The following is a 57,671-nucleotide window of genomic DNA, read 5'->3' on the forward strand; positions in this document are numbered from 1 at the left end:
CGGCAACGAGAACTGGGAGTTCGACGCCAACGGCCTGATGCACCACCGCTACGCCGCCATCAACGAACTCCCCATCAAGGAGTCGAAGCGCAAGTTCCACTGGCCCCTCGGACGCCGCCCCGACGACCACCCCGGCCCACACAGTCCCGCCAACCCAGAGCAGGGGAACACCGTGAACTCCAACCGACCGCAGCCCGAGCCCGACGACGACCCGGCGCCGGCCGTCGCCGACCCCGCCACCGGGGAGGTCCGGGTCCTTGCCCGCCTGTGCGACACCTGCATCTACCACCCAGGCAACCTGATGCACCTTGCCCCCGGCCGCCTGAGGCAGCTCGCCACCGAGGCCCTCGCCGCCGACGGGCACATCGTCTGCCACTCGACCCTGCCCGCCCTCGCCCCGCCCAGCACGAAGGGCGCCATCTGCCGCGGCTTCGCCAACGTCCACGGCAACGCGATCTTCGCGCTGCGCATGGGCGCCGCCTTCGGCCGTATCGTCGAGGTGCCGCCGCCGGTCAAGGCGAAGGTCTGATCTCCGGGTGCTACGCCGAGGCCTTGACGCTGGCGGAGATCCGCTTGAACTCGCTGCGGGCCACCACCCGTTCCTTGCCGGACAACGGCGCCCAGAACTCGTAGGCCGTCACCGTCAGAGCGGCCTGCCGCTCACTCTCCGCCGGGCGCCTCGACTCCGCCAGCTGCCCATCATCCAGCCCACGACCGGGCGGCCTTCAGATCGCCACCCCAGACGGAGACGCATGGATGCCGATCGAGCAGGCCAGCGAGCTGATGCCCTGCTACTCGGACGGGGTGGAGGCACTTCTTGCCGCGGGTGGTGTCGCGCACAGCGCCACCCGTAATCAGCACCCCGGTGACTCCGGGGTGAGCGGCGCGGCCGGATGAGCGGGCGATAGCGCCGCCGCTTGCAGGATCAGCTGCGCAGAGCTGTCCAAGCTGCTGTCCGGACCGATTAGTACCTCTCCGACTCCGGGGAGGACGTCCGTGGGCGATGAACCACCTTCGCATCTCGGCCGGCCCGAACTCCTGCGACTTCCGGCGGGTGACGTGCCGAACAAGAAGTTCAGGCCACGGAAGGTCGAAGTAGAAGAAGCAGCTCCGGCCACCATGGTCCCGATGCAGCCCGCGAAGCATCTCGCCGTACCGCTCGGACGCGAGGATGCCTTCGAGGGCGACGTGGAAGCCCCGGCGGAGGGCGACGCGGGCCATGCCGCTGATCATCTCGATGTTGGCCCCGCCTTGGACGTCGGGCTCCCCGAGAACGTTGATGCGCACGGTGTCCTGCGAGATGATCGCCAGGCCCTCACCGACGAGGGACCGCAGACGCCAGGCTGTACTCGTCTTCCCCGACGCCGAGTTGCCCCGCAGGACGATCAGGGTTGGGCCGCTCACGCCTGAACCGGCGACCGGTTGTTCCACCGCTCCTCCTCCGTCCTGTCGCGCAGCTGGGCAACAAGCCAGGGCACCAGCCGAGGGGCCGGCACGACCACCACCTGTTCGGTGGGGTGGAGGAGACCGCGGGAGCACTGCTCGGCCGTCCAGACGGTCACCCGGGCCAGCGGGGCGGCGGGGTTCACGCCGACCTCGCCCTTCGGACCGCAGGAGCTGTTGAAGGGCGCGCTGATGCTCCGGCGATTCCAGTACGTCCACGCCTCCGCCGCCTTCTCCTGCTCGAACAGGTGATACAGCTGCGGGTACCGGTCCAGGAGGCGGACCTCGCGGAACAGGAGCTGGCCGAGCAGCGGCGTGGCCGACGTCCGCAGTTCGTCGGTGGTCGCCGCGGTGAAGGAGAACGTGGAGGCGTCGGCGGTCGGTGCGAGGGCGGTGGCCGTGAAGCGGTGGGAGAGGCGGTCACGGACGAAGCCGGCGGCGGCCTCGGACAGCCCCGGCTCGATGGCGTCGACGAGCTGGAGCAGCCGACGGTGGCCAGGGTGGAACCGGCCGAGGTCGAACAGGGTGCCCATGCCGGCGACGGCGGTGAGGGCGAGCTGCTTGTAGAGGTGGTTGTTCATCTCGCCCAGCCCCGCGTAGGTCTTCGTCGCGGTGCTGGTGGAGTGGAGCATCAGGTACTCGGCGACGGTCTCGAAGTAGAGGTAGCCGAGGTAGGGCATCACCGGCACGGCGGCGGCCAGCCGGTCGAGGAAGAGACCGGTTTCCGGGCGGCTGCGGCCGGAGGCGAGGTCGAGCATCAGGTTGAGCAGCGGGGCGGCGGCGCGCACCCGGTCGGCCACCGACCGAGCCACCTTCTCGTCCTCGGCGGGTGTCAAGGCGTGGCGGTGGCGGTCGAAGGCCCGCAGGTGCACTGCGCCCAGGCGCAGGTAGTCCAGGCCCGCGGCCTCGACCGGGCGGTCGGGGGTGATCTCGATGACCAGGGGGATGCTGTCGCGCCTGCTGTCGAGGTCGGGGCGGGTGTCGAGGAGGTGGGTACCGAGGTTGTGCGGCCGCAGCGCGCCGCCGGGCAGCGGGGTGAGCGGGGATCCGTAGATCGCGCCGACGAGGCAGCCGGTGGAGGCGAGCAGGTGGCCGCTGGTGCGGACGACGTCCAGCGAGCGGGTCAGGTGCAGCAGGCTCAGGGGGCGACCGGAAGCGAGGGCGGTGAGCATGGCGTTGCCGTCGGGCCGTAGGAGGTGCCCGTTGGGGGCGTGCTGGAGGCGCTGGCGCCAGTGGTCCGGGGCGGTGGTGAGGCCGGCGGGCAGGTGAGCGCCGGTGGGGGAGTCGAGGTTGGTGTGGGCGAGGTCCCAGTCAGCGTGCACGGGCGTCACCTATTCGGCGGACAGGGCGCGGAGCGCCAGGCGGACGGCATGAGCGTCGGAGGCACCGTCGAGGCGAGCCTGCTCGGTGAGTACCACCAGGTCGTGGGCGAGGACGGGCGCCCAGGCGGGGACCTGGAGGCGCAGCAGGTGCAGGGCGGGCCACCAGCGGGTGGCGGGGAGGCGGTAGCGGTCGAGGGCGTCGGCGGCCTTGAGCAGGTCGACGGCGGTCCGGTGCCGCCGGTAGGCGGCCTGCAGCTCGGGCGTGAAGGCGTGCGGGGGAACGTCGTGGAGGGCGACGGCGGTGATCGCCTCGGCGTTGGGCATGTGGCCGAACGCGACCTGGAGGTCAGCCAGGTGCTCGGTGAGCCAGTCGGCGGCGCGCTGGCCGTGGCCGGGGTCAGTGCGGTCGTTGAAGCGGCGGCAGTCGTGGCAGGCCGCCGCCGCAGCGAGCGCGAGCACCCGGCCGGGCTTGAGGTGGTGGCCGACGGCAAGCAACTGGACGAGGACGGCGACCCGGGCACCGTGCAGGACGCCGTGGATGGAGGTGGCGGTCTCCGTGCGGGCGAACCAGGCCCGATCGGGTACCAGGGCCTTCGCGGGGTGTGGCAGTCTGGGCCGCACACCCGGACCGCCCGGCCGCTGGCCGGCGATCCACTCCAGCGTCGGCTGGTCCATCACCTGGTGGTCGGGCAAGCGGCCCGCGGCCGCCAGCTCGTGCAGCGACCGGTGGTCGTCGGCCGTGGGTGTCGGAGAGTTCATCGAGTCCTCGAAGGGTCAGGTCGGTTCGCATGGGCGTCACGCTGGGCGTGGTGGTGCTGACGATGGGCAACCGGCCCGCCGAGCTGGCGGCGTTGCTGGAGTCGGTGCAGGCCCAGGACGGCGCCGACACCGGGGTGCGTACGGTGGTTCTCGGGCAGGGCATCAAGCTGCCCGAGCTGCCGCAGTGGGTGGACGCGGTCGAGCTGCCGGAGAACCTGGGAATCCCGGGCGGGCGCAACGCCGGGGTGGAGCGGCTGCGCGAGCTCGGCGGCACGGACGTGCTGGTCGTGCTGGATGACGATGGCCTGCTGCCGCGCACCGACACCTTCCGCCTGATCCGGGAGGCTTTCGAGCAGGACCGGCGGCTGGGCATCGTCTCGTTCCGGATCGCGGACGAGACCGGGTTCACCCAGCGCAGGCACGTCCCCCGCCTCGGCGCGTCCGACCCGATGCAGTCCGGGCCCGTCACGACGTTCCTCGGCGGCGGTCACGCCATCCGCATGTCCGTGATCGACCAGGTCGGCCTGTTCCCTGCCCCGTTCTTCTACGCCCACGAGGAAACCGACTTCGCGTGGCGGGCCCTGGACGCCGGCTGGGGCATCGACTACCGCGCCGACATGGTGCTGCAGCACCCCCGCACCGACCCGGCCCGCCACGCCGCCTACTACCGCATGACCGCCCGCAACCGCGTCTGGCTCGCCAAGCGCCACCTGCCAGCGCTCCTCGTGCCCGTCTACCTGGCCTCCTGGATCGGCTACACCCTGCTGCGCCGCCCGCCGATGGAGGGCCTGAAGGCGTGGTGGGGCGGCTTCTTCGAGGGCATCCGGGTTTCGTGCCCGCCGCGTCGGCCGATGCGGTGGAGCACGGTGCGAAGGATGGCCCAGCTGGGGCGGCCGCCGATCTTCTGACGGCCGCCCCGCCCAGGGGTTGGTCAGACCCATATGGCGTGCATCGCGTCGATGACCCGTTGCACGTCGGTGGCGGTCATCGCCGGGTAGCACGGCAGGGACAGCTGCTGGGCGGCCACCTGTTCGGTGACGGGTAGGTGGGCCTCCAGCTGCCGGTACGCCGCGAGCCGGTGCACGGGCGCGAAGTGCACGCTGGTACCGATCCCGTGCACCTCGCGTAGTGCCTCGGCCACGGTGTCCCGGGAGCGGCCGAAGGCCGGGCCGATCAGCACCGGGTACAGGAACCAACCATGCCGGACCCCATCGAGGACGGTCGGCAGGCGCAGCCCCGGAAGGCCGGTCAGGGACCGGTCGTAGGCGGCGGCGATCTGGGCCCGGGCGGCGGTGAAGTCCTCCAGCTTCTCCCACTGCCGCACGCCGACCGCCGCCGTGATGTCCGGCATCGTGTACTTCAGGCCCGGGACGGTGACCTCGTAGTCGGCGGTGCGCCGCTCGCCGTGCCGCCGCCACGCGGAGGAGTCGATGCCGTGCCGTCCCAGCAGCCGCGCCTTCTCGACGAGGTCACCGCGCCCGGCGAGCATGCCGCCTTCACCCGTGGTGATGACCTTGTTGGCGTAGAAGGAGAAGACGGCCAGGTCGCCGACGGAGCCGGCCCGCGCGCCGTCGCGCCAGGCGTGCAGCGCGTGGGCGGCGTCCTCGATCAGCAGAAGCCTGTGGTCGTCGGCCAGTCTGCGGAACGCGGCGAGGTCGCAGGGCTGGCCACCGTAGTGCATGACGACGATCGCCTTCGTCCTGGAGGTGATCGCCGCCTCGGCTGCCGCGGGGTCGAGGTTGAAGGTCACCGCGTCGACGTCTGCGAAGACCGGGGCGGCGCCGCACTGGACGACGGCGTTCGGCACCGCGCAGAACGTCAGGCTCGGCGTGATCACCTCGTCCCCGGGCCCGATCCCGGCGGCGAGCAGCGCCAAGTGCACGGCCGCGGTACAGGAGGAGACCGCGAACGCGTCCTCCGTGCCGAGCGCCTCCCGCACGGCCTCCTCGAAGCGAGCCGCCTTCGGCCCGTGGGTCAGCCAGCCCGAGCGAAGCGTGTGCAGGACCTCCGCTTCCTCCTGCGGGCCGATCGAGGGCCGGTTCCACGGCAGGAACCGTGCGGTGGTGGCCGACTTGGCCGATGCGGCGGAGACGGTCATGACGCCTTCCATGCGCTGGTGTACTCGGTGCCGTAGCGCCGGCACTCGGCGGTGGCCAGGCGGCCGACCCTTCCGGAGGTGACGGCGGCGATCAGCCCGCGGTGGTTGTCGTACTGGGCCTGCCCGGGGTTGGTGATGGCACCGGTCAGCACCAGGTCGGCGACTTCCCGCGCACCGTCCTTGAGGGGCGTGGAGCACGTGCCGGGCAGTGCGCGCTGGAGGCTGGCGAAGGAGACCCGGTAGTCGCGGGCGTCGGCCTCGTCCCGCTCCGGGCCCCGGTCGATCACCGCGCCGGGCACCACGTCGGCCACCGTGGCGGCGATGTCGCCGATGGTGTGGTTCTCTTCGTCGCTGCCCACGTTCCAGGCGCCGGTCAGCCGCTGCTCCAGCACCCCGGCCAGGACCCGGGCGACGTCCCCGACGTGCACGAGCGGTCGGCGCTGGGCGCCGCCGTTGAGGGGGATGCGGCCGGTGGAGGCCGCGTGGGACGCCATCTTGTTGACCACCGAGTCGAGCCGCTGGCGGGGCGAGGCGCCGTGCACAGTGGCCAGGCGGAGGCTCGTCAGCGCTGTACCGCCCAGCACCTCGGGGAGCCGCCGTTCGGCCAGCACCTTCGTGCGGGCGTAGATGCCCAGCGGGTTCGGTGCGGTGTCCTCGTTCACGGTGCCCTCGTGCAGCCCGTAGACGCTGCACGAGGAGAAGAAGACGTAGTGCCCCACGCCTGCCCCGGCCGCGGCTTCGGCGGCGATCATCGGGGAGGCGTAATTGAGTTCGACCGCGAGCTGCTCGTCCAGTTGGCTGGCTGGCTCGCCGACGATCCCGCCCAGGTGCACGATCGCCTCCGCGTCCGTGCTCACCCGGGCCAGCAGGTCGGCGTCTCGCAGGTCCCCGTGCACGAAGCGGGCGGTGCGGGGCAGCAGAGCGGCGGGGTCGTCCCCGCGATGGTAGATCAGCCCGTCTACCACGGTGACGTCGTGGCCGAGGGCGGTCAGGTGGTGGGAGGCGGCGGTGCCCAGGTAGCCGGCTCCGCCGAGCAGTACGACGCGCATCAGGATGATCCCTTCGTTCAGGCGGCCAGTGCGGCCGAGGTCGGGGTGGTGAACCAGTCCGGGACGGCCTCGGGGGTGGCTTTCAGCCAGGCCACGTAGCGGTCGATGCCGTCGTCCAGAGGGATGCCGGGCTGCCAGCCGAGCAGGTCGGCGGCGCGGCGGGTGTCGGCGTAGCCGCCGCGCGGGTCGCCTGCGGGCATCGGCGTCGTGATGAACTCCGCGCCGGGGTAGTGGTCGGCGATCAGCTCGGCGATCTCCCGGACCGAGGTGGGCACGCCGGTGCCCACGTTGACCGTCCGGCCGGCCATCTGGTCGCTGACGAGCGCGAGGATGGTGGCGCGGGCGATGTCCTCGACGTGCACCATGTCGCGCACCTGCCGACCGCCGCCGTTGAGCCGGATGGGCTGCCCGGTATGGGCGGACATGGCCATCCACGGCACCATCCACGAGTGCGAGTGCGGCTTGGGCACCTGCGGGTTGCCGTAGACGGAGAAGTACCGGACGATCGCGTGCTCCGTGCCGGTACCAGCGAGCAGCAGCCGCACCTGGTGCTCCGCCCAGACCTTGGTGTTGGCGTAGACGGAGATCGGGTCGAGCGGCTGGTCCTCGGTGAACCGGGACGGGCCGTCCGCCGCCGGGATGCCGTCGCCGTACACGGACGCGGAGGACACGAAGACCATCCGCTTCACGGCGGAGTCCAGCACCGCGTCCAGCAGGACCTGCGTGCCGTGCACGTTGGAGGCGAACGCGATGTCGGGGCGCCGTGTGCACGCCGCGACGTCCGCGTACGCCGCAGCGTGGACCACGAAGTCCGCCCGCCGGGCCAACCAGTTCACGGTGGCCCGCTCCCGGACGTCACCGAGGACGACCTCGGCCGCATACCGGTCCACCTCGAACCGGTCCCGCACCGGGTGAGGGTAGGCGTCGAAGCGGTCGAGAACGAGCGGGCTGGCCCCGGCGGCGGCGAGCTGCGCGACGATGCGGCTGCCGACCAGGCCACCGCCGCCGGTGACCAGCACCGTGGCGCCGGCCAGCTGTCGCAGTTGCGGATCGGAGGACACGTCAGCCATGAGGAATGAACCTCCTGAGGGAGTGTGGTTGGGTGCCGCCAGTGAACCGCCCGAACAGCCCGCAGCGGTACGGTGGCGGCTCACCCATCCCGTTCAATCTGTTCAAGATCGTTTCAGGGAGGCCGAGTTGACTGACAAACGGCAACGCAACCAGCAGCTCGCCGCAGCCATCGAAGAATCCGGGTACACGTACGAAGCCCTCGCCAAGGCGACCCGCGCAGTCGCGGCCGAATCGGGAGAGCTGCTGCGCACCTCCCGCTCAGCGGTCCACTACTGGGTAGCCGGCGGCACTCCGACCGGGCGGGCGCCGGGCTATCTCGCCGAAGCCCTGGGAAGGAAGCTCCAACGCAAGGTGACCGTGGCGGAACTCGCCCTAGGCTGCGACCCGGTCGAGGAAACCATGCACCCCGACCCGCTGGCCGCCGCCGCCGACCTCAGGAGGCTCATCGTGCACCGCCGCCGTGACTTCCTCGCGCTCGCGTTCTCCACCGCCGCCGTCGCGCTCCCGCTCACCTACGACCACCAGGCCGCCGCCGCCGTCTTGCGTGCGGTGGCCAACGGACGCCGGATCGGCGCCGGCGAACTCGAAACCGTCCGACAGTTCACCGAGATGTTCCGCACCGCCGACGAGCGGCACGGCGGCGGCCACGGCCTAGCCGCCATCACCACCTACCTCGACGACGTCGTCACCCCCATGCTCCACGCGGGCGCCTTCCCGAACGAAGAGATCCGCGCCAGCGCCTTCGGCGCGGCTGCCGAACTGACCACCCTGATCGGCTGGAAGTGCCATGACGCAGGCAGGGAAGGCGCCGCGCAGAAGTTCTACCTGCTCGCCTACCAATTCGCCTGCGAGGGCGACCCCACCGGACACACGGCATGGACGATGCGTGCCCTCGTCCACCAGGCGCTCGACCTGAAACACCCCGCCGGCTGCGTCGGCCTAGCCCAGGCGGCGGTCGAGCGGGCACGCGGCAAGGTCGACCGGCAGACCGAAGCGCTGCTGCTCATCACGGCGGCCCGCGCTCACGGGGCAGACGGTGACAGAGTGACCGCCGCCAAGCTCATCCTCGCCGCCGAGGACGCCATGCTCGCGGGTGGCGCCGACACCATCCCCGCCTACGCCGCAGCCGCCGGCCCTGCCGCGGCCACCGTGGCCTCCCACACCGGACGCACCCTGACCGAGATGGGGGACAACAAGGCCGCCGAACGCCACTACCGCACAGCCCTGGACAACCGCCGCCCGGGCACCTACCACCGCCTCCGCGGCACAACCCTCGCCAACATCGCCAAGGCCGTCGCAGCCCAAGGACGCTACGAAGAAGCCGTGGGCCTGTGGAGCCAGAGCCTGGACCTGATGGAAGGCGTCGCCTCTCGCCGCAACCGGGCAGAGCTGGACACCATGCACTCCGCCCTCGGTCTTTACGCCAGGCGAGGAGTCCGTGGCGCTGCCGAACTCGCCAGCCGGGCCGTACTGCTGCGGGCGGAGTGACCTGCGGATTCGCGCAACACGTCGACCTATCTCACCCGCCCCGTCACCCTCGAGCAAGCCGACCGCTGGTCCGCCGCCGGATGCCCCGTCCGCACCGACGGCGACGGCCACTGACGGGCCAGCGTTGGCTGGCTGCTCGAACTCATCGGTTGCCACCCCGGCCACAAGGTCGCCGACGGTATCCACTGCTCCGACCGGCGCGCGCTGACCGTCACGGCCCGCGGTGAGACCACGGCAGCTGCCTTCGCCCATGCCCTCGCCGACCTGGCCGCACGGGTCAACGCCGCCACCGGGATCAACCTGAGCCCCGAGCCCGTCCCGTCGGCCAATGGCCCGCGTAGGTCCCGCGCCCGTCGGCGAAGGCGCGGCGCGAGTCCAACGGCCCACCCCAGTAGGAAACTTGGTGTGCCCAGCCGGTGGGCGGTTGGAGAGGTTGGGGGTGGTGGGGCTGCCAATGAGCCCCACCACCCCCAACCCGTCGCAGGGACCGACCCCTGCTTGACCGAAGGCCGCCATGCCGACACTGCCGCCGAAACCTGCCACCGCCGAGATTGTTACGGCCGCCCGCGACCGGCACCGCCGAGCCGCCGCCGACACCAACCTCGGCCCCACCGCACGCCGCTACCACCAGCACGCCGCCTGCGGCTACGACTGGGCACTCCAAGCCCACGGCACCCCGACGGCCGCCCGCCACCTCGGCTACGCCCACGCCTACGCCGAGCAGGCCGCCAACCACGCGCCCGCCACCAGCAGGTGGACGCTCATCCTGCCCGGCCCGTTCTGCGACTGGCTGACCGAAAACGGGCATCTGCCCGACGACTTCACCGGCGACGAGCCCACCGACCGGGTGCTGCTCGCCTACCGCGCCGGCGTCCCGCACCGCATCGACGCCTCCAGCTGGAGCCTGACGATCCCAGCCCACGACCCCGTGGCGATGCACGAGCTCACCCAGATCGCGCTGCGCTTCGCTCAGCACTGCTCGCACGACAACCCCCACACGCCCGCCCAGGCCCGCGCCGCAGTCGCGCTCACCGACCGGATCGCAGACCTCTCCAAGCGCATGCTGCACGCCACCAACTGACGCCCGCCGGGCCGCGAACCGGCCCGGACACGACCCGCCCAGGACCGCCATGCCGAACTCCCGACCGATCCTCGCGCCGACCGGGCCCGCCCCCTACCGGCGCACCGACCCGAGCAGAAGCTTCCAAGACGCGCTGCTCCGCGAGGCCGAAGCCCAGCAAGGCGTCGCCGTCACCGCCTACGAACTCGTCGCCGCCCACGCCCGGACCCACGCCCCCGAGGCCGCCGCCATCGAGTTCGAGGAAACCCCCGCCTCCGACCGCATCCAGGCCCTGTGAGTCAACCCCCGTGATCACCGGTACCCGACCCCACCGCTGCTGTGGCGTCGCGCCACCACGCTGACTGCCATACCACCCTGGCTGACGAAAGCGGACCGCCTGCTGCCCGCCGTCCTGCTCGGGGCACACCTGCCGGTCATCGAGCTGGCCGGCCCCCGCCCGGGCCGCCGCCTCCTCAACCTTCCGGCCCCAGACGTAGCCGCCGCCTTCGCCTCCCGCATCCGCCGAGCCTTCCCGCAGGCGACCGCGCTCCTGCTCAGCCGAGTCTTTGCAATCCGAGGTCCTTCGAAAACGGCAGTAATCCCTCTGACGTGAGGAAGCGCTTGACATCCGTCGGGTTCCCAATGGCCGCAAGTCCATCGCCGTCGCTGATCAGCCGAATTTTGTTATCCATCGCCCGCTCCTGTAGTAAATAATCGAAGTTGAGGGGAGCTGGGGTGGGCGGCGCAAGAGCTTCCATCGCCGGAAAGCGCCGACCCCTACCTGGCCACCGACGCGCACCGCACACCTTCATGCGGCGGATTTGGCCGCGTCGAACGTCCGGCGGCCGGATGTTACTGGGCCGCCCAGCCCTGCTTCCACTTCTCCAGAACCAGCCAGAACTCGCGAGGCCATGACATCGTCAACGGATCGAAGGCGTAGCTCTCGGCTGAAGCCGTCTTCCAGAGATTGAGCGCGTTCTCCGCCTCATCTGCAAGGAGTCCTGCGGCGACCAAGAGGTCTCGTGCGGTGCCGTAGTCCCTGCGCTCTGCAGCGCTTGCGAGACTAGGCCAGAGTTCCCACACCAGGTGTTGTTGGAGTTCTCGAAGGTGATCGCCGGTTCTGCGCTCCACACCGTCGCGCACGTTCTGGTCAACCTCCTCCTCCTGGCGGTCGAGTTCACCAAGCTGGTCGTTATCCCAGCCGTGCTTCTCGACGAGCTCCCTCCAAAACATCCAGGCGCGCTCAGCCTCGGTGCGTGCGTACTCGTTGAGTCCTTCCTGAGTCAGTCGAGGGAATTGCCGGGCATCCAGCTCCTCGGAGCCGGGAGTCTCCATAGGTGAACTGGGCCCATTGCCGTACCGGATCTGCGTGAGGACCTCCAGCAGGCGGAGCGAGGATGCGACCTCCTCATCACGGATCACATGGCAGATGTCGGCAACATCCTGGACGACCTCTTCCCAGCTTTCCTCCGCGATGTGGTTATCGAGCTGATCGGCCAGCGAGTCCGCCGAGCCTCGCTCGCGCAAGTCGCCCAGAAGCTCTTCGATCTTGGCGTCAAGTCGCTCTACGGCTGCCTCAGCGGCCTCCTGGTCGCGCCTCGCCGCGGCTTCCTTCTCGGCACGCTCGACAGCCTCCCGACGCTGCTTGCGGGCTGCCTCGGAAGAAGGGAGACGGGTCTGCAAGGCCCGCATCTCCTCCGCTTTCGTCAGGTCGATCTCGTTGAGCAGCCCGATAGCGTGCATGCGGTGTCCGGCCTGGACGATCGGATCCGATGCGAGGCAGCAGAGCAGGCCCACAGCATCCTTCGGAGCACGTTGTGCCACGGCCACGGCAAGCGCTAGTCGGGTCGCGCTCGATGCACCCTGGTGCGCAACAAGCTGCTCCACGGCCTCAGGCACGTATCCGGCAGGGTGCTTGTGCTCGGCGAGAGCCAGACCTACCCGCATGCGGGTGGTGAGCGGGGCCGTCTCGTCCGCGGCAAAGAGGTTTGCCGTCCACAGCGCCCACCCGTCACGTACGGCATCCGCTAGCCAATCCCAGCTGTTCCTGGGAAGCAGGTAGCGGGCTTCCAAGTAGCCCAGGTCGTCACGGCCGTGCGCCAACGTGTCGGCCGCCCGGTGCCGCAGTCCCGCGGGGAGGCCCTTGGCGCCGGCGACGTAGCAGAGACCGACTGTGTAGTCGGAGGCGGAGTAACTAGGCCGGTCAACCTGCACTCTGGACAGTTGCAGGATCCGCTGCAAGTCCTCGTGCCAGGGACCTGGTGCCCGGACGATGAATGAGGCTGCCGCGAGTGCTGGGCCGCCGCGAATGTTGCATGCTTCCAGACTGGAAGTGCGCCAGTGGTCGGCTAGCGACTCGTTTGCCAACCTGACGAGGCATGTCAAGGTGGCGTCGCTCGGCTTCCTGGAGCGTGCCGGTACCTCGCAGTCGGGCAGGAATTCGGGCCTTCCGGCGCTTCCCATGCATCCCCCTTGATCGACAGCCATGGGCATACTAGCCACGGCCCGTGCGGTGCGGTGGCCCATCTCACTTCTCTCCTGGCAGGCGGCTTGAAACAGCGTTTTCAACGCGGCAGACGCTGTCCTGCCCTGCGGGTGTTCAGACACGAAGGGCTCGCAGCACGAATGCGACTTCGTCCCGCCATCCGAGGAGCTCGCCGACCGTCGGGGGCAACGCGAACTGCTGGTAGTGGCAGGCCCCGCTGAGGTTGCGCCAGACCGCCGCAAGCCGGCCGGCCAACCGGACGTCGAGGTGGTGGGCGAGCCATACAACCTTGGTTTCCGTCCGGCAGCGGCCGAGGGCCGGCCGGTGGGCGGAGATGTAGGCGTCGAGTCCCGCTTCCAGGGCACGGCGGAGCAGGAACACCGCGGCGCGCGGGTGGGCGGTTCCGGAGGATCCGGCATCGAGAAGCGATGCGGCGGCGGTCATGCGGTCCGCTGAGGCCAGCACATCGGCTGTAGCAGTCACAGGGATCGCAGTCCTTCCGTGGCAGTGGCCACCCGGTTGATGAACGCCATGGCGTCGTCCGTGTCCGGGATGGTGGCGTGGGCACCCTTGTTGCACAGTCCGACGACGCTGCTTGCATCGGGACCGATCCGGCGGCTGATCTCCCGGTACACATCGGCCTTGCTACGGGGCTCCCCGAACAGGGCCAGGGCGGCCAGATTGGTCAGCTCACTGGCCCTGCCGATGCGCTCCTCGATGGCGAGATGCCCCATGCCGGTGCCGAGGAGGGTGCGGCGGGCCGACTCCTGGAGGGCGGCCTCCAGAGCGAGGCGGCACTGGCCGGGCAGGACCTCACCGAGGATCGCAGCAGTAACTTTGTTGTCCCGGGCGACCGCACGAGCGGCGGCCAGCTCACGCTTGACCGGGTCGTCGACGGAACGGACGGTCACCTTCGAACGTCGGAACCGGCCGACCTCGAGGATCGTGGCCTTGATCCGGTGGAAGCGCAGGGCGTCCGGCAGCCGGGTGTCATGGGAGAAGACCACGACCTGGTGGGTCCGGGCGATCTCTTCCAGCAGCCGGGCGAGGCCCTCGACCTTCCGAGGGTCCATGGACTGCACCGGATCGTCGATGACGACGAAGCCGAACGGGCTCTGCGGGGCCATGGCCCGGGGCAGGAACAGGGCCAGCGCGAGGGAGAACAGTTCGCCCTGGCTCACGACACCCAGCGCGGAGGCGTCGACGTCGTCCACGGTGACGTTCAGTGCCACGCCCCGGCCGCTGTACGTCTCGGAGCCCTTGAGCATGACGTCACCGAGGGCGACGTTGCTCTCCTGGCTGAGGTACTGCCAGATGCTCTGCGCAGTTTCGGCGATGGAGCGCATACGGGCTTCACGCAGCTCGGCCTGCACCTCCTTGAGCCATGCCCTCGCCTTCTTGACCTGGGCCAGCAGCGGCTTGGCGGCGGCTGCCTCATCGGCCAGCGCGAGCCACGATGCGAGCTGCGGGACTACGCCGCGCCACTGCTCGTCCTGCTCCGCCAGCCGATGCTTCGCCTCCTGGCGGACATGCCGGCAGGCGTCGGCGAGTGCCGCCGCCTGCTTCTCGGCGCGAGCCGCGAGCTCGTGCGGGTCGCGAATGCCGCGGCAGGCGACCCATTCGTCCCAGAGGACGTGCAGGTGATCGGGCAGGTCAGTCGCGCGGCTATGGATCAGTGCCCGCAGGTCGTCCGTGGAGTCCCGCACGGCCTGCTGCGCGCACCGGGCCTCGGCGGCCTCCTCGCGGAGCAGGTCGGCCTGGGCGGCTGCCGCGGCGGCCCACGCATCGTCGAGGCGGTCCGCACTCCGGCAGACCGGGCAGGTGTGGTCCGCGGGGTGCTGGGAGCGCAGCCGCAGGGCCCAGTCGAGGAGGTCGGCGCGGGCGAGCGCGGTGCCGGCGTCACTGTGCCGGACGTCCTCGGCCGCTGCGACGGCCTCCCGCAGTCGGGCGACGGCTTCGGTCACCGCGTCGGTGTCCGGGCCGCTGAGCGCGGCCAGCCGGTGCAGCCGGGCCAGCTCCGTCGTGTCAGCGAGCGGCGCCCCCGCGATCAGGGCGCGGATGCGCTCGCGGTCCGGGAATCGCTGCCGGAGCGCCGTCACCGCATCGTGGACGCGCTCGTCCGGAACGTCCGCGAGGGCCGCCACCAGGGGCGGCAGCGCGGTCTTGGCCTGCTTCTCGCTCAGCGTCAGCTGCTGTTCGCGTGCGGCGAGCCGATCGGCGGCTTCGCTGAGCGTCTCGAGGCCCAGAAGCGTGGCGAGCCGGTCGTACATCCGGCTGGGCTTGGCGCTCATCATCTGGCCGAGCTCACTGTAGGAGAGGATCGGCCGGAACGACCGCAGGTCCTCCGCCCAGCCGAGAGCTGCGAGCGGCAGCGGGGTCGGCCCGAGCCCGAGGACCGCCGACTCGGACTCGGAGAACGACGTGGTGTCGGCCCAGGTACGGGTGATCGTGAGTGGTCGGACCCGGCCGGACGCGAGGAGTTCCAGCTCGAGACGGTGCGGTCCGGAGTGGTGCAGGTTACGCCAGCCGTCCTGCTGGGCGGTCTGCACGTTCTTGCCGTCCTCGTCCTCCCAACGGCGATTGCGCCCGGTGAGGGCGACCTCAATTCCCTCGGCGAAGCTGGACTTGCCGCTGCCGTTCCTCCCCTGCACCACCGTCAGGCCCGGGCCCGGCGGGATGTGGAGCGTGGCGGCTTCCCCGATGCCGCGGAAGCCTTCGACGGTGATCGACTTCAGGTAGGCGCCACGGACGGCGGCGGCCTCGGAACCTTCGACACCGTCCAGAGCTTCGCGAACCAGTGCGTCGACCTCCTCGGACAGCGGAGCGGACTCCAGCCGCTGGACGACGGCCGCGATCGGCGATGCCGGCAGTGCGGGTGCGGTGGGTGCGGGGCTGGTGCTGGTCGTCATAGCGCGCTCCTGGAGAAGAGGAGGTGGGGACGATGACACGGCTGCCGTGGCGACGACGGCAGCACGAGCTGTGCAAGCAGATCTAGATAAGCAGATCTCTGAAAGCATTGTCAATCGAATGTATACCTTGACGGGTGGTGTAGAGTGTTTACCGTCCACTTCCGAGAGGGGCGGGGCTCCATGCCGCAAAAGTCAGTGACGCCGCCGTCCGCACAGGTGACGGCCGCAGAGATCTCCCGTATCGCCGGGGTCACCCGCGCCACCGTCAGCAACTGGCGGCGGCGCCATGCCGACTTCCCCGCGCCCAGTGGCGGCACCGAGAGCAGCCCGCTCTACGACCTGGGCGCCGTACAGCAGTGGCTCCGAAGCCGGGGACACACCTCTGCCGCGTCACCCGAGGAGGATCTGCGGACGACGCTGCGGCTTCTCGGGGCGGGCGTGGACGCCGCCCGCTTCTTCCCACTGTTGGCAGGTGCGGCGCGGCTTCCGGAGCAGGAATCGGGCCAGCTTCTTGAACTGCCCGACGACCGGCTCGCCACAGCTGCCAACAATTTCCTGGCCGCCCGGACGACATCCGAGACCCGGTCCGTGAAGTACGAGACCGAAGACGCCGGTGTGATCCGCGCGCTCCTGGCGTGTGTACGCGGTCCGGGTGCGCAGGCCGCGCTGGACGTCCTCGCCGAACGCGACCTCGACGAGAGCGCGGCCAGCGGCACCTACCGCACTCCCCGGGGCCTTGCCGACCTCATGGCAGGACTGCTGCCCGACACCGTGACCCGCGTGCTCGACCCCGCCTGCGGCAGCGGCACGCTCCTCGCCGCCGCCCGCAGGCGCGGCGCACGTGAGCTGTACGGACAGGACATCCGTGCGCTTCAAGCGCAGCGGGCCTCAGTGGCCCTTCAACTTGACGAGCCCGCCTCGGCTGCGGGGGCGGAGGAGGTCGTGATCGCCGCCGGTGACAGCCTGCGGGCCGACGCCTTTCCGGGCCTGACGGTCGATGCCGTGCTGTGCAACCCGCCCTTCGGCGACCGCGACTGGGGCCACGACGAACTCGCCTACGACCCCAGATGGGCCTACGGCGTGCCCTCACGCTTCGAGTCGGAGCTGGCGTGGGTCCAGCACGCACTGGCACATGTCGAGCCCGGTGGGTACGTCGTCATGTTGCTGCCGCCCGCCCTCGCCTTCCGCACCTCCGCCCGCCGCATCCGAGCCGAACTCGTCCGCAGCAGGGCCGTGCGCGCCGTCGTCTCCCTGCCCGCCCGCGTCGCCTACCCGCTGCACATCGCCCTGCACATCTGGATACTGCAGCGGCCCGACCCCGGCGCCGCCGAGCGCACCTCCGTACTCTTCATCGATGGAGACGGCGAGGGCAGTGTCGGCACTGTCACAAGGAGCGGCTCACCGGGGAGTGCCGCCTTCGACTGGGCCGGCCTCGCGGAGCGCGTGCTGACACCATGGAAGGCGTATCGAGACCAGCCCGACGGTTTTACCGACGAGTCGGGGCTGGCCCGCGCCGTCCCGGTGGTCGACCTTCTCGACGATGTCGTGGACCTCACCCCGGGCCGGCAGGTCCGCACGGCCGCGGCCGATGTCGACCCGGCGGCGCTCGTTGGCAGGATCACCGCGCTGCATGGCCAACTGGGATCGCAACTGGACGAACTGACCACGCTCAGCGGAGCGGCGAAATGGGAGACGGCCAGTACGTCGATGCGTGAATGGCGTACCGCAACTGTCGCCGACCTCACCCGCGGAGGCGCCCTCGCGGTTGTCCGGTCGGTGGCGCTTGGCAGCGGACGCGACTCCAAGAGCGGAGGCGTCGTCACTGAGGGAACCGGGTGCCAGCCGGTGCTGACGGCACATGATGTCTTGGCCGGCAGCGCGCCCTCGGGCGCGACCGGGGATGCCCATCCGGACATCAGCCAAACGGTCGCGGAGGGAGACGTATTGCTGCGCGCAGTCTCCAGCCCAAGCTCTACGGGACTGATGACCCGGGTCGCGGACGAGAGCGATGCCGGCGCGCTCCTCGGCTCCGCCCTGCACCTCCTCCGTCCGGACCCGGCCCGCCTCGACCCGTGGTTCCTCGCCGGATTCCTCGGCGCAGCCGACAACATCACCGCCGCCTCGACCGGCACCACCATGGTCCAGGTCAACCCGGCGCGGTTGCGCGTCCCCCTCATGCCGCTGGCGGAGCAACGCCACTACGGCGACGCCTTCCGCCGCGCCTACCAGCTGCGCGTCGCCGCCCATCGCGCCGCGGCGTTGGCCACGGAGGCCGCGAACGCGGTGACCGCGGGACTCACCGTAGGCGCGCTCCTGCCGCCGATGTCCGGCGACCAGCACCAATCCGGCTGAACTGCCTCGGCCGGCACGACACATCGACCAGACTGCATACGTTCCGCTGAGAGTGGCGGACGACCCGAGAGAAGACCGGGGAAACCCTTTGAACAGCAGCAAGCATACGGAGCTGGCGAACCACGCCTGGTCCGTCGCCGACCTCCTGCGCGGTGACTACAAGCAGTCCGACTACGGAAAGGTGATCCTGCCCTTCACCGTCCTGCGGCGGCTGGAATGCGTACTCGCGCCGACCCGTGAGAAGGTCGCGGAGCGGGCCGCCGAGCTCGCTGGCCAGGAGCTGGACGAGGACCGCTTCCTGCGCAAGGCCTCCGGCCACTCCTTCTACAACAGGAGCTCCCTCACCCTGCGGAAGATCGCCGGCGACCCGCAGAACGCCGCGAAAAACCTGCAGCTCTACGTGGCCGCGTTCTCGGACAACGCCCGCGAGGTCCTGGAGAAGTACGAGTTCAACCAGCAGATCCGCAAGCTGGACAGCGCGAAGCTGATCTACCAGGTCATCGGCCGGTTCACCGACCTCGACCTGCGCCCCGAGGTCGTGTCCAACCACAACATGGGCTACATCTTCGAGGAGCTCATCCGACGCTTCGCGGAGCAGTCGAACGAAACCGCGGGTGAGCACTTCACCCCGCGCGAGGTCATCAAGCTGATGGTCAACCTGTTGGTGGGGCCCGACGCGGACGCACTGAGCCTGCCCGGCGTGGTGCGTACCGTACTCGACCCAGCCTGCGGCACCGGCGGCATGCTCAGCGCCGCCGAGGAGCACATCACCGCGCTCAACCCTGGCGCCGAGGTGGAGGCCTACGGTCAGGAGCTCAACCCCGAGTCCTGGGCCATCTGCCGGTCCGACCTGATGATCAAGGGCCAGGACCCCGACAACATCGCCTTCGGCAACTCCTTCAGCGACGACGGCCACAGGCGCGAGAAGTTCGACTACCTCCTCGCCAACCCACCGTTCGGTGTGGAGTGGAAGAAGGTCAAGGACGAGGTCGAGCACGAATTCGAGACCCTCGGCGACTCTGGGCGCTTTGGCGCCGGTCTGCCGCGGATCAACGACGGTTCGCTGCTCTTCCTGCAACACATGCTCTCGAAGATGAAGCCGGTCGACGTCAACGGAGGCGGCGGCTCCCGGGTCGCTATCGTCTTCAACGGCTCACCGCTCTTCTCGGGTGCGGCCGAGTCCGGCGAGTCCAACATCCGCCGGTGGATCCTGGAGAACGACTGGCTGGAGGCAATCGTCGCCCTGCCTGACCAACTCTTCTACAACACCGCTATCTCTACGTACTTTTGGATCCTCACCAACCGCAAGTCCGCCGACCATAAGGGCAAGGTCGTGCTGCTGGACGCGCGGGACTACTGGGTGAAGATGCGGAAGTCACTGGGCGACAAGCGCAAGGAGCTGAGCGAGCAGCACATTCGCGAGATCACCCGACTTTACGGGGAGGCCCTGCAGGCCGCCCGTGATCCGGAGCATCCTCTGCACGGCAAGGTCAAGGTCTTCAAGAACGAGGACTTCGGCTACCAGCGCATCACCGTCGACCGACCGCTCAAGCTGCGGTTCGAGGTCACGGAGGAGACCCTGACGGCACTGGCCGAGGCCAAGCCCGTCCAGAAGCTGGAGCACACAGACGACTTCGTCGCAGCGGTGCGAGTGCTGGATAGCCAGAGCTGGCAAACGAAGTCCGAGGCGTTCGTCGCACTCAAGGACGCGGTCGTAGCAGCCGGCCTGCTTTGGCCGACGAGCGCATCGTTCGCGAAGGCCGCGCGGGACGCAATCGGCGTCCGGGACACGGACGGCGAGGTCCAGATGATCAAGGGCTCACCGGAACCGGACACCGACCTGCGTGACTTCGAGAACGTTCCTCTGGACGAGGACGTTGAGGGCTACCTCGAGCGCGAGGTGCTGCCATACGTGCCGGATGCGTGGATCGACCACAGCAAGACGAAGATCGGGTACGAGATCCCGTTCACCCGGCACTTCTACGTTTACAAACCACCGAGGCCGCTCGCCGAGATCGACGCGGAACTGAAGTCACTGGAGGCCGAGATCCAGACGCTGATTGGGGAGGTGACGGAATGACAGCAGTGCGACTTCGTCACCTCGCTCAGGTTAATCCTCTGACTCCGGCATTTGACCGTCTAAACGATGAGGATCACCTGACATTCCTTCCCATGGAGGCTGTCTGGCCAGGCGATCGGCTGGACACCACGCGTCAACGGACCAAGGCTTCCGTCGCTACAGGCTACACACGCTTCCAGGACGGAGACGTTCTGGTTCCCAAAATTACGCCAACGTTTGAAGCTGGCCGCGCAATCCGCATCACTGGCCTCTTGGGAGGAGTTGGAGCTGGCACGACGGAGCTTCACGTAGTACGCCCGGGCCCGAGCATCGACCCGCGATTTCTGCTCCATGTCGTCAATACTCATAGTTTTCTCAAATTGGGCGAAGCGGAGATGTACGGTGTAGCTGGCCAGCAGCGCGTGCCGGACAGCTTCCTGCGGGACCTTCGGGTTGACCTGCCCAAGCTGGAAGAGCAGCGCAGGATCGCCGACTTCCTCGACGCCGAGACCTCGCGCATCGATGCTTTGGTGAGCACCGAGCAGAGGGTTCTCGACCGCCTTGCCGAGCGCAGGAAATCAGGCGTGGTCGCAGCCGTTTCAGGCATTGAGGAAGCTGATCGTCGCCAGTCCACACTCCCATGGCTCGAATCAATTCCAGAGAGCTGGCCAGAGGTCCGCATCGGCCTCTTGGCCCGCATGGGCAGTGGCCACACGCCCAGTCGATCACGACCTGAGTGGTGGATTGGCTGCGATATCCCGTGGATCACTACCGGCGAGGTCAAGCAGGTCCGTAATGACCGCATTGAGGAGCTCTACGAAACGCGCGAAAAGATTAGCAAGTTGGGGCTAGAGAACTCTTCCGCTGAATTGCATCCAGCTGGGACCGTATTCCTCTGCCGGACGGCTGCTTCGGCAGGATACTCTGGCATCATGGGTTTGGACATGGCCACAAGTCAGGACTTCGCGACGTGGACTTGCGGCCCAGACCTCAACTCGTATTACCTCTTGTGGTGTCTGCGGGCTATGCGACCAGACCTGCTGGGGCGCCTCGCTATGGGGTCCACGCATAAAACCATCTATGTGCCGGACCTTCAGATGCTGCGTATCCCGCTGCCGCCGCTCGAGAGCCAGATTAGGATCGTTAAGACGATTCGCGATCGGAATACTCGAATTGATGTCCTTGTAGACAAGGTCCGGCGCCAAATGAGCCTGCTCGCCGAGCGCCGCCAAGCCCTCATCACCGCAGCCGTCACCGGCCAGTTCGACGTGTCCACCGCATCCGGTCGAGGAGTTACGGAGTAAACGCCATGCCCCCGATCCACACCGAGGCCGCCTTCGGCGCGGCCATCGTCGCCGCGATGACCGAGCGCGGGTGGCGTGAGGCCCGGCCGGAGGACTACCGGGCCGAGCTCGGGCTGGACACCAAGGAGTTGTTCAGCTTCATCGGCAAGACCCAGGGTGACGAGTGGGAGGAGCTGGTCACCACCCAGTACGCCGGCGATCAGACCGAGGCGCAGCGCGGGTTCGCGAAGCGTCTCGGGCAGGCGATCGCCAGCGACGGGCTGCTCAAGGTGCTGCGCGAGGGCGTGAAGGACCGCAGCGTCCTTCTCCGGGTTGCGTACTTCCGCCCCAACCTGGTCGAGGACGACTCCGTCCTCGACGGCTACCGGGCCAACCACCTCACCGTCGTCCGTGAGCTGGAGTATGCGACGAAGCAGGCCGACCGGGGCAACCGGCTCGACCTGGCCCTCTTCCTCAACGGGATCCCGGTCGCCACCGCCGAGTTAAAGAACCCGCTGACCGGTCAGGGAGTCGACAAGGCCAAGAAGCAGTACCGTGAGAAGCGCGACCCCAGCGAGCTGATCTTCACGAGCCGCGTCGTCGCGAACTTCGCCGTCGATCCCGACCTGGTCTTCGTCGCGACCAAACTGCGCGGGCTGAAGACGCACTTCCTCCCGTTCAACACCGGCTCGGAGGGCCCGGGCGAGCCCGGCGGCAAGGGGAACCCCGTCCCCACCACGCCCGGCACCTACGCCACCTCCTACCTGTGGGAGCGGGTCTGGCAGCGCGACAACTGGCTGGATCTCCTCCAGCGGTTCGTTCATCTCCACAAGGAGAAGACGCCGGGCGGCGGCAGCACCCAGAAGCTGATCTTCCCCCGCTTCCACCAGTGGGACGTGGTGCGGAAGCTCACCGCCCACGCCGCCGTCCACGGGGCCGGGCACAACTACCTGGTCATGGCCTCCGCCGGATCGGGCAAGTCGAACACCATCGGCTGGCTCGCCCACCGGCTGAGCGACCTGCACACGCCCACCGATCCGGCCGGTCTGGACCCGGATGCTCTGGCGGCCGGCCTCAAGCCGGGTGTGCCGGTGTTCGACAAGGTCATTGTCATCACCGACCGCCGTAACCTGGACTCCCAGCTCCGGGAGACGGTCGGCAGCTTCGAGCAGACCGCCGGACTTGTTGTGAAGATCGACGAGAACCAGGGCGCGAAGGGCGCCCAGCTGGCGCGGGCGCTCTCCCGGGAGACCGGGAAGATCGTCACGGTCACCCTCCACTCGTTCCCGGCCCTGCTCAACTTCCTCAAGCAGAACCCGACCGAGATACAGGGCCACAACTTCGCCATCGTCGTGGACGAGGCTCATTCCTCCCAGTCGGGCGACGCGGCCACCGCCGTCCGGGCCGCCCTGCGCGACCTCGGCCTCGACGCGGACTCCGACGACAAGGGAGCCACCGAGGCCGCAAGCACCGAGGCCCCCGCGACCCTTCAGGAGCGCCTCAAGGACAAGGCCTCGCAGCGCTCCCACGCCGCGAACCTCTCCTACTTCGCGTTCACGGCGACGCCCAAGGCGAAGACCCTGGAGTTGTTCGGCACGCTCCAGGACGTCGATGGCGAGGCCAAGTACCGTCCTTTCCACACCTACTCGATGCGACAGGCGATCGAGGAGGGCTTCATCCTCGACCCGCTGCGCAACTACGTCACCTACGACACCTACTGGAAGCTGGTCAACAAGAACCCGGAGGAGCGCGAGGTCGACCCGAAGAAGGCGAACCCCCTGCTCGCCCGGTTCGCCTTGACGCACGACTACACCGTGGCCCAGCACGCCCAGGTGATCGTGGAGCACTTCCTCGCTCACACCCGCGGACGGCTCGGGGGTCGTGCCAAGGCGATGGTGGTGACGGCGTCCCGCCAGTCCGCCGTGCAGATGTCCCGTGCGATCAAGAGCTATCTCAAGGACCTCGGCTACGACGTCAAGTACCCGGACCTCGGTGTGCTGGTGGCGTTCTCCGGCTCTCTCACCTTCGAGGGCGAGGAGACGACCGAGCCCAAGGAGAACGACGGGCTGTCCGAGGGCGCGCTGCCCAAGGCCTTCGCCTACACCCGTGCCGACGACAAGGCCGTCCGTGCCGGCGGCCCGGGCAAGCCGGAGTACCGGATCCTGGTTGTTGCGGAGAAGTACCAGACCGGCTTCGACCAGCCGCTGCTGACGACCATGTACGTCAACAAGACGCTCACCGGTATCTCCGCCGTGCAGACGCTGTCGCGGCTGAACCGCACCGCCGAGCGCAAGACACAAGCGGACCTCGCAGTCATCGATTTCGTCAACGAGGCCGAGGACATCAAGGCTGCCTTCAGCCCGTACTTCCTGGAGGCCCGGACGTTCCCGTCCGACCCGAACCTGCTCTACGAGGCGCAGAGCCGGGTCATGTCCGCACCGATCCTCACCGCACGCGAGATGGACGAGTTCGCCGAGGCGTACTTCGCCGCGCAGGAAATGGCTGGCGGGTCCGCTACGAAGTGGGAGAAGCTGCACGCAGAGCTGTACCGGCTGCTCGCCCCGGCGGTGGTCCGCTTCGAGGCGCTGCTGAACAGTGAGGACGAGGACGACCAGAAGACGGCTGAGGACTTCCGCGCGAACCTGCACGACTACGTGCGCAAGTACGGCTTCCTGGCGCAGATCGTCCCGTACACCGACCCCGACCTGGAGCGGCTCCACCTGTACGGGCGGTATCTGCTCAATCGGCTGCCGCGCCGGGCCGACGGCGGTGTCGACATCGGGGAGGTGGACCTCAGCCACCTGCGGGTGGAGAAGACCGGCGAGTACGACGTGGGCCTGACCGTGGAAGAGCCGGCCCTGATCCGGAACGTCGGGGAGGGTGTGGGCGGCACGAAGGAGCAGGAGAAGTCCCTGCTGTCCGAGCTCATCGCTAAGTTCAACGACAAGTTCGGAACGGACTTCACCGAGCAGGACCTGCTGCCTGCCTTCAACGCGACCCTCGCCGAGACTGAGGTCCGCCAGGCGGCGGTCGTGAACGACGAGGACAACTTCGGCAAGGTCTTCGACCGGGTCTTCGCCGACAAGGTCGAGGACTACGTCGGCATCGTCACCGACCTCGGCAAGCGGTACTTCGCCCCTGACAAGGGGTTCCAGTCCAGTCTCAACCGCAGCGCTCGCCGCGCCGCCTGGCGCATGATCAGGCGCGAGGAGGGCGTGGACGACGCGGCCTGACACCGGCGGCACCACAGCCCGGCACGGTAGGCGGCCCACAACGGTCCGCCTACCGCGCCGGGGGGGCGCGTAAGAGCCTGGACCGGTGATCGCCACACACGCCACACTAGGTACGCGTCCCGGCACGTTCGAGCACCCGGAGTCGCAGCCGGCCGGTACCCGCACCGACCCGGACCGAACTGCTGCACCACACACCACAGCCATCGACCACGCACGCAGAAACGGGGGTAGCCGCGTGCCGGCGACCATGATCTCCGATCGCTACGAACTCCTGGACGAGCTTAACCACGGCGGTATGGGCGACGTCTGGCGCGGCTACGATGCCGTGCTCGACCGGCCCGTGGCGGTGAAGTTGATCCGACAGGCGGCGGTCACCTCGCCGCAGCTGGCCGAGGAACTGGCCAAGCGGTTCCGCCGGGAGGCGCGCATCACTGCACGCATCCAGCACCCCGGCGTGCCCCAGGTCTACGACGCGGTGCTGGACGACAGCTACGAGCGGCTGTTCCTGGTGATGGAACTCGTCGAGGGCGTGCCGCTCTCCGCCTACCTCCAGCCCAACCAGTCGCTGCCCGTCAGCTGGGCCGCAGCCGTCGCCGCCCAGGTTGCCACCGTGCTCTCCCACGCGCACGACGTCCCAGTGATCCACCGCGACCTCAAGCCGAGCAACACCCTCGTCGCCCGCGACGGCACGGTGAAGGTCCTCGACTTCGGCATCGCGGCGATCCTGCGGACGGATATCACCAAGCTCACCGCGACGGGCAGCCCCATCGGCACCCACCAGTACATGTCGCCGGAGCAGGTCCGCGGTGGGCGGATCACCCCGCAGACGGACCTGTACGCCCTCGGCTGCTTGCTGCATGAACTCCTCGCCGGCCGACCAGTCTTCGAGGGCAACGAGTACGCACTGATGCACCAGCACCTCACCGCCCCACCAATCCCACTGCGACTGCTCCGCGCCGATGTGCCCGAGCCGTTGGAGAAGCTCGTCCTTCACCTCCTGCGCAAGGCATCGGAGAGCCGCCCCGCCGACACCCAGGAGGTCTACGAGAGCCTCCTGCCCTTCCTGCCGGCAGCCGGCTCCGTGCCCACACAGGCCGAGGCTGGCCCCCTTGGAGCTCCGGACCCGACCCGCCTCTTCCGCCACCCCTACGCGCCCCGCTCCCGGGTGCAGAAGCCGCCCGCAATCGTCCGCACGCCCACCACGGTCGAACTCCAGCCGCTGCCCGTCCTGGAGCAGGTACGCGCCGCGATCAAGGAGGCGTATGCCCACTCGGATCTCCTCCTGGGCGACGAGCGGTTCGCCCAGGCAGTGGAGGTACTCGGCGCTATCATCGAACCGGCCGCCCACGCGCTCGGGACCGACAGCAAGGAGGTTCTCGGCCTGCGCGAACGGCGCGCCGTGATCCGCTTCCTCGGCGGCGACTACCGGGCCGCCCTGCCCGAGTTCGAGACCCTGGCCGCCGCCTTCGGCCGGACCGCTGGCCCCACCAGCACGTCCGCCCGCGAATGCCGGGCCCAGGCGGCCCGCTGCCGCGCCGAACTCGGTCAGGTCACCGAGGCTCTCCACGAACTTCAGGACGTGCTCGACACTGTCCGTGCGCTCGACGGCGACGTCAGCGAGGAAGCCATCGACCTTCGTCACGGCATCGCCGTTCTCCTCCTCGCACGGGGCAGTGTCGCCGAGGCCCTGCGACTCCTGGAGCCTCTTCAGGAGGACCTGGTCATGGTCTACGGCCCTGAGGACGAGTTGGTCCTGGAGGTGGTGGAAATGCTTGCCCGCATCCGCCTGGACCTGAACGGTCGCGCCCCTGACTGACCGCAGCGCCCTCAACCATCGGCCATCGCTCTGACGTGGTCCGCTGCTGGCGAGCCTGGTTCAGCTTCGCCCCCGACGCTTTGCCAGCGAGCAGGGCGTCGGGGCCTTACAGCGTGTCCATATGGTGATCAGGTCGTTGGATCGGTCATGGGAGTGGCGGGTGGGGCTGGACCGTTCCTGATGGCCTCTGGGATCCGGTGGAGCCGTTGCTGCCGGCGGTGCGGGTGCGGCCGCAGGGGCAGTGGGACCACGAACCTGGACGACGAGGCGATGTTCGCGGCGGTTGTCTACAAGCTGACGACCGGGTGCGCCTGGCGGCATCTGCCGCCGTGCTTCGGGCTGTCGAAGACGCTGTGCACCGCCGCTTCACGATCTGGACCAGGGACGGCCTGTGGCGTCGGCTGAGGCGGGTGATGCTGGAGCGCCTGGCCGCCGCGGACGTGCTCGATGTGTCGCGGCTGATCGTCGACTCGGTGCACGGCCGTGCGCGAAGGGGGATCGTACGGTCCCAGCCCCGTCGACAGGGGCAAGCCCAGCTCCAAGGTGTACGTCCTGTCCGACCGCAGCGGGCTGCCCCTCGTCGTCGGTATCTCCGCCGGCAACACCCACGACCAGCACGGACTGATCCCGCTCTGTCAGTTGCGTGCTGGCGCTTCGCCGTCGTCCGGTTCCTCAAGCTCGCCGAGAATTCGCCACGCTAGATCGGCGAGGGTCTCACCGGTTGCGGTAACCCATCGGGCTGTGCCCTGATTGGCGACAGGCCGTTGTTCCCACTCCGCGAGTTCCCACATCCGGGTGATCAGGCCGGACGGCGAATATTGCTTGCCATCGGCTGCCCAGAGGACCGGCTTGGTGCGGTGCTTGGTCCAGGTGGCCCGGCTGCGCTTCTCGTCCTGGGCCAGCCAGTCCTTCAGGGCCTCGGCTTCCAACGGGTAGGCCGTGGTGAGCGTGAGCGAGGCGCCTTCGTCAAGTACTCCCCGGTCGATGAGGACGTGCACAGCGTTGGGGCGACGGGGCTTGCGCTGTGCCGGGACTCGGCGGTACTTGTCGGGTGCTGGCAGGTCCCCGGGTGCGGCAGTGGCGTGTAGTACGCGGTCTGCGACCTCCCGACAGCGGGCGACGTCCGCGCACACGGCCCGAATCTGTGAGCGTTCGCCGTAGAGTTCGTCGATCGCTGCGGCAACCGCGGGCAGCAGGTCCTTCACCAGGCCGGGTACCTGTGCCACGGCAGCAGAAGCCCATTCCTGCGTGGGGTCCGGCTCGTCGATGGACTCGGTGTCAAGCCGGCGGAAGACGAGATGGGTGAGCAGGTAGAGACCCTGTTCGGTGAGCGCGGCACCTCGACCTTCATACCCCGGGCGCAGGGTGTGCAGGGTGCGGCGGACCTCCCGCAGGATCTGCACAGTGTTCCACAGCAGGTGAGCGCTGGGCTGAGGCCGGAACAGCACGTCGTAGATGCCCTGTGAACCCCGCTCCCACAGCACGTCGAGGGTAGTTGCCATCCTGGCCACGTATTGACTGTCGGGGTGGGCGCAGGCGAGCGCGCAGGCGGCTTCCACCACGGAGCAGCCGGAGTCCTCGGTGGGGTCCAGTTCGCTGCGCCGGACGCTGTACTCCAAACCGAGTTCGGCCCGCATCTCTTCCAGGATGGCGGCCTGAACCGGGTCGAGAGCGATGAAGTCGCGTGCTTCCACGCGGTTCTGCCGGTTGGTGGCCTGGGTAGTGCGCTTTGCGAATTCCGCAGCCTTGCCGGTCACGATGATCCTGACCCCCACCTGTGCGTCCGCGGCCGACTCATCGGCTGCGACGGCCTCGGCGACCGACCGGACAGTCTGGGCGCCATTGACCACGCTGGCATTGTGAAGGGTCAGGGTGATAGGGCGTGACTGGGGGTTCCGGATGGCCTGATTCGTCCTCTCCACCGACTCACAGAGCACCGTGACGCCGTTGTTGAAGTACCAGAACTTGGCAGGCTCCTCAGTGAGGGTGCCGATCAATTCGTTGTTGATCGGCGTTCTGCCGAGCGGATTGCGGATGTTCAGGTTGAACAGGTTTGCGCCATGGCCCATCCACTCAGCCACTTGCTCAGCCTCAACAACACCCTGGTACGACTCGTACGGAAGGCTGATGGCGAACCAAGGGAACAGATTGGCCGTGAGCTGGACCGGCTGGGGCGCCAGGTCGTCGCGCACGGAGGCCCAGACCTCGGGCGCCAGGATGATCCGGTGGTCCAGCACGTCCCCGTGGCGGTTGAACTCCCTCTCACCGTCGACGAGGGCGTGGCGGAATCCCTCGCTCACCTCATCGGCCCGCATGAGGACCGCGACCTGAGTGACCGGGGTCGGGCCCTTGGCCATGACAACCTTGGCGTGCTCAGCAAGCTGCCGCCCGCGCGGGTTGAACGCGGCGAAGTCCTCGTCGTCGATGAGCCGCAGTCCCGCAAGTAGCTCCCAGACCGTCTCCCGCTCGCCCTTGGCCTTGCCGTCCTTGCTCCACTTAGCCTGGACCAGATAGACGTGCGGGTCCGGGCCGTCCACCACGGCGATGGCGTCGATGCCCTTGTCGGCGATGCCATCGATCACCGTGAGCGCCGCTTCCTGCGGGCTGAAGCCGGTGACGATCCGGACAGCCTGGGCACAGAGGGCTCGCGAGAGCATGCGTTTCTCGAGGTCGTCGCCCGTCTTCCCGACCAGGTCGCTGCCGTCGATGAGTCCGGAGTCCACGTAGACGGCCTTCAGGGCCTGCCTCACCTGGCGGACCTGCAAGGCCACGTCTGGCTCGCCGCCCCCGGCGTGTTTGGTCGTCATGGTCGATCCCTCCCCGGGCCGCGACGGTTTGGTGCACGACTGGCCCGCAGCCCAAGATCCTCCCACGGCCAGTACGTGCCGCGCGGTGCGTTCACAGAATGGGGTTCGTGCACCCTGTGGGAGCGCTACGAAGTGAAACGCACAGAGTATGACTACAAGACCTTCCGCTACCGAGGTAGGCGACCTCACCTCGGCTGCCTGTCCATCCAACTGGAGGGCCTTGCTGGCCCACCTACGCACCGGGATTGGCAGCCTCGACCACGACGCGATCACGGCCATCGCCGTGGTCGCGACCAAGCGCAAACGCCGAAGCTTCCTGCAGAGATCCTTTCTGATGCCCTGCTACATCTGCAGCAGCAGAGACTGGCCAAGCCGGCCCCGGAGGACCCAACAGAAACGGCCGGCGAGATGGGTGCGCAAGATCGCAAACTTCTGGCAGTGCACCACAGCGGTCGGCAGATCGGGAGACGTAGCCTTGTTGTTGGGGACGAAGCAGGGACCACACCTGGTAGATCGATGCGCGCGAGCCTCGTCCTCCAACACGGACGGCGCGTTCCGTTCAGCGCACATCAGGCTGGATCGCGCATTGCCGGGCGACTGGGGGTCAAGGGGTCGCAGGTTCAAATCCTGTCGTCCCGACTTGCATCACTGCAGGTCTTAGGCCGTTTCCGCTTCTGGCGGGAACGGCCTTTTTGATGCTCCGTCGACTGATGGTCGCATGGTGGTCGCACCGTTCTGGCGGCGGCTGGGCGATGTTTCGGTAACTCGTTGCTCCTTCCGGCCTCTTGGTGAGGGTGAGTTGGTTGTGGAGCTGCGGATTGTGGTCGCTGGGTGGTCGCGGCCTGGGGATGCGAGCCGGGGAGTGCCGACTCCGTCGATGGTCGTCAGTGTCTTGTCGATGGTGTCGACGGCGTCGCGGGCGGCTTTGGTCGTGAGATGGCTGTAGATGTTGGCGTTGGTCGACAGGTGCCGGTGCCGATGAGCAGCTCGATGAGGTCGGCGAAAGGCGGGTCGACAGCGTGGCAGTAGCGGAGGAATCGGACGGCCTCTTGCGGAGTCCAGATGTGGCGTTCGGCGGCGGCTGGGCGCGGGATGACTGTTGGCCGGGCGGGGTTAGTGGCCAGGCGGTGGTGTCGGACGGCGTCGCCGAGTGCGCTGGAGAGGGTGGCGAGGATCTGGTGGACGGTGACGCGGCCTCGTCCGTGGGTGAGCTGAGTGTGGACGAGGCCGACGATGTGGGGGTAGCCGAGGTCGTCGAGGCGGATGCTGCCGATTGCGGGGATGAGGTCGTTGGCGACGTACGCGCGGTAGCGGTCGCCTTCCGTGATCACCGTCCGCCCCGCCCCTGGATCCCCATCGCCCGGGGTGCCCTTGGAACGCGAGGGCCTCGACCACCTTGGCCACTGCGGTGTTCACGGCCTCGTGCTCCCAGACCCGCAGGGGGAGCCACCCCAGTCGGACGAGGTGCGCGTCGGTGTCCTCGTCACGACGGACGTTGTTCCGGAGCTTGTCCCACCACCACTCCGCGTTGTGCTTCGGCATGTGCAGGTGATCCAGACCGCTTGATCACACAATCGCGGACTCCACGAAATGCAGGGCAGCTCAGCCCCCGGGCCGGATCCTTCGTTTCCCGGCGGCCGTGTGTCGGCTGTGGCTCCCACCCTTCGTCTGTCGGTGGATTCCCGGATCGGTCATCTGACGGTCGAAGCCCGCAGGGACACGGGGGGCGGTGTCGAAAGAGGCGAGGGCCGCATGGCGAAGCGGGTCGGTAGCTGCTGCCCCGGCCACTGGGGAGACGCCCACGGCAAAACGGACATGCCGTCAAATGACCGATGCCGAACGGCAGTGCGGAGCCAATGATGGAGAACGCCCGCCCGCCCCGAAGGGACACGCCATGTCTGTACCTCCCGTCATCAGCAGCCCGCTGTCCGACAGCGCCCGAGCAGTCGCCGGCAGTGCTCTCCAGGCCACCCTGGTCGACCTCCTCGATCTCGCCCTGACGGCCAAGCAGGCGCACTGGAACCTGTACGGTCCGCGTTTCCGGTCCCTGCACGTGCAGCTCGACGAGGTGGCCACCACGGCCCGGAACTTCTCGGACACCGTCGCCGAACGCGCCGTCGCGCTGGGTGTCGCCCCGGACGGCCGGGCCGCGACCATCGCCGCCACCAGCGCCCTTCCCTCCGTTCCGCAGGGATGGCTGGAGGACAGGGCCGTGGTGAACGCCTTGGTGGACACGTTCGCCACCGTCATCCGCCGACGGCGCGAGCGCATCGGCGCGACCGGCGAGGCGGACGCCGTCACCGAGGATCTGCTGATCGGGCTGATCGCCGAACTGGAGAAGCAGAGCTGGATGTTCCAGGTGGAGAACCGGGCCTGATCCTTCCAACAGCACCCTCCAGCAACACCATCACACACACGGAAAGGTGGTTCACATGTTCACACCCAAGGCCATGCTCCGCGGCTCGGCCGCCACGGCGACCGTCGTCGCGGCCGTGATGGGCCTCGGTGCCGGATCGGCACACGCTGCCGGCTGGCCTCCGTTGCAGCCGGGCGCCCACCTCTACTCAGGCACCGGCGGGAGCGGCGCGGTGACCGCGGTCGACCTCGACGACTTCGGCCCGTGCCACACGCTGTCGGCGCCCGCCCGATCGGTCCAGGTCGCCTCCGGCTCCGCGTCCGTGGTGCTGTACTCCGGTGCGGGCTGCACCGGCGCCAACCCGTGGGCCACCGGCTCGCTGGCCCAGTCCAACCTGCCGTGGCCGGTGCTGAGCTACCGGGTGGTCCCGGCCTGACGCCACCCGGACCAGGGCAGTACGGCCTTCGGTGACCTCTCCACACGGAGGTCTCGAAGCCCCTGTCATGAGGGGTGCCGGGTAGGCGGGTGATGCCCCGGGGCAGCGCAAGCGGGCCGCCGTCCGCTGCCGGCCCCGAGACGCACACCGGGCCCGCCCGTCACCCGGCACTCCCTTGCCCCGCCGTCCTGCACAGGCCGCAGTGAGCCGACCGCCTGGTGTTCGGCGGACGGGCGGACGGTCGGACGGTCACCCAACGCGTCAACGCGGGCCGGGTCTCCCGCTTTTCGCTCCGGCTGCCCCAGGCGCGCACCCGGACGCCCCGCACCGTCAGCGGTGTCCACCTGCCAGGACAGCCGGCCGGCGAGCCATGCCGTCAGGTGCCTCCGGCCGACGGCTGGCGGAGCACCTCACATCCCGTTCCGACACAAGGAGTCTTCGATGGCAGCGCACGAAAACACGAACCGGCCCACCACCGGTCGACGCCGTTTCCTCGGTCTCGCGGCGGCCGGTGTCGTCGCCGGCCAGGTCGGCCTGTCCGCCCCGGCCCAGGCGGCCACCGGCCGAGGGGCGGCATCGGCAGACGCCGGGACGACGCCGGGCTGGGCACCGCGGTCGGGAGCAGGGATCCGCCCGTTCCGTATCAAGGTCTCGCAGGCAGACCTCGACGACCTGCGGCGGCGCGTCCGCGCGACCCGGTGGCCCGACCGGGAGACGGTCGACGACCGCAGCCAGGGCGCGCAGTTGGCGAAGGTGCGGCCGCTGATGGAGTACTGGGGCACCCGGTACGACTGGCGCAAGCTGGAACGGCGCCTCAACGAACTGCCGCAGTACATCACGGAGATCGACGGACTGGACATCCAGTTCGCTCACATCCGCTCCCCGCACGCCGGAGCCATGCCGATGCTGATGACCCACGGCTGGCCCGGGTCGATCGTCGAACTGCTGAAGGTCATCGACCCGTTGACCAACCCCACCGCGCACGGCGGCCGCGCCGAGGACGCCTTCCACCTGGTGCTGCCGACCCTGCCCGGCTACGGCTTCTCGGGTAACCCGACCAGGCCCGGGTGGAACTTCGCCCGCATCGCGCCCGCCTTCCACGAGCTGATGAGGCGCCTCGGGTACCCGGAGTACGTCTCGCAGGGCGGCGACCACGGCGCGATCCTCTCCGAGGTGCTCGCCGTCCAGCAGCCGAAGGGGCTGCTCGGCATCCACGTCAACATGCCGGGGACCGTGCCGGACGACATCCTGCGCCGGCTGCGCAACTTCGACCCGACCCCCGCCAACCTGTCGGCCGAGGAGAAGCGGGCGTACGAGCGGCTGCTGCACTTCTACCGCGACGGCTTCGGCTACGCGGCGATGATGAACCGGAACCCGCAGACGATCGCCTACTCCCTCACCGACTCCCCGGTCGGCATGGCCTCCTACTACTACGACAAGTTCGCGGAGTGGACGGACTCGGCCGGCGTGCCCGAGAAGGTCCTCACCTACGACGAGATGCTCGACGCGATCTCGATGTACTGGCTGACCGGCACCGGTGCGTCGTCGTCCCGGCTGTACTGGGAGGGCACCCAGGCCGGCGGCGGACCGTTCAACGCGGTGTCCATCCCGAAGTTGCCGGTCGCGGTGACGGTCTTTCCCGCCGAGATCTACCCCGCGCCGCGCAGCTGGGGCGAGCGGACCTTCGGCAACATCATCCACTGGAACGAGGTCGACAAGGGCGGCCACTTCGCCGCCTGGGAGCAGCCGCAGCTCCTGGCCGAAGAACTCCGCACCGCCTTCCGGTCGCTGAGGTAGCAGGGACCTCCCGCGACCGCAGCGCACGGCAATCCACCACCCCCTCCTCCTGAAAGCGAGAACACCCCCGTGGAGCTGAAGCTCGAAGTCATCGTCCTGCCCGTCTCCGACGTCGACATCGCCAAGGAGTTCTACGTCGACACGCTCGGCTTCCGCCTCGACGCGGACTTCCCGATCGACGAGGGTTACCGGATCGTCCAGGCCACCCCGCCCGGCTCCGCCTGCTCGGTCGTCTTCGGGGAGGGACTGACCGCGCTCCCCGTGGGCTTCGCCCGGGGACTGCACTTGGTCGTGACCGACATCGAGCGGGCGGTCAAGGAACTCGCCGGGCGCGGAGTCGACATCGACGGCCCGTTCCACGACGAGACCGGTGTCTTCCACCACGCCGGCGGGACCCACCGGGTGCCCGGCGTCGCCCCGGGACGGCCCAGCTACGGTACCTTCGCCCGCTTCGCCGACCCCGACGGCAACGAGTGGTTCCTCCAGGAGGTCACCCTCCGGGCCCCCGGACGCTGACCACCCGTGCACCGGCCGTCCGGCACCGGGCCGGCGAGGGCGGCCGGGGGTGACCGGATCCGCGCAGCTCAGCGGGTCCCGGTGTTCGTAGGATGGGTGGAGCTCCTCCGGGAGGAACTCGTCCCGGAGGTGCCATGCCGCAGCCCGCGAACCACCAGCTACTCGGGCGTACCCGGGAGGTGGAGGCGCTGGACCGCCTGCTGCGCGAGGTGCGCGACGGGCGCAGCCGGGTGCTGGTGCTGCGGGGTGAGGCGGGCGTCGGCAAGTCGGCGCTGCTCGACCATCTGGCCGGGCGGGCGGGGCAGTGGCAGACCATCCGCGCGGCCGGCGTCGAAGCCGAGTCCGAGTTCGCCTACTCCGCCCTGCAGCAGCTGTGCGCCCCGCTGCTGCCGCGGCTCGACCGGCTGCCGGCGGTGCAGCAGGACGCGCTGAGGGTCGCGTTCGGTCTGAGCGCGGGGAAGGCGCCGGAGATGCTGCTGGTCGGGATCGCGGTCCTCGGTCTCTTCGCCGAGGCGGCGGCCCGGTCCCCGCTGGTGTGCCTGGTCGACGACGCGCAGTGGCTGGACCTGATGTCCCAGCGGATCCTGGCGTTCGTCGGGCGGCGGCTGGACGCCGAATCGGTGGCGCTGGTGTTCGCCGAGCGGACCACCGGCGGGAGGCCGGAGGAGGGCTTCGCAGGTCTGCCGGAGCTCGCCCTGCGCGGGCTGGCCGACGCCGACGCCCGGACGCTGCTCGACAGCGCCCTGCCGGGGCCGGTCGACGCCCGCGTGCGGGACCGGATCGTCGCCGAGACCGGCGGGAACCCGCTCGCCCTGCTGGAGCTGCCCCGGGGCCTGTCGCCGGCGGAGCTGGCGTTCGGCTTCGGAGGCCCCGGCGCCGGCCCGCTGGCGACCCGGATCGAGGAAGGCTTCCGTCGGCGTGTCGACGCGCTGCCGGCCGACACCCGCGCCCTGCTGTTGGTTGCGGCGGTCGAACCGGTCGGCGACGGCCCGCTGTTGTGGCACGCTCTGCGCCTGATGGGCATCGGGGTCGACGCCGCGGCACCGGCTGAGGCCGCCGACCTGATCACCCTGGGAGCCCTGGTGCGGTTCCGGCACCCGCTGGTGCGTTCGGCCGTCTGGCGCGGCGCGGATGCCGCCACCCTGCGCGCGGCGCACCGCGCCCTGGCCGAGGCCACCGACGCCGAGCGCGACCCCGACCGGCGGGCCTGGCACCAGGCCCACGCCGCGGTCGGGCCGGACGAGCAGGTCGCCGCCGCACTGGAGTGCTCCGCCGACCGGGCCCTGGCGCGCGGTGGCCGGGCGGCCGCCGCGGCCTTCCTGGAACGTGCCGCCGCGCTCACCCCCGACCCGAACGAGCGGGCCCGGCGCGCGCTGGCGGCCGCAGCGGCCCATGTCGCCGCGGGCGTGCCGGCCCGGGTTCCCGACCTGCTCGCCGCCGCCGAACTGGGGCCGCTGGACCGGCTGCAGCAGGCCCACGCCAGCCGGCTGCGGGCCAAGGCGTCAGCCATGACCGACTCGGGGAGGGGCGCGGTGCAGCCGCTGCTCGACGCGGCGGGCCGGCTCAGGGACCTCGACCCGGCCCTCGCGCGGGAGACCTGCCTCGCGGCGTTCGACGCGGCCATCTGGGCCGGCCGGTACGACGAAGGCGCACTGCGCCGGGTTGCCGAGGCCGCTCGCGACCTGCCGCCCGGCGACGAGCCGGGGGGAGTCTTCCTCAGGGCCCTGGTCGCCCGGAGCGTGGACGGGCCGGCCGCCGCCTTTCCGCAGTTGGCGCGGGCGCTGCGCTCCCTCACCGACGAGGAGGACCCGTCCGCCCTGTGGGCGGCCGCGAACGCCGCCGCGGAGCTGGGCGACCTCCAGGTCTGGCTGGACATCGGCGACCGGGCGGTCCGCGTCGCCCGCCGGACGGGAACCCTGTCGCTCCTCTCGACGGCGCTGCCCTACCAGGCGTCCGCGCTGGGCTTCGCGGGGCGTTTCTCCCAAGCGGGCGACCTGCTGGCCGAGGCCGCGGCCCTGGAGAAGGCCACCGGCTCGGTGACGCGCACGGCCACGGCGGCCTTGATCAGCGCGTACCAGGGACGGGAACGACCGGCCCTGGAAGCGATCGAGGCGATGGAACACGAAGGCGAGCAGCGCGGCCTGGGCCGACTCGTCGGCGTAGCCGCGTGCGCGAGGGCCGTGCTCCACAACGGCCTGGGCAACTATCCGCTCGCCATGGAAGCGGCGCTGCGCGGCGGAGAGCATAAGGACCTTGTGGTGCACTTCTGGACGTGCAGCGAGCTGGTCGAGGCGGCGACCCGGGCCGGCGACCCGGCCGCGGCGGCCCGGGCGCGCGAGCTGCTGGCCGACTGGAGCCGGGCCGGCACGCCCTGGGCCCTCGGCGCGCAGGCGGTCGCCGATGCCCTGACCGGGGCACCCGAGCAGGCCGAGGACCGCTACCGCGAGGCCGTGGACCACTTCGGCCGAGGCGGGCTCGGAGTGTTCGAGGCTCGGGCCCGGTTGCTGTTCGGCGAATGGCTGCGCCGCCAGAACCGGCGCGCACAGGCCCGTTCGGAACTGCGCGCGGCGCACGAGGCGGCTGCGGCGATGGGCATGGAGGCGTTCGCGGAACGGGCCCGGCGGGAGCTGCTCGCCACCGGTGAGACCGCCCGCAAGCGGACCCCCGGCGCGCCGGTCCTGACCCCGCAGGAGGCACAGATCGCCCGGCTCGCGGCGACCGGGCACCCGAACGCGGAGATCGGCGCGCAGTTGTTCCTCAGCCCTCGCACGGTCGAGTGGCACCTGCGCAAGGTCTTCGCAAAGCTGGGGATCTCCTCCCGCCGCGAGATCGACGGCGCCCTGTCCTACCGGTGACCGCAGTTGTCCGACGGGCCCGTGGGACGGCTACGGCAGCACGGTGCGCAACTCCCGTCGTGAGCTGATGCCGAGTTCGGTGAACACCTTGCGCAGGTGCCACTCGACCGTACGGGCACTGAGGAAGAGCTCGGCGCCGATCTCAGCGTTCGAACGGCCGTCCCGTGCGCGCCTGGCGATCCGGCTCTCCTGCTCCGTCAGCTCGACCGTCCGTTGCGTGGCAGGCGGTGACACCGAGACCCCGCACTCGGCGAGTTCACGGCGGGTGCGTTCGGCGAACGCTTCGGCGCCGATCTCCACGAACATGTCGTGCGCCGCGCTCAGTTGCCCGCGGGCGTCCGGCTCGCGGCCCTGCCGACGCAGCCATTCGCCGTAGAGCAGATGAGCCCGGGCCAGCGCGACCGGCAAGATGGTCAGTGCGCCGGCGGCCCGGGTGCGGCGGACGTTCAGCTCGGTGAGCGCCTCCCACGCCTCGTCGTCCCAGGTCTCCCACGCACCGTGGGCGGCGACGACGAGCCAGCGCGTCCCCTCTTCGACCGTCAGCTCGTCGCGGCGGAAGGCGTCCAGGGCGCGTCGCCTCTCTCGGAGGCCGGATCTCTCTCGGAGAGGGACGAGCCGGGAGGGCGGAGGGCGTGGACCGGATCCATCCTCCCGGCTCTCGGTGGCGGAGGTGTGCCACCGGATCAGCGGGTGGCACGGGCAGCCTTCTCGATGACGCCGGCCACCAGGCCGGGGTGGGACACCGCGACGGAGTGGGACGCGGCCACCTCGGTGGTGTGGGCGTGGGCGCGCTCGGCCATGAACCGCTGCGCGGCGGCCGGGATGTTGAGGTCCTCGGTCGTGACGATGTCCGAGCTGGGTACGGTCTGCCAGGCGGCGGCGGTGGCCTTCTCCGTCAGTGCGGCCTGTGCGATCGGCCGCTGCGACGCGGCCGCCTGCGCGGCCCGGTCGGCCGGGACGTCGGCGGCGAACTGGGCCCGGAACCTGTCCTGCTGGATGTACAGGTCGGTGCCGGTGCTGCCGTCGGCGTTGGTGAACGGCACCGGGTCCAGCGTGCCGGGCAGGGTGGAGCCGGGGAACTGGTTGGTCAGCTGCAGCGCGGACTCGCCCGGCGCGGGCAGGAACGCGGCGACGTAGACGAGGGCCTTGACCCGCGGCTCACCGACGGCGGCCTCGCTGATGACCGAGCCGCCGTAGGAGTGGCCGACCAGGACGACGGGGCCCTTGATGTGGTCGACGAGGCTGCGCAGCGCGGCGGCGTCGGAGGCCGGGCCGCGCAGCGGGTTGGCGGCGGCCACCACCGGGTAGCCGTCACGGCGCAGCTTGGCGATGACGCCGTCCCAGCTGGAGCCGTCGGCGAACGCGCCGTGCTCCAGGACGACGGTCGGCTTCGGGGCCCGGTCGGTGGCCGAGTCCTGGGTCGCGGCGTTCGCGGTGCCGACGACGGCGAACGCGCCGACGACGGCGGCGGCACCGGCGATGAAGCGGCGCAGGCGGCCGTTCTCGATGCTGAACATGGAAACACTCCAAGGGATTCGAACAGTGCGGTGGATCCAGCGGTCCCCACTGTCGCCCTCGGCCCGTTCCCGACGCATCGGTCATGTGACTTCACGCTTCCGGCCCTTCCGGCCCTTCCGGCCCTTCCGGGCCTCCGAGCGGCCTCGCCGACTGGGCGTCATGTGACTGATGCGCCGTCACCGACGCTGCGGCCACAGCGATGGCGCCATCCCCGATTCCGAGGAGGGATCATGAAACGACGGTTCCTGACCGTCGTCGCGGCGAGTGTTCCCCTGGTCGCCGCCGCGGCCGTCTCCACACCGGTGAGCGCGTCAGCGGACCTCGTCGCCACCGGCCCGCGCCCCGCTGGTGAGGCTGTACCTCGTACGCGGAGTCCTGGCGGTGGTGTGGGCCGTGGCCCTTGCCCACGCCCATGCCACGCTCGGCGCGGCGGCGATCACGCTGCTCGTCGCCTATCCGCTGCTCGACGCGGTGTCGTCCGCGGTCGACTGCCTGTCGGTGTCGGACGGAGCGGAGCGGCGCGTCACGGCGTTCAACGGGGCCTTGAGCACACCGGTCGCCGTCGGTTTCGGCGTGGCGGGCTCCACGCACGAGGTGAGCGCGGTGCTCGGCGTATTCGGCGTCTGGGCCGTCGTCTCGGGCGCGGCTCAGGTGGCGGTCGGCATCCGGCGTCGCGGGCCCGAGCTGGCCGGGCAGTGGCCGATGCTGGTCGCCGGCGGCCTGTCCTTCGTCGTGGGCGTTTTCTACGACATCCAGGCGGCGGGCCACCAGCCCCCGCTGGATGTGCTGTCCGTCTATGCCACCGGCGGCGGGATCTTCTTCATCGTCCAGGCCGGCTTGCCGGCCTGGAAGGCACGCCGGGGTGCGGCTCAGCCGGCCTGAGGCCGGGGCACGGCAAGTTCGGGTCCGTCCCCCGGTGGGGGGCGGACCCGAATGCCTTGTTGCCAGTGCCGCGTCATGCCTGACCTGCTGTGCTCAGAGGCCCGGATCCGCTGCCAGGCAGGAGAACCTGACCGCTGGCGCGTCGGGGTCGTGGGCGTCCACCGCCTGATATGCCGGCAACACCGCCTTCTCCTCGACCATGTCCCCGAAGGGGACACGTTCCGGGAGCGCGCCGAATCGGGCCTTGCGGATTTCCGCCGCCTGTTCGTGCATGCCGGGACTGGGATCACTCACGTTCGTACCTCCTTGTGGTCGAAACGCTTGTGGGTCACAGATGGTCGGCGTCCACCACGGCCTGGGCGAACGCCGTCGGCGCCTCCTGCGGCGCGTTGTGGCCGATGCCGGTGAGAACGCGGTGCTCGTACCGGCCGGTGAAGAACTTCCGGTACCCGGTGCCGTCGGTCGTGGCCAGGAACGGGTCGAGGGCGGGGTCCAGGGCGATGGTCGGCACGGTGATGACCGGCCGGGCCGCGAGCAACTGCTCGTAGCGGTCGTAGCGGCGCTCGCCGTCGGCCAGGCCCAGGCGCCAGCGGTAGTTGTGGATCACGATGGCGGCGTAGTCGGGGTTCTCGAACGCCGCGGCGGTGCGCTCGAAGGTGGCGTCGTCGAACTTCCAGGCCGGGGACACCTCGTCCCACACCAGCCGGCACAGGTCGTGCCGGTTCTGCTTGGTCTCCATGGCGACGCGGCCGCGGTCGGTGGCGAAGTAGTACTGGTACCACCAGGTGTGCTCGGCCTTCGGTGGCAGCGGATTCTTCTGCGAAGGGATGTTGACGATGAGGTAACCGCTCACCGCCACCAGGGCTTTGACCCGCTCCGGCCACAGCGCCGCGATGGTGCCGGCGGCCCGCGAGCCCCAGTCGAAGCCGGCCAGCACCGCCTCGTGGATCTTCAGGGCGTCCATCAGGGCGACGATGTCGAGGGCGATCGCGGACTGCTGCCCGGTGCGGACGGTCGTCGGGGACAGGAAGGTCGTGGTGCCGTGGCCCCGCAGGTACGGCACGATCACCCGGTAGCCGGCGTCCGCCAGCAGCGGCGCCACGTCGACATAGCTGTGGATGTCGTAGGGCCAGCCGTGCAGGCAGATGACCACGGGCCCGTGCTTGGGTCCGGCCTCGGCGTAGCCGATGTCGAGCACGCCGGCCCGGACCCGCTTCAGGTCGGTGAACGTGGTGTGGGTGCCCGGGGCGATGGCCGGGATGACCGGGGCCGGGCGGCCGGGCCGGTCGGAACCGGCCGCGAAGGCGGCAGGCGCGTTCGATGCCGCGCCGACCGACACAGCCGCGGCGCCCACGCCGAGACCGACCGCCTTGGTGAAGGTACGCCTGTTGATCATGTCTGATCCTTCCTGGAGACCCGCTGATGCCTCCACTGTTCTTCGGCCACCGGCCCGACGCATCGGTCACATGACGTCGAGACGCACGAAGACGCTCGCAGACGTACCAAGGGTCTGCCGGGCCGCCGGATTCAGTCATTCGACTGTTTCCGCCGTCCTACCGCTTGGTGATCCTCGAAGGAGCGCCGCGATGCCGGCGGATCGTCGTGTGTGCAATCGGAAGGTCTGGCCGTGAAGCAAACCCCCGTCGTCCTCATCCACGGTGCGTGGTTCCACATGTCCTCCTGGGAGGGCTGGGCCGAACGGTTCACCGCGCACGGTTACGCGGTGTGCGTCCCGGGCTGGCCCGGCGAAGCCCCCACCGCCGGCCAGGTCCGCCGCGATCCCGGCCCGCTGCGCGACCTCGGGCTCGCCGCGCTCACGGCCCACTACGAGAAGATCGTGCGTACCTTCGACAACCCGCCGGTCCTCATCGGGCATTCAGCCGGCGGCCTCATCTCCCAGCACCTCCTCGGCACTGGCCTCGGCCGCGCCGCCGTGGCCCTCGCGCCGGTGCCGGCCGGCGGTGTGCCGCTGGACGACGGCAGGCCCCGGCCGTGGTCGCTGATGCCGGCCGGCTCGACCCGGCACCCGGCCTTCGAGCCGCTGCCCCGGACCTGGTTCCGACACGTCGTCGCCAACGCGGTCGGTGAGGAGGAGGCCGCGAAGCTCTTCGACCGGTACGCCGTCCCGGCCCCGCTCCGGCTGCTCGGGGACCTCGGGCTCGATCGCACCGCCGCCGGGCCGGCCGACACCGTCGTGGACACGGCCAACTCGGCGCGCGGGCCGCTCCTGCTCGTGTCCGGCCAGGAGGACCGGATGGTCCCGGACGGCGTGACCCGCTCCGTCTACAAGCTCTACGGCGACTCCTGCGCCGTGACGGATCTGAAGCAGTTCGCCGACCGAGGGCACTCCCTGGTGTTCGACAGCGGCTGGCGTTCGGTCGCCGACCACGTCCTCGTCTGGCTGGCCGCCAACGGCATCGAGGCCGTGGTCGCGCGGGACTGAGCGCAGGCATCAGACCTGCGCCACGTCGGTCCGGCTCAGCGCCTCGGTCCGGCTCAGCGCGTCGCGCAGCGCCGCCCGGGCCGTGATGCCCAGCTTGGGGAAGACGCGGTACAGGTGCGAGCTGACGGTACGCGGCGACAGGTGCATCCGCTCGCCGATCTCCTTGTTCGTCAGGCCGCCGGCGGCCAGGTCGGCGATGCGGCGTTCCTGCCAGGTCAGCGAGGCCGGCTTCAGCGTCGAGGCGCGGGGCGGGGCCCCGGTGGCGCGCAGTTCGGCCCGGGCCCGCTCGGCCCAGCCGACCGCGCCCAGCCGCTCGAACGCCTCGGCCGCCGGGACCAGGTACTGCCGCGCCGCCGCCAGGCCCTGGACGTGGCGCACCCGGATGCCGTGCGCCAGCCGGATCCGGGCCAGCTCGAACGGGAAGCGGGCGGCGTCCGGGTGGGATTCGGCCCGCCCGAACATCTCGACGGCCTCCCGCTCGTTCTCGGCGGTCATCGCCAGCGCGCCGTAGGTGATCAGTCCCAGGCGGGGCGACACGGACGGCAGACCGGCGTCGCGGGCGGCGAGGGCGTGCGCCCGGGCCTGCTCGACGCGTCCGGTGTGCTGGGCGGCCTCGACGAGATCGAGCAGGGTGCGCGAGGCCTGGTACGCGTAGGGCCGGAAGGTGCCCGGCTGGGTGATGCCGATGGCGTAGAGGTACGCGGTCTCGTAGTCGCCGGAGCTCAGCGCGGCGGTCGCGCCGGCGGAGTCGGCGACCTGGGTCAGGAAGCCCAGGCCGCGCGGGCGGGCCCAGGCGTCCGCCTCGGCCTGGAGGTCCCGTGCCCGCCCGACCTGTCCGCGCAGCGCCGCGAGCTGGGCCAGGTACGCGCGGCTCTGGGCGGCGAACAGGTGGTGGCCGCGCTCGGTGGCCAGGGCCAGGCCGCGCTGCCCGGTCTCCTCGGCCTCGGCCCATTCGCCGACCGCCATCTGGTCGAGCATGATCTGGTGCAGCATGACCATGCCGGTGGCCATGGCCCCGGTCTCCAGCTCGCGGTCCACCACTCGCTGGAGGTGGGGGCGGTAGTGGCTCAGGATGTCGAGGTGGTACGCGGCCGTGGCGTGCCGGCTGACGTCCCAGGGTTCCAGATCCGGCAGGTTCGCGGCGGCCTGTCGTACCGGCTCGGCCCAGTCGGCTCCGTGCCTGGTCACGTCGCTCCAGGTGCCGCTGTAGAGGCGGACGCGTTCGGTGACGAGGTCGCCCATGGAGGCGAGGAGTTCGTGGGTGCTCTCCCAGGTCGCGCGGTCCCCGCTGTACTGACTGATCGCCAGGAGCAGGATCACCAGCCGGGTGAGAACCTCCTCCGGCTCGGCCGAACCGGCGGCCGTCCGGGCGTCCCGCAGCGTCTCGATCGCGGCCGAGACCTGTCGGTGGGTGGAGCGCACGTCCCCGTCCTGGTAGAGCGCCTGGTAGCCGGCCGCCAGCACCGAGGCCGTCGACTCCGTCGAACCGGGCGCGAGGCCCGCCTGGACCAGCCGGTGCGCCTGGCCGAGGCGGGCGGCGTGAGCGGCGACGAAGGCCGCGTCGGCCAGCCGCCGGGAGCGGCCGGCGTGGTTCTCGCTGAGCTCGGCGGCCCGGGTCAGCCAGGCCACGGCGGCGAGTGCGCCACCGCGCCGGGTCGCCGACTCGGCCGCCGCCTCCAGGACGCCGGCGACGTCCTCGTCCGGATCGACCGTGGCCGCCGCCAGGTGCGTCGCCCGGCGTTCGAGGTTCTCCCGGTGGACCTGTGCCAGCGCCAGGTGCGCGGCGCGGCGCTGGTTGGGAGTGGCCATCTGTACGACGGCGGAACGCACCAGCGGGTGCCGGAAGACGAAATGACCGGTGACCACTTCGATGTCCAGCAGTCCGGCGGCCACTGCCGCGTCGGCGTCGCGCATGCCGTAACGGGTGCCGGGGACGGCGTCGGTGCCGCTCGGGGTCCCGGCGCCGTCGAGCGCGCCCATCAGCAGCTCGGTCCGCACCCGCTCGTCGAGGGCTGCGATGCGGGTGCCGAACAGTCGTTGCAGCCGCCGGGGCAGGGGCGCGCCGTCCCGTCCGATGAGTTCTTCGGCCGGGAGGTCGCCCGACCGGCCGGCGAAGTGGGCGGGCAGCTCCAGCAGGGCCAGCGGATTGCCCTGGGCCTGGTCCAGAACGGTTCGGCGGACCTGTCGGCCCAGCTTCGGGTACCGGTGGTCCAGCAGACGGGCCGCGTCCTCGTCGGCCAGGGCGGCGACCGGCAGTTCGGGCAGTGCGGCGGTGTCGAAGCGCGACGTGAGGTCGGTGCGGACCGCGACCAGCAGCTTCACCGGGCTGCCGGCCAGGCGCCGGCCCACGAAGCCGCAGACGTCGGCGCTGGCGTCGTCCAGCCATTGCCCGTCGTCGAGGACCAGCAGCAGCGGCCGTTGTGCGGCGCCGAGCGCCAGCAGGCCGAGCACGGCGATGCCGAGCGTCATGACCGAGGGCGGATCGCCCTGCATTCCGCCGAACACGGCGTCGAACACCGCCCGGGTCCCGTCATCCAACCGTGCGACGTCGGCGAGCAGCGGATGGAGGAACTGATGCAGCCCGGCATAGGGCAGCGCGGACTCCGCCTCGACGCCGGCGGCCCGGATGACCGCGTGGCCCTCCTGCTCCGCCAGCGCGGCGGCGTGGCTCAACAACGAACTCTTGCCGACCCCCGCCTCCCCCCGCAGGACGAGAGCCTGGCCCGTGGCGGACTTCACGAACGCCACGAGCTTCGCCTGCTCGTCCTCGCGGCCCACCATCGTCGTGGTGACGCCCCATCGCTGCAACCCAGCCATGTCCCCCCTACCCCTTCCTGATTTCGCTCTCACCGCGCGGCAGCTCCATCACCGCCAGCGGGTTGCCGCGTGCTTCGGCGACGATCGCGTCCCGCACGCGGGGGTGCACCGGACCGGGCAGCACCGAGTCGAGCAACGCCCGGGCGTCGTCGTCGCGGAGCCCGTCCACCTGTAGTTCCGGCAGGCCGGTATGGAGTCCGGCGTTGGTCGGCGTGCGGGCCGACGCCGAGGTGGACACGGCGAAGGCCAGGGCCACGGACTCGGCGTCCAGCCGACCGGGCGACGAATGCGAGGACGGCCGCGGAGATCCCGTCGATCCACTGCGCGTCGTCCACGACACAGACCAGCGGCTCGACAGCGGCGGCTTCGGCGAACAGGCCCAGCACGGCCAGTCCGGTCAGCAGACAGCCGGGTGATTCGCCATCGCCCGGTCCGAGCTCCAGCTCCAGCCCCAGCGCCGTCGCCAGAGCGGCTCGCTGCGCCGCCGGCAACCGGTCCAGATGGCTCAGCAGGGGAGCGCACCTCTGCTGGAGAGCCGAGTACGCGATCTCGGATTCGGTCTCCACCCCGACCGTGCGGACGACGCGACCCGCCGGGGCGCGACCCGCCAGATAGGTGAGCAGGGCGGTCTTGCCGACGCCGGACTCCCCGCGCAGGACCAGTACGCGGCTGTGTCCGCGGCGCAGGTCGAGCAACAGCCGATCGAGCTCTTCCTGTTCCCGGGCGCGTCCGCAAAGCGGTGGCGACAACGGATTCCCCGTCACGTCCGGCCCGTCCTCGCCAACAGGCTCCACGCTTGTCAGCTCCTTCGCCGCAATGGAAGCCGGTCGGCGTCCACCGATCACGATCCCGGGACCACGGGCCGGTCGAGCCAGTGTCGAACCCTGGCCAGTACCCGGGCCGGGAGCGACCAGTGTCCGGCACGGGCTCGACCGGCCGCCCTCCTCGACAGCACGGCGGGCCTACTGGGCGGCGGCGGCTCTGGAGCGTGAGGTCGCGATCTCGGCGTAGGCGTCGGCCTTGTTCGCCCAGTGGGAGCCTTCGACGGACTTTCCGGGTTCGAGGTCCTTGTAGACCTCGAAGAAGTGGGTGATCTCCTGCAGGTCGTGCTGGGGCATGTCGTCGATGTCCTGCAGACGGGCGAAGCGGGGGTCGTGAGCGGGCACGCAGAGGATCTTCTCGTCCGGCCCCTTCTCGTCGGTCATGACGAACATGCCGATGGCGCGGCAGGTGATGCCGCATCCCGGGAAGGTGGGCTCGTCGACGAGGATGAGGGCATCGAGAGGGTCGCCGTCTCCTCCGAGGGTGTCCTCGATGAACCCGTAGTCGGCCGGGTAGCGGGTGGCCGTGAACAGCATCCGGTCCAGGCGGATCCGTCCGGTGGCATGGTCCATCTCGTACTTGTTGCGTGACCCCTGCGGGATCTCGACGATCACCTCGAAGTCCATGTCGCCCTCCTTCGCGATCCGTGGCGTCCGACGGCGTCGGCAGCACCATTTTCGAGGGGATCACTCGCCGCCGCACGCCGGGTGCGCGATTGCCCTAACCCCCGTGGAGACCTCCAGGCCCCGGGGTTAGCCTCGTTCTGTTGCTCCCGGGCGGCTGGTTCGCGCGCCCGGCGCCCAGGCACGACGTCAAGGAGGACGGAATGGCTGGGGTCTTTCATGCAGGCGCATCCGTCGCGGCCGCGCCCGAGTTGACCGGGTCGGGCCGAACGCTGCTGGTGATCGTCGCGGTGATCGGGGCAGGAGCCCTGATGGTGGCCTGGGCGCTCGTTCGCCAGGTCCTGGCCGCGGACGAGGGCACCGATACGATGCGGCGGATCGCCGGGGCGGTTCAGGAGGGTGCGAACGCCTACCTGAGGCGCCAGTTCCGTACCCTGGGCGTCTTCGCCGGGGTGGTGCCCTTCGTGCTGCTGCTGTTGCCGGCGGACAACTGGGGGCAGCGGATCGGGCGTTCGGTGTTCTTCCTGGTCGGGGCGGCGTTCTCGGCGACGACGGGGTACGTCGGGATGCAGCTCGCGGTGCGCAGCAATGTCCGGGTGGCGGCGGCGGCCCGGGCGGGGACGGCGCCGGTCCCGGCCATCGAGTCCTGGGAGGGACCGACGGCGGCATCGATCGTGCGAGGGGTGTCGCACCGGGCGATGCGGATCGCCTTCCGTACCGGTGGAGTGGTGGGGATGTTCACCGTGGGCCTGGGTCTCATGGGGGCGGCCACGGTGGTGCTGATCTACCAGGCGAACGCGCCGAAGGTGTTGGAGGGCTTCGGCTTCGGTGCGGCGTTGCTGGCGATGTTCATGCGGGTGGGCGGTGGGATCTTCACCAAGGCCGCGGACGTGGGCGCGGACCTGGTGGGCAAGGTCGAGCAGGGGATCCCCGAGGACGATCCCCGCAACGCGGCGACGATCGCCGACAACGTGGGCGACAACGTGGGCGACTGCGCGGGGATGGCGGCCGACCTGTTCGAGTCCTACGCCGTGACCCTGGTCGCCGCGCTGATCCTGGGCAGAGCCGCCTTCGGTGACGACGGGCTGACCTTCCCTCTGGTCGTGCCCGCCATCGGGGTGCTCACGGCGGTCCTGGGCATCGGGATGGTCTCCCCGCGGCCCACGGACCGCAGCGGGATGACCGCCATCAACCGCGGCTTCATCGCCTCCGCCGCGGTGTCCCTCGCTCTGGTGGCCGGCGCCGTCTTCGCGTTCCTGCCGGCCCGCTTCTCCGGACTGCACGGGGTGCCTGCCGAGATCACCCGGCACGCGGGCAGTCCGCGGGTGTTCGCCCTGGCCGCGGTGGCCATCGGGATCGTGCTGGCCACCGTCATCCAGCAACTGACCGGCTACTTCACCGAGACCACCCGCCGCCCGGTACGGGACCTGGGCAGGACCTCGCTGACCGGGCCGGCCACCGTGGTGCTCTCCGGTGTCGCGCTCGGCCTGGAATCGGCCGTGTACTCCGCCGTGGCCATCGGAGCCGCCGTCTACGGCGCCTTCCTGCTCGGCGGCGGCTCGCTGATCCTGTCCTTGTTCGCGGTCGCGCTGGCCGGGACCGGACTTCTGACCACCGTCGGTGTGATCGTCGCGATGGACACCTTCGGCCCGGTCTCCGACAACGCCCAGGGCATCGCGGAGATGTCCGGAGACGTCACCGGCGCCGGCGCCCAGGTGCTCACCGAACTGGACGCCGTCGGCAACACCACCAAGGCGACCACCAAGGGCATCGCCATCGCCACCGCGGTGCTCGCCGCCACCGCACTGTTCGGCTCCTACACCGACACCATCGCGACCGCCGAGGCACAGATCGGCCCGGCCGCCCACGGCGCGAGCCTGAGCCTGGCCATCGACCAGCCCAACAACCTGGTCGGCCTGCTGGTCGGCGCCGCCGTCGTCTTCCTCTTCTCCGGTCTGGCGATCAACGCCGTCTCGCGCTCCGCCGGCGCGGTCGTCTTCGAGGTCCGGCGCCAGTTCCGGACCCGGCCCGGCATCATGGACGGCACCGAGCGGCCCGAGTACGGCCGGGTGGTGGACATCTGCACCCGCGACGCGCTGCGCGAACTGATCACCCCGGGCCTGCTCGCCGTGCTGACCCCGATCGCCCTCGGCTTCCTCCTCGGCGTCGGCCCGCTGGGCTCCTACCTGGCCGGAGCGATCGGCGCGGGCACCCTGATGGCCGTCTTTCTGGCGACCTCGGGCGGCGCCTGGGACAACGCCAAGAAACTGATCGAGGACGGTCACCACGGCGGCAAGGGCAGCCCCGCGCACGCGGCCACCGTCATCGGCGACACGGTGGGCGACCCCTTCAAGGACACCGCCGGACCGGCCATCAACCCGCTTCTGAAGGTGATGAACCTGGTCTCCCTCCTGGTGGCGCCCGCGATCGTCAATCTCAGCTTCGGCGCGCATGCCAACCCGGGCCTCCGGCTGACCATCGCCCTGTCGGCCCTGGCCGTCGTCGTCCTCGCCGTGTGGATCTCCAAGCGCCGGGGCATCACCGTCGGCACCGACGAAACTCCCACGGGCACCCGTGCGCCGGAGGAGCCCGCGCCCGTCCGGTGACCAGCCGCCGGCTGTCACCCGTCTCGTCCGGCCGGTCCGCCGTAGTACCGACCACGTCCTGCACTGGTTCCGCCGGCGCCGCCGACGCCGACACCGGGCCCGAACCGGCCACGACGAACGACGAGGCCACAGCCCTGGAGCTGAAGCCTCGTCGCAGTAGGCGCTGTTGCGGGACTAGCTGCTGTAGACGCCGACCTCGTACAGCGAGTAGCCCCACTGGGTGCCGCGCTGCACCCCGTGGACGCGGACGTAGCGGGCCGGGACGCCGGGGAACCGCGCGGTGTCCAGGCCGCCGTCCCCGGTGGTGGTGGACCACACCGACTGCCAGCTGCTCCCGTCCGTGGAGACCTCGATCCGGTACGCCCGTCCGTAGGCGCGTTCCCAGTCCAGGGTGACGCGCCCGACCAAGGTGGTGGACCCGAGGTCGACCTGGAACCACTGGTCGTCGTTCCACTCGCTGGCCCAGCGGGTGCCCGGGTCTCCGTCCACCGCCTGGCCGGGCGCGTAGCTGACGAACGGGTTCCACCACTCGGTGGTGCCGGCCGTGGCCGGGCGGCCCGCGGCCAGGTTCACCGTGGCCCGGTGCTGCTCCGAGGCCCCCCAGGTGGTGAGGTAGGACTCGGCGCCGCGGAAGAGGTCGTCCACCACGTCCTGGCCGCCGACCTGCCGGATGTCCTCCAGCCAGTCCGGTACCAGACCGTAGTGCGCGGCGCCGTCCGTGTTGATGTCCCAGGTGCGCGCGCCGGTGGTCTGGCGGTCGATGAGGGATCCGCCGTCCGCGCTGCGGAACGGGTAGCGCACCGGGTTGGCGGTGTTCGCCCCGCGCGGGCCGGGCCAGCCGCCGACGCCGTTCATGTCGGTGCCGTAGCCGTACCCCACGTGGTACTTGTCGCGCAGCGCGTCGGTGCGCTTGGCCTCCGAGCTGAACGCCTCGGCGCCGTTCATGTACTGGGCGACGAAACCGCCGAGCTTGTAGACGCGCTCGATCCAGTCGAGGTCCATCCAGCTGTGCGAGGAGATCACACCCGGGTAGGACTCGGACTCCAGGATGTCGAACGAGCGCCCGGCCGCCTTGACGCTCATGTGGTCGACCTCAAGCATCATCTTGCGTTTCATCAGCCCGCGCACCGCGTACTCGCCGAGGTCGGTCAGCCCACGGCTGTTGCACTGCGCGTCGCCGGCGTAGGCCGGCACCGCCACGCCCGCGGGGAGCTGCTTCTGCGCCTCGGGCGCCGGGGCGAGACCGATCGGGTTGTCGTGCTGCGGCCCGGCGCACTTCTCGGTCTTCCAGAAGGTGCCGGTCGAGAGGAACTGGCCGACGTTGATCGCCGTCCCGAGCGCGCCCTCGTCGAAGCGCACCCCGCAGAGCGCGTTGTCGAACTTGTGGCAGAGGAACATGCTGCGCACGCCCAGGCCGTACAGCTCGTCCAGACCGCGGTCGATGTCGGCCTTGCTGCACTGGGCGACGTCGAGGATCTGCTTGCAGCCGAACGGCTCGGAGGTCTCCACACCGAGGACGACGGCCAGCTTGCCCTGCTTGACCACCTCGCGGGCCTGCGCGCTGTCGGTGACGATCCGGAACCAGCCCTTGCCCGGCCCGCCGTACATCGTGTCGACATAGGCCTGCAGCTCGTACGTCTTCTGCGCTTGGAGACGGATGGACGTCATCTCGTCGCAGCTGCGGTCCTTGAAGAAGTAGACCGAGCAGATCACCCCGTTGGTGACCAGGTCGTTGACCAGGACCCGCTGGCCGCCGCGCCAGGCCCGTTCGATCCACGCGTAGTAGTTCTGCTGGTGAGTGAGCGAGTCGTGGGCCGGCCAGTCCGCGAAGGTCGGCCAGCCGACCGGGTCGTGCTTGCCGTCGCCGCCCTTGGTGATGAAGTCGAAGATGGCGAGCGAGCCGTCGGGGTAGTGCTCGGGACAGTCCTTCAGCGCGTCCGCGATCCCGGCTTCGGAGAACGACTTGCCGCAGATGAGCCGGCCGCCGAACGCCTCGTTGGCCATGATGTGGTTGTGCGCGTCGACGAAGCCCCGGACTCGCCCCTGGGCATCGGTCCCGCGGAACGGCTCGCCTGTGACGTTGACCTGCGAGTCGGGCGCGGGCCGCGCGGTCGGGTTCCACCAGCCCGTCTCGCCCGGCGTCGCAGGCGCCGGAGCGGCGAACACCAGGGTGGCCAGGGTGAGGAGTGCGGCCAGAAGTGTGACGAATCCGCGTCTGATGCGGGGGAGTTGGTGCATGGTCACCACCCGTGTCCGAGGTGAGGGGGTGGCGCGGCCGGGCACCGGGCATCGTCCGGGACGCGCGGACCGACCCGGCCGGGCCGGCTGTCATGAACCGCGCACTCGGTGTGACGAGAATCGCCACTGTTGGACCATGTGTCAATAGCCGTGCGTGGACTCGGGTGCCGGCGCTCCCCGCGGCGGACCGGAGTCGGTGGCGCTCGTGGACCGTCCTCCATGGAGAGCTCCACCTGATCCGAAGTCACCACGCGGCGATCACTGCGGGCAGGATGGCCGACGTGGCAACTGCCGCCACGGCATCAGGGAGGCCCGCATGGCTGACTGCTATCCGTACCGCATCGTGGCCAGGGGAGGGGGCACGGCGCAGTGGCCGGGTCGAAGGCGGCGCAGCGGTGCCCGGTGTCAGCCGCTGTGGGCCCGGGTGTGCAGGTCCTTGCGGGCGGCGGCGAGTATCTGGTCGGAGAGGTCCGGGTCGGTGGTGGCGACCGCGCGGGCGAGGAGGAGGGCGCCGGCCATCTGGCTGAACAGGGCGAGCGCACGCTGCCAGGCGTCCTGTTCGTCGAGGCCGGTGGCTTCCTGGACGGCCCGGGCGAACAGGCGCATGTTGGCGGTCAGTCCGGCGGTGTAGTCGGCGCGGGCGTCGTCGTCGAATCGGGGGGCGTCGCCGAGGAATCCGGCGTTCGGGCAGCCGTGGTCGACGTCGGCGCGGTGCTCCGGGGAGAGGTACCAGTCGATCTGGCCGCCCACCGGGTCGTGGCCCCGCTGCCGTGAGTGCTCCAGGAGGGCGGTCAGGTTCTCCTCGCCCTTGGCCATGGACCGGGCGACGACCTCGTCGACCAGGGCCGCCTTGGAGGCGAAGTGGTTGTAGAAGCCACCGCGGGTCATGCCGGCGGCCGCCATCAGCTCGACCAGCCCGACGGCCTCGACGCCGCGTTCGCGGAACAGCGTCTCGGCGGCCTCGACGATCGCCGTGCGGTTCTGCGCCGCCTTCTCCCTGGACACCCCCATGCGGGCACCTCCTTCGGCCTCCGAGCCTAGACGATGTCGATTGACATTGACAAAGAGCCGAGACGGGCATAGAACAATGTCAGTCGACATTGTGATGAGAGAAGGAAGGGGGACCTCCATGAACCTCGCGCCGTTGTTCACCCCGGTCCGCATGGGCGACCTGGAGTTGCCGAACAGGATCGCGATGGCCCCGCTGACCCGGATGCGCGCCGACAACCCGGGCCACGTGCCGACCGACGTGCAGGCGGCGTACTACGCCCAGCGGGCCGCGGCGGGGGTGATCGTGGGGGAGGCCACCGCGGTCAGCCCGGACGGCTTCGGCTGGCACGACACGCCCGGGCTGTGGAGCAGGGAACAGGTGGCCGGCTGGCGGCGCGTGACGGCGGCCGTGCACGGCGCGGGCGGCCGGATGATCGCCCAGCTGTGGCACACCGGCTCCATCTCGCACCCGGACCTGCGCGCCGGGGCGCTACCGGTGTCCGCCTCGGCCGTCGACCCCGTGCAGCGCAGCGTCACCGCGGCGGGCCGGGTGCCGACGGTCACCCCGCGGGAGATGTCCCTGGCCGAGATCCGCCGGACCGTGGCCGACTACGCGCAGGCCGCCCGCAACGCGATCGCGGCGGGGTTCGACGGCGTGCAGATCCTGGCGAACTTCCTCTACCTGCCGGCGCAGTTCCTCAACGGGGCCACCAACCGGCGCACCGACGCCTACGGCGGGTCGATCGAGAACCGGGCCCGCCTGACCCTGGAGATCGTCGACGCGGTCACCACCGCGGTCGGCCCGCAGCGCACCGGGATCAAGCTGAGCCCGATGCACGAATCCGGTCCGTTCCAGGCCGACGACGAGACGCTGCCCGCGGCCGAGTACGTCGTCTCCCGGCTGACGGGCCTGTCCCACCTGCTGCTGATGGGCGCCCAGACCGACTTCACCGGAACCCCGTTGGCGGCGCTGTCCGGTGACGCGATGTTCGCCCACTTCCGCCCGCTGTTCGACGGGACGCTGATCGCCAACACCCGCATGACCGGCGAACGCGGCGCCCGCCTGATCGAGACCGGCCTGGCCGACGTCATCGCGTTCGGCCGCCCGTTCATCGCCAACCCCGACCTGCCGGCCCGCCTCGCCGCCGGCGCCCCGCTCGCGGAGATCGACTGGAGCACCGTCTACGCCGCCGGCCCGGCCGGGTACACCGACTACCCGGCCTTCGCCGCCCCCGCCCCGGCCCCCGTCCGGGGCTGACCGTCCCCGGAGGGGAGGGCGTCGTGAATCCGACGCTCCGACCGGACCCCACCCTCGTGCTCGCGTGCCGCCTGGCCCCGTACGTCCGCCCGGTGGATGCGCGCCGCCGGGCCGTTGCGGGCGGTGCGGTGGCTCAGAGGCCGAAGCGGGCGCGGTGGGTGGAGGGGACCAGGTCGGCGTACTCGGGGTGCTTGGTGATCCAGCCGCGGATGAAGGGGCAGTAGGGCAGGATGGCGAGCTGCTGCTCGCGGGCCGCGTCCAGGGCGGCGCGGGCCAGCCGGCTGCCGAGTCCGCGGCCCTCGAAGCGGGGGTCGATCTCGGTGTGGATGAAGGCGATCTCGTTGCCGGAGCGGTGGTACTCGGCGAAGCCGGCGAGTTCGCCGTCGTCGTGGATCTCGAACCGGGACTTCGCGGTGTTGTCGGTGACGGACTGTTCCATGGTTCCTCCTCGGGTGCGGCTGATCGCCGGGGTCGGTGCCCTCGAAGCATAGTTGAAGAATCAACATTTGTCGCGTGTCACGCCGCCGCGCGCGATGACGGCCCGCCGCGGGCGAGCGGCGGGCCGAGGCACGTGCGGGAACAGGCTGCGGGCTACTGCCTGAGTCCGTCGAAGGCGATGCCCAGGTGCCGCGGCCCGCGCAGGACCGCGTTCTGGCGGTACGGCGGCGGGTCCTCGACCAGTCGCGGGTTGTCGAGCCTGCGGACCAGCTCGGTCAGGGCGATCTGGGCCTCCAGCCGGGCGAGGGGCGAGCCGAAGCAGTTGTGCACGCCGCTGCTGAATCCCAGATGCTGGTTGTCGGGCCGGTCGGGGATGAACCGGTCCGGGTCCGGGAAGCGCTCGGGGTCCCGGTTGCCGGAGGCGAGCACCAGCCAGATCTGGGCGCCCTTGGGGATGGTGGTCCCCGCGATGTCGATGTCGGTCAGCGTGGTCTTCTGGGGCAGCAACTGCACGGGTGGTTCGAAGCGCAGCAGCTCCTCCACCAGCGGGACGACCAGGGCGTGGTCGTCCCGCAGCCGCTTCAGGACGTCGGGGTTGCGCAGCAGCGTGAGCATCCCGTTGGTGATGAGGTTGACCGTGGTCTCGTGGCCGGCGATCAGCAGCAGGACCGAGGTGCTGACCATCTCCACCAGCGACATCTCACTGTCCGGTCCGTGGCCCGCGGCCATCGCGGAGAGCATGTCGTCGCGGGGCGAGCGGCGGCGCTGCTCGATCAGGTCGGAGAGGAAGGCGGAGAGGTCGGTCCGGGCCTGCCGGACGGTCTGCAGCCGCGCCGCGCGTTCCTCGTCCGTGCCCTGGACGGGGTCGATGCTGGCGGCGATGGTGTCGGCCCAGGCGTGGAAGCGCGTCTCGTCCTCGCGGGGGATGCCGAGCAGTCGGCAGATCACCGTGACGGGGAAGGGGTAGGAGAAGTCGTCGACGAGGTCGATCTGCCCCCGGTCCCGGAATCCGTCGATCAGGCCGGACACGATCTCGCCGAGTTCGCCGCGCATCTCGTACACCCGGCGCGGGGTGTGCGGCGGCCCGAAGGGCCGCATCGCCAGCCGGCGCAGCCTGTCGTGCTCGGGTGGGTCGAGCCTGAGGAAGGCCGGCGGCAGGTTCGGGTCCTCCTCATGGCCGATGGACCGGGCCACCTCGGGGTTCAGGTTGCGCAGGTCGGAACTGAGCCGCGGGTCGTGGAGCAGGTTGTGGATCTCCCAGTACGTGCTGACCAGGTAGGGACCCGTCTCGTCCTGGACCACCGGGGTCTTGCGGAGCTCCGCGTACAGGGGGTACGGGTCGTGGCGGTTGGCGTAGTCGGTGATCTGGCGCAGGAGCGCGACCGACGTCATGGTGTGGTCCTTCCGGGTCAGGCGCGGAGCGGGGTGAACGAGATGCGCCGGTCGCTGGGCGAGTGGCCACTGAGGGTGACGGTGGGGCCGTGGCTGGGCAGCGAGGGATCGGGGAACCCGGCCGGTACCGGGTGCATTCCCTCGGGCCGTCGGTCGACGGTGGTGAACTCCGGCGGGAACGGCGCGGCCTGTTCGATCTGCCGCTGGTAGAAGTCCAGCCACTTCGCCTGGTCGAAGGTGACGGCGGCGATGACGCGGCCCTGGTGGCCGTAGGCCGCGGTGAAGCGGCGCTCGGAGAGGGAGCCCTGGGTGACGATGATCTCGTCGGCCATCGGCGGCACACCGACGGACTTGATGTTGACCCCGAACTGGGCCGACCAGAAGGACGGTGTCCAGACGTGCGGGCGGCGGTCCGCACTGGCGCTGATCATGTTGTGGGCGGCGACCTCGGCGCCCGCGACCGCGTTGCCCCAGTGCTCCAGGGAGAGGAACTGGTAGCCGAAGAGCGCGTGCGGGGAACGGGCGACGTCCCCGGCGACGAAGACGTCGTCGGTGACGATGCCCCGTACGTCGAAGGCCCGGCAGCCGGCGTCGCAGGCGATCCCGCGCGGGCCGGCCCCGAGGCCGGAGTCGGCGAGCCACTCGGTGTTGCGGGTCGCGCCCAGGCAGACGACCGCCACCTCGGCCTCGACGGTGCCGCCGTCCGACAGGTGCGCACACCGCAGGCGTCCGGCGGAGTCGCCTTCCAGGCCGGTCACGGTGATGCCGCAGCGCAGGTCGACACCGGCCTCCCGCTGCATGACGGCGGCCACCTCGCCGACGACCCCGCCGAGCGCACCGACCAGCGGAGCCGCCCCGCGTTCCGCGACGGTGACATCCAGGCCCCGCTCGCGGCAGGCGGAGGCGATCTCGGAGCCGGTGAACCCGGCCCCGATGACCAGCACCCGGCGGGGGCCGGCGCTCAGCCGGTGGTGCAGCTGCGCGGCGTCGTCGCTGGTGCGCAGCACGAAGACGCCGTCGAGTTCGGCTTCCAGCTCGTGCGGCCAGGGGCGGGCGCGGACGCCGGTGGTGATCAGCAGCCGGTCGAAGTCCAGCTCGCTGCCATCCGCGAGGCGCACCCGGTTTGTCGCCAGGTCCAACCCGGTGGCCGCCACCCCGAGCCGCCACTGCGCGTCCACGGGCCGGCGCCGGGGCAGTGCCGTGTGGTCGGCGGGCACCCTGCCGAGCAGGACCTGCTTGGACAGCGGCGGCCGGTCGTACGGCTCGTGGGGCTCGTCGCCGACCATCGTCAGGGTGCCGGTGAAGCCCTCCTCGCGGAGCGTCTCGGCGGCCCGCAGGCCCGCCAGGGAGGCACCCACGATGACGATGTGGCCCTCACGCCTGAGCCTCTCCAGGGAACCGTCAAGCGACACCGGAAGCACCCGCCTTCTCCCCCGCCGGTACGCCGCCCGGGCCCTCCACGGTGATGGCCTTGACCGGGCAGGCCTCGGCCGCCCGCAGGACGGCCTGCCACTGCCGGTCGTCGGGCTGCGGGTCGAACATCAGCGCCTCGTCACCGTGCATGGTGAACACGTCCGGTGCCAGGAAGGCGCACTGCGCGTACCCCTGGCACCGGTTGAGATCAACGACAAGCCTCATCAGGTCTCCGCCTCCTCGGGCTCTGCGGATGTCGTCGGGCCTGCTCGGGCTGCCCGGCTTTCTTCGGACCCGAGAGGCTCCCTTCGGACACGAGCCGCCCCCGGTCCACCATGGGAGAACCTCGGGAGCGGCGCATGCCGACCGGGCCAATGAGGTGAGTGCTCCCCGGCTGCTGCGCCGGGGGTCTGGGAGAGCCGTGCGTCCTGATCGTGTTGCGCGTGGTGTGCGCCGGTCCAGCCCTGCCGGCAGCTTCACGGAGGGCGTTCGGCGAGCCGGATCGGATCCGGGTGGTGCCCGGGAGGAGGCGCCCGAGCCCGGCCCGGTGTTCACGCCACTCGTCACGCCGGGAACCTGTGCGCGAAGGCCGGTCGGCGGCCGGTACGGGATCGCCGCCGCCCTCGTGCCCCCTCAGCGGGGTGCGTGGAGGTGGCGGAGGTAGGCGCGGGTGGTGGGCAGGGTCTCCAGGAGGGTGCGCTGCTGGCGCTTGACCGCGACGAAGAGGGATTCGGCGCCGGCGACCGAGGCGGGGCGGTGGGCGAGGGCGGGGAGCGGGACGTCGGGGAGGACGCCCAGCCCGGCCAGGATGCAGTAGTAGCTGCCGTTCGTCCACGGGGAGCCGGGGGACGGTTCGAGGCCGTAGTACACGGACTCGTCCGTGCAGGGGCTGTCGAGGGGGAGGCCCGCGCGGTAGGCGTCCACCTTGTCCTGGACGCTCTGCGGCAGGGGGAGCCGCTTGGCGGCCCGCCAGAACGGGGTGTCCTCGCGCGGGGCGTGGTGGAAGTGCGCCTGGACGAAGTCGAGGGTGTCGTCGA

The 57,671-nt window shown here is 70.4% G+C and carries 44 protein-coding genes and 3 pseudogenes (1 of these 47 running past the window's edge); 20 read left to right on the forward strand and 27 right to left on the reverse strand.

What is annotated here, in order from left to right; genetic code table 11:
• Window positions 1-136, forward strand: a pseudogene (locus ACFU7Y_RS00005) (DUF1348 family protein); the annotation flags it as partial.
• 620 nt (window positions 137-756) lie between these two features.
• Entirely contained in the window at window positions 757-897 is a 141-nt protein-coding gene (locus ACFU7Y_RS00010) for a hypothetical protein (protein ID WP_224273554.1), read from the forward strand.
• Window positions 898-1,095: 198 nt separating this feature from the next.
• On the opposite strand, the pseudogene ACFU7Y_RS00015 reads toward ACFU7Y_RS00010, so the two are convergent.
• From ACFU7Y_RS00015 to ACFU7Y_RS00025, 3 genes and pseudogenes are all read right to left on the reverse strand, one after another.
• Window positions 1,096-1,431: pseudogene (locus ACFU7Y_RS00015) on the reverse strand (kinase); the annotation flags it as partial.
• Window positions 1,401-2,765: a hypothetical protein gene (locus tag ACFU7Y_RS00020; protein ID WP_224273404.1), complete on the reverse strand. Its 1,365-nt coding sequence runs from the start codon at window positions 2,763-2,765 to the stop codon at window positions 1,401-1,403. The gene ACFU7Y_RS00020 and the pseudogene ACFU7Y_RS00015, both read right to left, overlap by 31 nt.
• Window positions 2,766-2,774: 9 nt before the next feature.
• The gene (locus ACFU7Y_RS00025) at window positions 2,775-3,524 is read right to left on the reverse strand and encodes a hypothetical protein (protein WP_224273413.1); all 750 of its coding nucleotides are present in this window, start codon (window positions 3,522-3,524) and stop codon (window positions 2,775-2,777) included.
• A gap of 29 nt (window positions 3,525-3,553) precedes the next feature.
• Between ACFU7Y_RS00025 and ACFU7Y_RS00030 the strand changes: the two genes are divergently transcribed.
• Complete coding sequence (locus tag ACFU7Y_RS00030) at window positions 3,554-4,432, forward strand: glycosyltransferase family 2 protein (protein WP_224273415.1); 879 nt, start codon at window positions 3,554-3,556, stop codon at window positions 4,430-4,432.
• Between the two features lie 23 nt (window positions 4,433-4,455).
• Here the strand turns inward: ACFU7Y_RS00030 and ACFU7Y_RS00035 are convergent, their stop codons facing one another.
• The 3 genes from ACFU7Y_RS00035 to ACFU7Y_RS00045 are packed head-to-tail and all read right to left on the reverse strand — an operon-like array spanning window position 4,456 to window position 7,741.
• Window positions 4,456-5,622 carry a DegT/DnrJ/EryC1/StrS aminotransferase family protein gene (locus ACFU7Y_RS00035; protein WP_224273417.1) on the reverse strand — a complete coding sequence of 389 codons (1,167 nt, stop codon included), beginning with the start codon at window positions 5,620-5,622 and terminating at the stop codon, window positions 4,456-4,458.
• Window positions 5,619-6,671, reverse strand: a complete 1,053-nt coding sequence (locus tag ACFU7Y_RS00040) for an NAD(P)-dependent oxidoreductase (protein ID WP_224273419.1) — start codon at window positions 6,669-6,671, stop codon at window positions 5,619-5,621. The genes ACFU7Y_RS00035 and ACFU7Y_RS00040 overlap by 4 nt, the downstream gene beginning before the upstream one ends.
• A 17-nt stretch (window positions 6,672-6,688) precedes the next feature.
• Complete coding sequence (locus ACFU7Y_RS00045; RefSeq protein ID WP_224273427.1) at window positions 6,689-7,741, reverse strand: NAD(P)-dependent oxidoreductase; 1,053 nt, start codon at window positions 7,739-7,741, stop codon at window positions 6,689-6,691.
• A gap of 127 nt (window positions 7,742-7,868) precedes the next feature.
• On the opposite strand from ACFU7Y_RS00045, the gene ACFU7Y_RS00050 reads away from it, so the two are divergent.
• From ACFU7Y_RS00050 to ACFU7Y_RS00060, 3 genes are all read left to right on the forward strand, one after another.
• Window positions 7,869-9,230: a tetratricopeptide repeat protein gene (locus ACFU7Y_RS00050; protein WP_224273429.1), complete on the forward strand. Its 1,362-nt coding sequence runs from the start codon at window positions 7,869-7,871 to the stop codon at window positions 9,228-9,230.
• 514 nt (window positions 9,231-9,744) lie between these two features.
• Complete coding sequence (locus ACFU7Y_RS00055) at window positions 9,745-10,311, forward strand: hypothetical protein (RefSeq protein ID WP_224273431.1); 567 nt, start codon at window positions 9,745-9,747, stop codon at window positions 10,309-10,311.
• A 49-nt stretch (window positions 10,312-10,360) separates the two neighbouring features.
• A complete protein-coding gene (locus ACFU7Y_RS00060) occupies window positions 10,361-10,588 on the forward strand; it encodes a hypothetical protein (RefSeq protein ID WP_224273433.1) in 228 nt (75 codons plus the stop codon).
• 256 nt (window positions 10,589-10,844) lie between these two features.
• Here the strand turns inward: ACFU7Y_RS00060 and ACFU7Y_RS00065 are convergent, their stop codons facing one another.
• The 4 genes from ACFU7Y_RS00065 to ACFU7Y_RS00080 form a co-directional block, all read right to left on the reverse strand.
• Window positions 10,845-10,982: a hypothetical protein gene (locus ACFU7Y_RS00065; RefSeq protein WP_380765664.1), complete on the reverse strand. Its 138-nt coding sequence runs from the start codon at window positions 10,980-10,982 to the stop codon at window positions 10,845-10,847.
• A 160-nt stretch (window positions 10,983-11,142) separates the two neighbouring features.
• On the reverse strand, window positions 11,143-12,531 hold the full coding sequence (locus ACFU7Y_RS00070) for a hypothetical protein (RefSeq protein ID WP_224273437.1): 1,389 nt from the start codon (window positions 12,529-12,531) through the stop codon (window positions 11,143-11,145).
• A gap of 358 nt (window positions 12,532-12,889) precedes the next feature.
• A complete protein-coding gene (locus ACFU7Y_RS00075) occupies window positions 12,890-13,219 on the reverse strand; it encodes a hypothetical protein (protein WP_224273439.1) in 330 nt (109 codons plus the stop codon).
• A gap of 35 nt (window positions 13,220-13,254) precedes the next feature.
• Window positions 13,255-15,684, reverse strand: a complete 2,430-nt coding sequence (locus ACFU7Y_RS00080; RefSeq protein ID WP_224273461.1) for an ATP-binding protein — start codon at window positions 15,682-15,684, stop codon at window positions 13,255-13,257.
• 180 nt (window positions 15,685-15,864) lie between these two features.
• Here ACFU7Y_RS00080 and ACFU7Y_RS00085 point away from each other — a divergent pair, with 180 nt between their 5' ends.
• From ACFU7Y_RS00085 to ACFU7Y_RS00105, 5 genes are all read left to right on the forward strand, one after another.
• A complete protein-coding gene (locus ACFU7Y_RS00085) occupies window positions 15,865-18,036 on the forward strand; it encodes an N-6 DNA methylase (RefSeq protein ID WP_224273480.1) in 2,172 nt (723 codons plus the stop codon).
• Window positions 18,037-18,124: 88 nt separating this feature from the next.
• Window positions 18,125-20,116: a class I SAM-dependent DNA methyltransferase gene (locus tag ACFU7Y_RS00090; RefSeq protein WP_224273543.1), complete on the forward strand. Its 1,992-nt coding sequence runs from the start codon at window positions 18,125-18,127 to the stop codon at window positions 20,114-20,116.
• Between the two features lie 92 nt (window positions 20,117-20,208).
• The gene (locus ACFU7Y_RS00095) at window positions 20,209-21,399 is read left to right on the forward strand and encodes a restriction endonuclease subunit S (protein WP_224273482.1); all 1,191 of its coding nucleotides are present in this window, start codon (window positions 20,209-20,211) and stop codon (window positions 21,397-21,399) included.
• 5 nt (window positions 21,400-21,404) lie between these two features.
• Complete coding sequence (locus tag ACFU7Y_RS00100; RefSeq protein WP_224273490.1) at window positions 21,405-24,611, forward strand: type I restriction endonuclease subunit R; 3,207 nt, start codon at window positions 21,405-21,407, stop codon at window positions 24,609-24,611.
• Window positions 24,612-24,858: 247 nt separating this feature from the next.
• Entirely contained in the window at window positions 24,859-26,427 is a 1,569-nt protein-coding gene (locus tag ACFU7Y_RS00105; protein ID WP_224273492.1) for a serine/threonine-protein kinase, read from the forward strand.
• A 635-nt stretch (window positions 26,428-27,062) separates the two neighbouring features.
• On the opposite strand, the gene ACFU7Y_RS00110 is transcribed toward ACFU7Y_RS00105, so the two are convergent.
• Window positions 27,063-29,234, reverse strand: a complete 2,172-nt coding sequence (locus tag ACFU7Y_RS00110) for an AIPR family protein (protein ID WP_224273494.1) — start codon at window positions 29,232-29,234, stop codon at window positions 27,063-27,065.
• A gap of 884 nt (window positions 29,235-30,118) precedes the next feature.
• The gene (locus tag ACFU7Y_RS00115) at window positions 30,119-30,565 is read right to left on the reverse strand and encodes a hypothetical protein (RefSeq protein WP_224273523.1); all 447 of its coding nucleotides are present in this window, start codon (window positions 30,563-30,565) and stop codon (window positions 30,119-30,121) included.
• Between the two features lie 563 nt (window positions 30,566-31,128).
• On the opposite strand from ACFU7Y_RS00115, the gene ACFU7Y_RS00120 reads away from it, so the two are divergent.
• From ACFU7Y_RS00120 to ACFU7Y_RS00140, 5 genes are all read left to right on the forward strand, one after another.
• A complete protein-coding gene (locus tag ACFU7Y_RS00120) occupies window positions 31,129-31,611 on the forward strand; it encodes a Dps family protein (protein WP_380765668.1) in 483 nt (160 codons plus the stop codon).
• A gap of 55 nt (window positions 31,612-31,666) precedes the next feature.
• Window positions 31,667-32,026: a hypothetical protein gene (locus tag ACFU7Y_RS00125; RefSeq protein WP_224273535.1), complete on the forward strand. Its 360-nt coding sequence runs from the start codon at window positions 31,667-31,669 to the stop codon at window positions 32,024-32,026.
• A gap of 441 nt (window positions 32,027-32,467) precedes the next feature.
• Window positions 32,468-33,823, forward strand: a complete 1,356-nt coding sequence (locus tag ACFU7Y_RS00130) for an alpha/beta fold hydrolase (RefSeq protein WP_380765670.1) — start codon at window positions 32,468-32,470, stop codon at window positions 33,821-33,823.
• 69 nt (window positions 33,824-33,892) lie between these two features.
• The gene (locus tag ACFU7Y_RS00135; protein ID WP_224273539.1) at window positions 33,893-34,339 is read left to right on the forward strand and encodes a VOC family protein; all 447 of its coding nucleotides are present in this window, start codon (window positions 33,893-33,895) and stop codon (window positions 34,337-34,339) included.
• Window positions 34,340-34,473: 134 nt separating this feature from the next.
• Window positions 34,474-37,194 (forward strand): AAA family ATPase, encoded by a 2,721-nt coding sequence (locus ACFU7Y_RS00140; RefSeq protein ID WP_380765672.1) that lies wholly within the window; start codon window positions 34,474-34,476, stop codon window positions 37,192-37,194.
• A 30-nt stretch (window positions 37,195-37,224) separates the two neighbouring features.
• On the opposite strand, the gene ACFU7Y_RS00145 is transcribed toward ACFU7Y_RS00140, so the two are convergent.
• Window positions 37,225-37,602, reverse strand: a complete 378-nt coding sequence (locus tag ACFU7Y_RS00145; protein ID WP_380765674.1) for a LuxR C-terminal-related transcriptional regulator — start codon at window positions 37,600-37,602, stop codon at window positions 37,225-37,227.
• 275 nt (window positions 37,603-37,877) lie between these two features.
• Window positions 37,878-38,711, reverse strand: coding sequence for an alpha/beta fold hydrolase (locus ACFU7Y_RS00150; RefSeq protein ID WP_380765676.1), 834 nt, complete (start codon window positions 38,709-38,711; stop codon window positions 37,878-37,880).
• A 394-nt stretch (window positions 38,712-39,105) separates the two neighbouring features.
• On the opposite strand from ACFU7Y_RS00150, the gene ACFU7Y_RS00155 reads away from it, so the two are divergent.
• A complete protein-coding gene (locus ACFU7Y_RS00155; protein WP_380765678.1) occupies window positions 39,106-39,594 on the forward strand; it encodes a DUF308 domain-containing protein in 489 nt (162 codons plus the stop codon).
• 93 nt (window positions 39,595-39,687) lie between these two features.
• Here ACFU7Y_RS00155 and ACFU7Y_RS00160 read toward each other — a convergent pair whose 3' ends face one another.
• The gene (locus ACFU7Y_RS00160) at window positions 39,688-39,888 is read right to left on the reverse strand and encodes a hypothetical protein (protein WP_380765680.1); all 201 of its coding nucleotides are present in this window, start codon (window positions 39,886-39,888) and stop codon (window positions 39,688-39,690) included.
• A 34-nt stretch (window positions 39,889-39,922) separates the two neighbouring features.
• A complete protein-coding gene (locus tag ACFU7Y_RS00165; RefSeq protein WP_380765682.1) occupies window positions 39,923-40,990 on the reverse strand; it encodes an alpha/beta fold hydrolase in 1,068 nt (355 codons plus the stop codon).
• A gap of 231 nt (window positions 40,991-41,221) precedes the next feature.
• Here ACFU7Y_RS00165 and ACFU7Y_RS00170 point away from each other — a divergent pair, with 231 nt between their 5' ends.
• A complete protein-coding gene (locus ACFU7Y_RS00170) occupies window positions 41,222-42,037 on the forward strand; it encodes an alpha/beta hydrolase (protein WP_380765684.1) in 816 nt (271 codons plus the stop codon).
• Window positions 42,038-42,046: 9 nt separating this feature from the next.
• Here ACFU7Y_RS00170 and ACFU7Y_RS00175 read toward each other — a convergent pair whose 3' ends face one another.
• The 4 genes and pseudogenes from ACFU7Y_RS00175 to ACFU7Y_RS00190 all read right to left on the reverse strand — a co-directional run bounded on the left by ACFU7Y_RS00175 (window position 42,047) and on the right by ACFU7Y_RS00190 (window position 46,302).
• On the reverse strand, window positions 42,047-44,854 hold the full coding sequence (locus tag ACFU7Y_RS00175; RefSeq protein WP_380765685.1) for an AAA family ATPase: 2,808 nt from the start codon (window positions 44,852-44,854) through the stop codon (window positions 42,047-42,049).
• A gap of 7 nt (window positions 44,855-44,861) precedes the next feature.
• Complete coding sequence (locus tag ACFU7Y_RS00180) at window positions 44,862-45,110, reverse strand: hypothetical protein (RefSeq protein ID WP_380765736.1); 249 nt, start codon at window positions 45,108-45,110, stop codon at window positions 44,862-44,864.
• Between the two features lie 22 nt (window positions 45,111-45,132).
• Window positions 45,133-45,699, reverse strand: a pseudogene (locus ACFU7Y_RS00185) (AAA family ATPase); the annotation flags it as partial.
• Between the two features lie 117 nt (window positions 45,700-45,816).
• Window positions 45,817-46,302, reverse strand: a complete 486-nt coding sequence (locus ACFU7Y_RS00190; RefSeq protein WP_224275915.1) for an inorganic diphosphatase — start codon at window positions 46,300-46,302, stop codon at window positions 45,817-45,819.
• A 200-nt stretch (window positions 46,303-46,502) separates the two neighbouring features.
• Between ACFU7Y_RS00190 and ACFU7Y_RS00195 the strand changes: the two genes are divergently transcribed.
• Window positions 46,503-48,905, forward strand: a complete 2,403-nt coding sequence (locus ACFU7Y_RS00195) for a sodium-translocating pyrophosphatase (protein WP_380765687.1) — start codon at window positions 46,503-46,505, stop codon at window positions 48,903-48,905.
• Between the two features lie 174 nt (window positions 48,906-49,079).
• Here the strand turns inward: ACFU7Y_RS00195 and ACFU7Y_RS00200 are convergent, their stop codons facing one another.
• Together ACFU7Y_RS00200 and ACFU7Y_RS00205 are read right to left on the reverse strand one after the other, a co-directional pair.
• Window positions 49,080-51,143, reverse strand: a complete 2,064-nt coding sequence (locus tag ACFU7Y_RS00200; protein ID WP_380765689.1) for a discoidin domain-containing protein — start codon at window positions 51,141-51,143, stop codon at window positions 49,080-49,082.
• A 405-nt stretch (window positions 51,144-51,548) separates the two neighbouring features.
• On the reverse strand, window positions 51,549-52,154 hold the full coding sequence (locus tag ACFU7Y_RS00205; RefSeq protein ID WP_224275921.1) for a TetR/AcrR family transcriptional regulator: 606 nt from the start codon (window positions 52,152-52,154) through the stop codon (window positions 51,549-51,551).
• A gap of 118 nt (window positions 52,155-52,272) precedes the next feature.
• Here ACFU7Y_RS00205 and ACFU7Y_RS00210 point away from each other — a divergent pair, with 118 nt between their 5' ends.
• Complete coding sequence (locus ACFU7Y_RS00210) at window positions 52,273-53,391, forward strand: alkene reductase (RefSeq protein ID WP_224275923.1); 1,119 nt, start codon at window positions 52,273-52,275, stop codon at window positions 53,389-53,391.
• A gap of 133 nt (window positions 53,392-53,524) precedes the next feature.
• On the opposite strand, the gene ACFU7Y_RS00215 is transcribed toward ACFU7Y_RS00210, so the two are convergent.
• The 5 genes from ACFU7Y_RS00215 to ACFU7Y_RS00235 form a co-directional block, all read right to left on the reverse strand.
• A complete protein-coding gene (locus tag ACFU7Y_RS00215) occupies window positions 53,525-53,830 on the reverse strand; it encodes a GNAT family N-acetyltransferase (RefSeq protein ID WP_380765692.1) in 306 nt (101 codons plus the stop codon).
• Between the two features lie 152 nt (window positions 53,831-53,982).
• Window positions 53,983-55,221, reverse strand: a complete 1,239-nt coding sequence (locus ACFU7Y_RS00220; protein WP_380765694.1) for a cytochrome P450 — start codon at window positions 55,219-55,221, stop codon at window positions 53,983-53,985.
• Between the two features lie 17 nt (window positions 55,222-55,238).
• Window positions 55,239-56,633, reverse strand: a complete 1,395-nt coding sequence (locus ACFU7Y_RS00225; protein WP_380765696.1) for an NAD(P)/FAD-dependent oxidoreductase — start codon at window positions 56,631-56,633, stop codon at window positions 55,239-55,241.
• On the reverse strand, window positions 56,623-56,859 hold the full coding sequence (locus ACFU7Y_RS00230; RefSeq protein ID WP_224275931.1) for a ferredoxin: 237 nt from the start codon (window positions 56,857-56,859) through the stop codon (window positions 56,623-56,625). Before ACFU7Y_RS00230 ends, ACFU7Y_RS00225 begins: the two co-directional genes overlap by 11 nt.
• Window positions 56,860-57,267: 408 nt before the next feature.
• Window positions 57,268-57,671, reverse strand: the end of a protein-coding gene (locus tag ACFU7Y_RS00235; protein WP_224275933.1) for a tryptophan halogenase family protein. Its footprint extends 1,204 nt past the window's final position; 404 of the gene's 1,608 nt are visible here — the last part of the coding sequence; the start codon falls outside the window, past its right edge; its stop codon occupies window positions 57,268-57,270.

It is taken from the genome of Kitasatospora sp. NPDC057542, assembly GCF_042801945.1.
GTDB lineage: Bacteria > Actinomycetota > Actinomycetes > Streptomycetales > Streptomycetaceae > Kitasatospora.

What these genes read in the sequence shown, in the direction of transcription:
- ACFU7Y_RS00105 (WP_224273492.1), top strand. Translation starts at nt 24,859, where the DNA reads ATGATCTCCGATCGCTACGAACTCCTGGACGAGCTTAACCACGGCGGT.
- ACFU7Y_RS00140 (WP_380765672.1), top strand. Translation starts at nt 34,474, where the DNA reads ATGCCGCAGCCCGCGAACCACCAGCTACTCGGGCGTACCCGGGAGGTG.
- ACFU7Y_RS00195 (WP_380765687.1), top strand. Translation starts at nt 46,503, where the DNA reads ATGGCTGGGGTCTTTCATGCAGGCGCATCCGTCGCGGCCGCGCCCGAG.
- ACFU7Y_RS00060 (WP_224273433.1), top strand. Translation starts at nt 10,361, where the DNA reads ATGCCGAACTCCCGACCGATCCTCGCGCCGACCGGGCCCGCCCCCTAC.
- ACFU7Y_RS00190 (WP_224275915.1), bottom strand. Translation starts at nt 46,302, where the DNA reads ATGGACTTCGAGGTGATCGTCGAGATCCCGCAGGGGTCACGCAACAAG.
- ACFU7Y_RS00205 (WP_224275921.1), bottom strand. Translation starts at nt 52,154, where the DNA reads ATGGGGGTGTCCAGGGAGAAGGCGGCGCAGAACCGCACGGCGATCGTC.
- ACFU7Y_RS00055 (WP_224273431.1), top strand. Translation starts at nt 9,745, where the DNA reads ATGCCGACACTGCCGCCGAAACCTGCCACCGCCGAGATTGTTACGGCC.
- ACFU7Y_RS00100 (WP_224273490.1), top strand. Translation starts at nt 21,405, where the DNA reads ATGCCCCCGATCCACACCGAGGCCGCCTTCGGCGCGGCCATCGTCGCC.
- ACFU7Y_RS00030 (WP_224273415.1), top strand. Translation starts at nt 3,554, where the DNA reads ATGGGCGTCACGCTGGGCGTGGTGGTGCTGACGATGGGCAACCGGCCC.
- ACFU7Y_RS00230 (WP_224275931.1), bottom strand. Translation starts at nt 56,859, where the DNA reads ATGAGGCTTGTCGTTGATCTCAACCGGTGCCAGGGGTACGCGCAGTGC.
- ACFU7Y_RS00075 (WP_224273439.1), bottom strand. Translation starts at nt 13,219, where the DNA reads ATGACCGCCGCCGCATCGCTTCTCGATGCCGGATCCTCCGGAACCGCC.
- ACFU7Y_RS00085 (WP_224273480.1), top strand. Translation starts at nt 15,865, where the DNA reads ATGCCGCAAAAGTCAGTGACGCCGCCGTCCGCACAGGTGACGGCCGCA.
- ACFU7Y_RS00040 (WP_224273419.1), bottom strand. Translation starts at nt 6,671, where the DNA reads ATGCGCGTCGTACTGCTCGGCGGAGCCGGCTACCTGGGCACCGCCGCC.
- ACFU7Y_RS00165 (WP_380765682.1), bottom strand. Translation starts at nt 40,990, where the DNA reads ATGATCAACAGGCGTACCTTCACCAAGGCGGTCGGTCTCGGCGTGGGC.
- ACFU7Y_RS00210 (WP_224275923.1), top strand. Translation starts at nt 52,273, where the DNA reads ATGAACCTCGCGCCGTTGTTCACCCCGGTCCGCATGGGCGACCTGGAG.
- ACFU7Y_RS00080 (WP_224273461.1), bottom strand. Translation starts at nt 15,684, where the DNA reads ATGACGACCAGCACCAGCCCCGCACCCACCGCACCCGCACTGCCGGCA.
- ACFU7Y_RS00010 (WP_224273554.1), top strand. Translation starts at nt 757, where the DNA reads ATGCCGATCGAGCAGGCCAGCGAGCTGATGCCCTGCTACTCGGACGGG.
- ACFU7Y_RS00150 (WP_380765676.1), bottom strand. Translation starts at nt 38,711, where the DNA reads ATGTTCAGCATCGAGAACGGCCGCCTGCGCCGCTTCATCGCCGGTGCC.
- ACFU7Y_RS00045 (WP_224273427.1), bottom strand. Translation starts at nt 7,741, where the DNA reads ATGGCTGACGTGTCCTCCGATCCGCAACTGCGACAGCTGGCCGGCGCC.
- ACFU7Y_RS00120 (WP_380765668.1), top strand. Translation starts at nt 31,129, where the DNA reads ATGTCTGTACCTCCCGTCATCAGCAGCCCGCTGTCCGACAGCGCCCGA.
- ACFU7Y_RS00215 (WP_380765692.1), bottom strand. Translation starts at nt 53,830, where the DNA reads ATGGAACAGTCCGTCACCGACAACACCGCGAAGTCCCGGTTCGAGATC.
- ACFU7Y_RS00110 (WP_224273494.1), bottom strand. Translation starts at nt 29,234, where the DNA reads ATGACGACCAAACACGCCGGGGGCGGCGAGCCAGACGTGGCCTTGCAG.
- ACFU7Y_RS00130 (WP_380765670.1), top strand. Translation starts at nt 32,468, where the DNA reads ATGGCAGCGCACGAAAACACGAACCGGCCCACCACCGGTCGACGCCGT.
- ACFU7Y_RS00200 (WP_380765689.1), bottom strand. Translation starts at nt 51,143, where the DNA reads ATGCACCAACTCCCCCGCATCAGACGCGGATTCGTCACACTTCTGGCC.
- ACFU7Y_RS00095 (WP_224273482.1), top strand. Translation starts at nt 20,209, where the DNA reads ATGGAGGCTGTCTGGCCAGGCGATCGGCTGGACACCACGCGTCAACGG.
- ACFU7Y_RS00125 (WP_224273535.1), top strand. Translation starts at nt 31,667, where the DNA reads ATGTTCACACCCAAGGCCATGCTCCGCGGCTCGGCCGCCACGGCGACC.
- ACFU7Y_RS00025 (WP_224273413.1), bottom strand. Translation starts at nt 3,524, where the DNA reads ATGAACTCTCCGACACCCACGGCCGACGACCACCGGTCGCTGCACGAG.
- ACFU7Y_RS00065 (WP_380765664.1), bottom strand. Translation starts at nt 10,982, where the DNA reads ATGGATAACAAAATTCGGCTGATCAGCGACGGCGATGGACTTGCGGCC.
- ACFU7Y_RS00035 (WP_224273417.1), bottom strand. Translation starts at nt 5,622, where the DNA reads ATGACCGTCTCCGCCGCATCGGCCAAGTCGGCCACCACCGCACGGTTC.
- ACFU7Y_RS00175 (WP_380765685.1), bottom strand. Translation starts at nt 44,854, where the DNA reads ATGGCTGGGTTGCAGCGATGGGGCGTCACCACGACGATGGTGGGCCGC.
- ACFU7Y_RS00220 (WP_380765694.1), bottom strand. Translation starts at nt 55,221, where the DNA reads ATGACGTCGGTCGCGCTCCTGCGCCAGATCACCGACTACGCCAACCGC.